This is a genomic window from Pseudoclavibacter sp. CFCC 11306, assembly GCF_008831235.1.
Classification (GTDB): Bacteria; Actinomycetota; Actinomycetes; order Actinomycetales; family Microbacteriaceae; genus Pseudoclavibacter_A.
In genome coordinates this window covers 1-57671 of the sequence record NZ_WBKF01000002.1, presented here as the reverse complement: position 1 = coordinate 57671, position 57671 = coordinate 1, and the positions used below count along the sequence as shown (strand labels likewise).

The following is a 57671-nucleotide window of genomic DNA, read 5'->3' as shown; positions in this document are numbered from 1 at the left end:
CGCTTCCACAGGCAGATCTCGCCTGGAGCCTGGCTGCATTCGGCCTGGTGATGCTCATGTTCCCCGGGCTTGCCATCTACTACGGCGGCACCGTCGGCCGGAAGAATGTGCTGAACATCATGCTCATGGTGTTCAGCTCGCTGGCGATGACCGTCATTCTCTACGTGGTCTTTCTGCACGGCCTTGTGCTCGGAGACTCAGTCGGTGGGCTCGGCCTCATCGGCAACCCGTTCGACTTTGTCGGCTGGACGTCGTTCACCACAGATCTCGGCACGGGTGGTGCCGAAGACGCCTTCTGGGGGTCGTTCTTCCTGCTTTTCGCCGCGATCACGGTGGCGATCATCGCCAGTGGTGCGGTCGGCCGCATGAAGTTCAGCGCCTGGCTGGTGTTCGTTCCGGTCTGGCTGGTGCTGGTCTACGCGCCTCTGGCTCACTGGGTCTTCGCGATCTCGGATGAGGAGGCAGGCACGACCGGTGGGTGGCTGCGAAACGTCATCGAACTGCATGACTTCGCCGGCGGGACTGCGGTGCACATGAACGCGGGAGTCGCCGCACTCGCCCTTGCCTGGGTGCTCGGTCCCCGCAAGGAGATGGACCCACGCCCGCACAACATCCCCATGCTCGCGCTTGGCGGCGGCATCCTTTGGTTCGGCTGGTTCGGGTTCAACGGCGGTTCGGCCGGTGGGGCGAACTTCTTGGCGCAGTACGTGTTCATGACCACACTGCTTGCCGGATGCGCAGGCATGATCGGCTACATGATCGTCGAGAAGATTCGTACCGGCAGCGTGACCGCATTCGGCACGATCACCGGCATGATCGCCGGCCTGGTCGGCATCACTCCCTCGGCGGATGCTGTGGACGCGATCGGCTCGATCATCGTCGGCATCGCCTCTGGCGCACTGGTCGCCTGGGCGGTGACGTGGAAATCGAAGTGGGGGATCGACGACAGCCTCGACGCCTTCGCCGTGCACGGGGTCGGGGGTCTCGCGGGCACAGTCTGTGTGATCCTCATCGGTTCGTCAGCGGCGCCTGCGGGCGTGACCGGTGTGCTCTTCGGCGGAGATCCCTCCATTATCTGGCGAGAGTTCGTCGCGATCGCCGCCTGCGTTGTCTACTCATTCCTCGTGACCGCACTCATCGCGTGGGTCATGAAAAAGACCATGGGAATCCGTGTCTCCGCAGAAGTCGAGAGCCAGGGATTGGACGAAGGTCTGCACGCCGAGACTGCGTACGAGAAATAACGGCGAGAGAGCCGGGCACAAAGCCCGGATCGTGACGAGAGGTGTGGGCTCGGCTCCCAATATCCCGGGAGCCGAGCCCACACTCGTTCTCTTCGACCGCATCCGCCACTCTGTCGAGATCGCGTTCAATGCGGGACGGTGTTCATGCAGGCCGCGCGTGAGCAGCTGTGCGTCTCCTGACCCGGTGGCGCATCACATCGCGGGTGACGGCGAACGGGGAATCAGCTGACCGCGGCGAGATGTGCGGCGATGCTGAAGCGATCATCGTAGAGCTCGGTCTGCTCGTCGGCGATCAGCCTGGCTGCGAGCTCACCAAACACGGGCGTGAATTTGAAGCCGTGGCCAGAGAGACCGGTGATCGCCACAACACGACCAGAGTCGCTGCGATCGATGATGGGCACCTTGTTGGCGGTGAAGCCCTCTGGGTGCGTGCTGTAATGCACAGGCTGCGGCTGCAGAGCTGGAAAGAACGAGCGTGCCTTGGCCCCGAGGCTGTCGAGCAGAGACTGCGGCAGCACGCGAGGCAGGTCAGCGACCGTGCGCACTGCAGGCATCAGATTGTCCGGGCTCACCTTCACGCTGTAGCCGTCGAGTGACGGCGCTCCGAAGAAGTGCACGCCGTCACGATCACGAATGAAGGTGGGGAAGGCTTCGGGCAGAAAGTCGTCGAGACGTTCGGGAATGAACCAGGTCAGCACCAGCGGGTGCACCTTGATGACTGAAGCGAGTTCAGGGTGCAGCTCAGACGCCCATGAGCCGGTGGTGACGACGACGTGCTCGGCGTGAATGATCCGGCCAGACGTACGAATGGTGACGTGCCCGCCGTCTTCGGCGATGCTGTACACCTGTTCGTGATCGTAGAGTGTCGCTCCGTTCACACGGGCCAGCTCCTGTGTGCTGTAGACGGTGAGTTCGGGCCGCAGGCCGCCGCCCAGCAGATCGAGCACGGCCATATCGTCATCGTGAACGCGAAACTGTGGGTAGCGTTTGCGGAGCGCGTCCGCGTCGAAGACTTCGTGCGGAATGTCATGCTCCTGCACGCTCTTCACGACGTTGGCGATCGAGGTGTCCCCCTCTGGTGCTACCGACAGCGTGCCCACCGGAAGGAAGAGTTCCCGACCGGCTGCCTTCTGCAGCTCGAACCACAGCTCACGAGCGCGCATCAGCAGCGGCACGTACATGCTGCCTTCGTGGTACGCGGCGCGGTACAGCCGTGACTCGCCGGTGTACCCGCCGAACGGATGCCCGAGGCCGAACTGCTCGATGCCGATGACTCTGTCGAAACGTTTGCTCAGCTGCCAGGCGGCAGCCGAGCCGATGGTGCCGAGGCCGATGACGACGACGTCGGCCTGTTCGATGCTCATAATATGCTCCGTTCGTCGTGCCTCTGGAGTCGGTGTGGGCGCTTCTGGGCCCCTGCTCGGCGGCCTGCTGTGTCTCAGGCCAGAGCCGGTTTGTCCCACAGGTTGAGAGAGACGCCGATTCCCCGCTCGATGGCGTTGCGGTAGATCGTTGTTCCCCAGGCGACGTCTTCGACGGGCATGCCGCCGACGGAATAGATGATGATCTCATCGTCGCTTCTGCGCTTCGGGCCTTCGGCCTGGGCAATGTCAGCGATCTGTTCGATCTTCTCGAGGTCGAGCAGATCGGCGTTCACGAGATCGTAGAAGTGCGTGCCCACGATGCCGAGAATCTCATAGGCATCGGTTCCGTACTCCTCCTTCCACGCCTCGTACAACCCGGGATGATCGACGATGGTTCGAGCACGGTTGACGATGAAGTCGTCGTCGAAGTGGGCTGCTGCGGGGCAGAGAAAGAGTGCTCCGGGTTTGATCCAGGCCTCGTCGAAATGCGGAAAGGTGGATGATCCGCCGGCTCCCGTGGTGACCGCCACGATCACCACGTCGGCGTCTCTCACTGCCTCCTGTTCGGTGTCGACCACGTCAATATTGGTCACCTGCGGGTATTTCTTCTGCACGTATGAGACGAAGTCGTCGATGGCCGCGCGGCCACGACCCTTGACCGTCAGAGTGTCGATGCTCGGGCGCAGCGCGAGCACCCCCTCGACTGCGGTCTTGGCCATCACGCCGGGGCCGATCACTGAGACGGTCTTCGCATCCTCGCGGGCCAGGTGCTTGACGCCGACGCCGGGAACGGCACCTGTGCGGTATGCACTCAACAGGTTGGCAGACATGACCGCCAGTGGTGCGCCGGTGTCGGTGTCATTGAGGGTGAAGAGGTGGATCGATCGCGGCAGGCCCTTGGTGCGGTTCTCGGCATTCGAGCCGTACCACTTGACACCTGTCGTGCCGAAGCGCCCGCCGAGGTATGCGGGCATCGCCATGAAACGACGATCGGGGCCGTCTGCGGGCATTCCGGGAAAGACGGGGTGTTCGGGAAAGGTGACCATCGCACCATGCGAGTTGCCGTTGGCACCGGCCATCTTGAAGTCGCCGTCGCGCAGCAGGACGAAGGTCTCTTCCATCACGTCGATGCATTCTGCGATCTCAGTGACACCTGCGGCGATCATGTCGCGCTCATTCAGATACAGAAAGTCGATCTCTGTTGTCATGGACGGTTCCTCTCGTCTGCACGGCTGGTGCCCTGTCTGGGCGACGACGCATCAACGTCGAAGCGGGGCGCTGAGATCCATAGTGCAGGGGCGTCGTGCCTGGGTGTGCGACATGACCGCAGGGGTTACAGGCTGGTAACGCAGCAGAAACGCAGAAGAACCTGGCGATCACATTTGCTTATGCGGGCAGCAGTGAGTGTGTTCGCTGTGTGCTCCTCCAGGTCTTCAGCACAGCTCGACTTGCAAGGCGTCTGCGATCGCATGGGCACGTGCTCGGGCTTCGTCGACGTTCGCTCCGCGGGCGAGAGCGACCGCCACACGGCGCTCGCCATCGACTCGAGGCTTGCCGAAGAGACGCAGCTGTGCGGTCGGGGCGGCGGCGAGTGCGGCATTCACATGATGGAACACCGGAACGCCGCTGCCGGCGACTTTGACGGGCACGCTCGCCGCTGCGCCTGGGAAGCGCTCAGGCTCGGCCACGGGGAGTCCGAGCACGGCGCGGGCATGCAGGGCGAACTCGCTGAGATCCTGGCTGACGAGCGTGACGAGCCCGGTGTCGTGCGGTCGGGGAGAGACTTCGCTGAAGATGACCTCGTCGCCTTTGACGAAGAGTTCGACCCCGAAGAGGCCCCAGCCGCCGAGCGCGTCGGTGATGCGCCGAGCGACGTCGCGGGCCTTGGTGACGATCGCCTCGCTGAGGCCGGAGCCTTCCTCGTGGCAGGGGCGGTTCTCGGCGTGCCCTTCTGAGTGGGGCAGGGTCTCGGTGTCGCTCGCCGATCGAGACATGGGAATTGTGCCACCCACCGATCGAGACATGGAACTTGGCATGGATGAGGGGGCGGAATGCGGCATTTGCCATGATTCGGCGTAGTCGCCGTCGACCTGCAGGTGGTGAACAGGGTCGAGGAACGTGGTGCCGCCGGCGTGGCGCACCGTGAGCTGGGTGATTTCGTCGTCGAAGTCGACGAAGCCCTCGACGATGCAGCGCACGGCGTGACCCTCGGCAGCGTGGCCGCGAGACCCGGTCTGGGCGGCATCCCACGCAGCGTCGACGTCGTCGAATGCGCGCAGCACCGACTGGCCATGACCCGACGACGACATGACGGGCTTGATGACCGCAGGCAGACCGAGCTCGCCGACGGCCACGCGCAGTTCTTCGACCGAATCGACGAAGCGGTACGGGCTCGTGGGCAGCCCCAAGGTCTCGGCCGCGAGACGGCGGATGCCCTCGCGGTCCATGGTGAGCACGGTCGCGCGAGCGGTGGGCACCACCCGAACCGGCCACGGCTGCTCGGCTTCGATCTCGGCGAGCACGCTGGTCGCGATGGCCTCGATCTCGGGAATGATCAGGTCAGGTCGTTCGGTCTCGAGCACGCTGCGCAGTGCTGCGGGATCCTGCATGTCGATCACGTGTGCGCGGTGGGCGACTTGATGCGCCGGTGCGTTCGCATATCGGTCGACAGCGACCGTCTCGATGCCGAGACGCTGCAGTTCGATGGTCACCTCTTTGCCGAGCTCGCCGGAGCCCAGCAGCAGCGCGCGGGTCGCATGCGGGGTGAGCGGGGTGCCGATGGTGCCGGGCGTCGTGTCGCGCGCAGAGCCGCCGGCGCCGGGCGCAGCAGCAGGTGTTCTGGTCTCGGATAGAGATGCGTCGACGGGTCGACGAGATTCGTCGTCGTTGGATGCGGTGGCGGTTGCAGCGGTGCTCATGCGTCTATTGTGGCGCACTGGGCGGGCAGCAGGGGCGTCGTTTCGTGATGTGCGGTCTAGCCGAGAGAACTGGTCACTTGAATCGGGGCAGAGACGTCGGGTCTTTGCGACCGAGCGCGAAGTACGAGAGCGGGCCTGCCCATGGGATGTTCAACGCGAGCGACCAGACCATCTTCGGCCCGTGCACCTCGTCTGAGCGCCGATGAGACAGGTCGGCAGCGGCGATGGCCGCGAGAGCGATCTGTGTGATGCCGACGACGGTGACGGCGATCTCACGGCCACGTCTCGACGCAGGTGTTCTCGATGCGGATGCGGCAGCCTGCGAGGCGGGTTTCTTCGTCATGTGTCGAGCCTACTCGGGCACGACCCCGAGTTCGCGCACTTTGGCTTCGAGCTCGGCATTCGAGGGTTCGACCTGGTGGGTGCCGTCGGCGAAGGCGATGACGGGGATGTTGGTGCGGCCGCTGATGTGTTTCGCGTCTTCGGCTCGCTCGGGAGTTGCGACGAGGTCGACGTAGTCGTAGGTCACGTGGAGGTCATCGAGCAGGGCCTTGGCGCGACGGCAGTCGCCGCACCAGGCGGCACCGTAGAAGGTGACGGGAGAAGTGGATTCGGAAGTCTCAGCGGTCATGGACTCACTGTAGCGTTCAGGAGTCTATCGCCGTGATTCGACGCCTTTGACGTTGCGGCGTGAATCAATGTGCGAGAATTCTTCGGATCTTAGACCGCACACTGCCCGGTGACGCATCGCTGCACCGGAATGGCCGCACGTGAGCGTTGCGGTGGGTGAAACGGCTTCGATTCTGTCTGGCTTGGTGTGCCCCCTGAACAGCCGAAGTCTCGAAATGCTGCCCAGATCTCCGGCTCGAACGCCGAGCTGAGAGGTCGCGTGGGGCTCTTGCGACTGGCGCCATTTGAGCGGGGCGGTTGCCTTTGTGCGGCCTGCCCATGCGATTGGTACCACGCGGGCAGGCCACACAGACAGTCAGGCGCGTTCCACACGCTTGCCGTCGACCAGTGCAGGCGTCGTTCGAGCCTCATCGCGCAGGTTGGCGGGCAGTAATGACTGTGGCAGGTTCTGGTACGCCACAGGTCGTATGAAACGGCTGATCGCCGCAGATCCCACCGAGGTGCTCATTGACGCGGTAGTGGCCGGATACGGCCCTCCGTGCTGCTGCGCATAGCTCACGGTCACCCCAGTAGGCCATTCATTCCATAGGATGCGCCCGGCGCGTCGACTGAGGGCATCGATCAGCTGAGGTGCCAGCGTGTCATTTTCGTTCGCGATCAGTGTGGCAGTCAGCTGACCAGGTAACGCCTCAACCAGCTGCAGCAACTGCTCGTCGTGCTCATACTCTGCAATCAGTGTCGCCGGCCCGAAGACCTCGTCGAGGAGTGTCGGATCCTCAATCAGCGCCTGCACACTCGTGGCCAGTACGCTGGGTGCTGGGGGAGTGCTAGTGCTTGATTCTGTGAATCGCACTGGCGCGACATGGGGGTGCGCAGCGAGGCCGGCGAGCGAGGTAGCGAATCCCCGCTGGATGCGATCGTTCAGAAGGGGAACAGGATCAGGCAACTGTGCGTGCTCAAGCAGATCGCGAACTCCGGAGCCGGCGGGGTGCAACAGTAATCCGGGTTTTGTGCAGAACTGCCCTGCACCCAAGGTGAATGACTTCACATACTCGTCGACGACTGCTGCCGCACGTTCTGTGGCAGCAGAGCGAGAGACGAAGACCGGGTTGAGGCTGCCTAACTCCCCGTAGAACGGAATGGGTTCGGGTCGGCTTTGGGCTAGGTCGAACAGTGCGCGACCACCGGGAATCGAGCCCGTGAAGGCGCCGGCCTTGATGCGGGGATCAGTCAACGCTTCGACTCCAGCGTCCGTGCCGTAGATGAGCTGCAGTAGATTGTCTGGCGCCTGTACCGTGCGCAGAGCCGAGGCTACCACCTCACCGGTGAGCCGTGAGAGCTCGGGGTGACCGGAGTGCACTTTGAGCACTACGCTGTTGCCGGCAGCGAGCGCAGATGCTGTATCTCCACCGATCACCGAGAACGCGAATGGAAAATTGCTAGCGGCAAACACCACGACCGGGCCAATAGGAATCAGTGTGCGTCGAAGGTCTGGACGCGCCCCCATTGGCCACTCGGGGTCCGCATGGTCGATGCGAGAATCGAGATACCCTCCGTCTCGAACTACTTCGGCGAACAGGCGAAGCTGGAAGCTCGTGCGAACCAGTTCACCTTGCAGACGCCCTTCTGTAAGGTGTGTCTCACGCTTGGCCATCGGTACGAGCTGGTCGGCTGCGGAATCGAGAGCTCCAGCGATCGCCTCCAAGGCTTGAGCTCTCCGCTTGACCGGGGTAGCAGCCCAGGTCAATGAGGCCTCCGCCGCACGAGTGACGGTATCGGAGATCTCTGAAGATGATGTGAAATGTGCGTTCATGGGATCAGTCCTCTCGTTGGCGGGCGATAGCAAGCTGTTCAGCGGCAGCCTCGGCGAGCAGACTCACGTCGGTCGTCACCGTGATCACATTGAAGCCCTGCTGGGCACGCTTTGCCGCAGCCTCGCCGTTTGGTGTGTGGATGCCAGCGATCTTTCCAGCCTGCGTGACGGTTGATCGGATGTGCTCGACACTGGCTTCGAGCTTGGGCAGTATGGCTGGCTCGAACGGCACCTGTGCCCCAAGCCCGAGCGAGAGATCGTAGGGGCCGATGTACACGCCGTCGACGCCGTCGACCGAGACGATCGCGTCGAGATTGTCGAGGCCTTGCTGGGTCTCAATCATCACGAACAATGCGACCGTCTTGTCAACAGTGCGTGGATCTGCGCCGAGCAGATGCTCCGCGCGCATTGGCCCGTACGATCGTGCGCCTCCCGACACCGGATAGCGTGTGGCTCGAACGGCCGCACGTGCCTCGTCGGCGGTGTTGATCAGCGGAACGATGATCGCACTTGCACCCGCATCGAGGGCCTTGCCGATGTCATTGGCGTTGTTGCCCGGCACCCGCACGATGGGCGTGCTTCCCGCTGCGTCGATCACGATCAAGCTCTGAATAACGTCGGCGTAGTCGATCAGGCCGTGCTGCCAGTCGACACAGACGTAGTCAAAATGTTGTCTGGCAGCGAGCTCGAGAGCGACGGTGGGAGTGACCGCGTTCCAGAGGCCGAACGAAGGCTCCGCCCCGCGCAGAGCAGCGACCTGGGCCTGGCGTCGCTGTAGCGTCGCGTTGTCGTTCATGCCTCGACACCTTCGGTGCGGATCGACGATACAGGTGTTGTGGCCGATTGTGCTTCTTCAGCTCGGGCCTGGGTGTCGGGCAGGTCGTCGAGATCTTGGTTGTAGCGCTCTTTGGCGAAGGCTACAGCGATCAGTGATACGACGCCGCAAGCTATGACGAACATGCCGACGGGGACGTAGTTGCCGCCAAAGGCGGCCAACAGCGCGGTGGCGATCAGCGGCGCAGGACCGCCCACGATTGCCGCACCCAGCTGGTACCCGAGTGATGCGCCGGTGTAGCGCACTTCGGGCGTGAAGCTTTCGGCCAGCAGCGTGCCGATGAGCGAGCCGTATGTGGGCCAGACCAAGAAGAAAGAGACGATAATGCCGATGGCGAGCAGCAATGGATTGCCCGAGTTGAACAGCCACAGGTACGGCAGGATGAAGAGGATCACGGCGATGGTGCCACCCATGAAGACCTTCTTGCGGCCGATCGCGTCAGACAGTCGACCGTAGAAGAGCATGCCGGAGACGCCGAGCAGTGAGCCAATGAGCACCATGTTCAGCACGAAGCTGCGTTCATAACCGAGGCTCACCGCGTAGGTGATCGAGAATGTAGCGAAGATGAAGAAGGTCGAGGTCTCGATGAATTTGGCACCGGTTGCGATGAGAACCTCACGCCAGTGATGACGCAGCGTGGCGGCGATCGGCACACGTTCCTGCTTTCCTTGGGCCTGTACGGCACGGAAGGACGGAGTCTCGTCGACTTTGTGACGAATCCACAGGCCGAGCAGCAGCAAAGCGATCGAAGCGATGAAGGGGATGCGCCAGCCGATCGAGAGGAACAGGTCGCCGGGGAACACCCATCCGGCCAGCACCACGGCGAAATTTCCAAGGGCCAAGCCCAGGAGCGCACCGATCTGTGGCACTGCGCCGTAGAAGCCTCGCTTGCCTTTCGGGGCATATTCGACGGCCAGCAGCAGGCCTCCACCCCACTCACCCCCGAGTGCTACGCCCTGCAGCAGACGCAGCAGTGTGAGCAGAATTGGAGCGGCGACGCCGATTGTGGCGTAACTCGGCACACATCCGATTGCGACGGTGGTGAGACCCATGAGGGTGAGCGTCATGACGAGCGTGCGTTTGCGTCCGATGCGGTCGCCGATGTGGCTGAAGATGATGCCGCCGATGGGGCGAATGAGGAAGGCCAGCGCGAATGAGGCGAGGGCCAGCAGCTGACTGACGATAGGGTCGTTTGAGGGGAAGAACAGCGGTCCGAAGACCAGGCCGCTCATTGTGCCGTAGAGGAAGTAGTCGTACCACTCGATGGTGCTGCCAATGGCACTGCCCCATAGGGCGCGCGTACGGTCTTTATGCGGAATCTCTGTCGGGCTCGGTGAGCTCGCGGTCGTCGTTGTCATTATGGCTCCTTGATGATGAGAGGTGATCGACGATGATCACCGGTTGCAGAGGTTGCAGAGGATGGGGAGGCTGCACTCAGACGGGCAGGCTTGCAGGAGAGTTGGGGATGATGACAGGGCGTCCGATGGCGCCCTCGGTCAGGGTGTGCAGAGCTTCATTGACGTCTTCGAGAGAGAACCGCTGGTCGATGAGCTGATTCAGAGGCAGCCTGCCTGCGAGATAGAGATCGAGGACCTCGGGGATTTGCAGGGGGGTGTTCGACGATCCGTAGAGTGAGCCGTCGATGCTCTTGCCATTCTGCACGAGATGGTTGATAGGCAGTTCGGCCGTGTCTCCCACGGCGCCGAGTCCGGCGATGACTGCTTTGCCGCCCTTGCGCAGACTGAAAATGGCCTGGCTGATAGTGCCGGGGCGTCCGATTGCCTCGATGGCGTAGTGCGCTCCTGTGCCGGTGAGACGTTGCACCTCGGCCACGACATCTTGGGTGACTGCGTTGATCACATCTGTGGCACCGAGCTCGAGCGCTTTATTGAGGCGTGCCGGCACGACGTCAGAGACGATGATGCGCTGTGCGCCGACCAGCTGGGCTCCGAGTACAGCTGAAAGTCCGACGCCCCCAGCCCCGATGATCAAGACGGACTTGCCCGTGACGTCTGGAAGCCGGTTCAGCACGACGCCCATACCGGTGATGACGGCACACCCCGTGATAGCAGCGATCTCGCTTGGCACCTCGTGGGGTACGCGAACTACTGACTCTTGGGGCACCACGCTCTCCTGCGCGAAGCAAGAGATGCCCATGAGGTGATACCGTGGCGCTTCTGACAGGCTGAGACGTGTGCCTCCGCCCATGAGCTCGTTGGTCGTGCCGTGTACGGCGCCCTTGTCACACAGCGCCGGTTGCCCTGACAGGCAGTATTCGCATTGTCCGCAGCGTGGCCGCCACAGCATAACGACCTTATCGCCGGCAGCTACTGAGGTAACTCCCTCGCCGACTTCCGTCACAATGCCACAGCCTTCGTGGCCGGGCACCAGAGGCAGTCGTGCGTCGAGGTCTCCCATCCAGTAATGCAGATCGCTGTGGCAGACGCCTGCAGCTTCGATTCGCACGCGAACCTCGCCGGCTCTGGGCGCTGCAAGATCGAGATCCTCGATGACGAGGGGCTCGTGGGGTCGGTGCATCACCGCTGCTTTCATCACACACTCCTTCGTGTTGGCCGCTTGCGCCTATCCTCGGGGAATCGAGACGATGCCGACGCGAGCGGCTGCTGAGATATTGTGTGACTTCAGGCAATGACGATGACAAAGAACGTTTCGGTGAGTGAGACGAAAATCGTATGCGATCAAGAGGGAGTGAGTCGCCAAAGCGACCTAGTGTTGCGAGGTGTTTGCAATATGCAATGACGCTTAGAGTGATCCAAGTGCTGGATTTGTGCGGATCTGTCGGTTCAACCCGAGGGTCGCCGCGTAGACAGTTGGAGCGAAGCGACGAATATCTCCCTCAGATGCCGGTCCAGTGAGCGATATGGCAGCAATGGGTGAGCGGTCTTGTCGCAGCAAGGGGCTCGATACACAGGCGACACCCTCTGCGGATTCCGCGACCTCGAATGCGACACCAGTGGCTCGTATCTCAGCAAACTGTCGGTGTAGTACCGCAGTGTCTGTGATTGTGCGCGGGCCGAGCTTCATCAATGGCCCGGCAAGCAATCCAGCGGTGACACTTGTGTCGGAGTATGCCATCAGCGCTTTGCCTGCAGCAGACGCATGTGCGGGTACGCGTCCTCCGACCCGTGAGGGGAGATGCTCGGGGATGCTTCTGCCGTGCAAAATCTCGATGTAGACCAGATCACCACCGCGCAGCACCGTGAGCTGCACTGTGAGGCCGGTCGCTTGTCGAAGGTCAGACATGGCTGCGACAGCCAGGCGACGCAGCAGTTTAGACCTGCCAACCATCTCACCAAGTTCGAAGCAGCGCATGCCTAGCTGATAGCCGTGCTCGACACGTTCGAGCAGATCAGTGTCGACCAGCTCTTGGGTGATGCGTGCGACTGTCGCCTTCGGGATGGCGGTGCGTTTCGACAGAGCCCCCAGGCTGAGCACTGGATCGGTGACCGTGAATGCCTGCAGAATCAGAGAGACACGACCGATCATAGATTTCGGGACGGTGCTGAGGCCTTCACGGGACATGCCGAGATTCTATCGAGCAAGCGGTCTTTATCGACACAATCGGGCAGAGCACGGCGCACACGGTGTAGCGCACGTCCAATGCAGTATGTTTCGGGCCTGCGGTTGAAGACTATGTCGTGAGTTGTCGCCGACAGTGATCTTCATCTGGCCGACGCCGACGCCGACTTCCCGACTTTCACGCTTGACGATTCAAGCAGTTCAATCACGGCAGCCACTGCCGGTGTTGTTCCCTCGACTACTTAGATCAGGATACTGAGGAGGCAATGGCGCCACGGTCTGTTTCAGGAGAACATGCGGCTTCTGGTGTCGGCAGAGTCGCCTGCGTGGTGACAGGCAGATCAGCAACTTCTGAAGCACAGCCGTGTTGTCCAGTGCAAACGAGTGGGGGTCGGTCAAGGCGCTTGTCAAGATTTGGTCGGCAGTAGGTGGGGCGGATGGCCCTCCTCGTGGCGTTGTCGGTGCGGTCGCTGAACGGTACGGGCCTGATCGCCGATGTTTCACGTGAAACATCGCGCTTGGGTGAGTGGTGAATTCGTGCGTCGGATGCGGATGCGGTCGCCGTGCAGGCTGCCGACTACGAAGGGAGGAAGGCCGGAGTGGCGTGCATCGTCTGCGGCGGGCACAGCGCGCCAACACGCTGTCGGAGGGCTTCGATACAATGTGCGCAACCGCGGTCCGCAGCGTCTCGGCGCGCGAGGCCAGTCATCACCGAAGCCTGAAGGGCAAGTGATCCCATGGGAATCATCGTTCTCGCCGTCGTCATCGTCATTCTGATTCTGCTCGCCTTCGGCACGTTCTTCACCGTGCAGACGCAGACCAACACCATCATCGAACGCTTCGGCCGTTTCGTGCGAATCGCACAACCAGGTCTGAACGTCAAAATCCCACTCATCGAGAAGAAGGCCGGCGTGGTCTCGCTGCGTGTGCAGCAGCTCGACCTGCAGGTTGAGACCAAGACCAAAGACAACGTGTTCGTGCTCGTGCTGGTCTCGGTGCAGTACGCGGTGCTGCCGCAGCGGGTCGCCGACGCCTGGTACCGCCTCGACGATCCCGAAGCCCAGATCAAGAGCTACGTCTTCGACGCCGTGCGGGCCACTGTGCCGAACCTGCAGCTCGACGAGGCGTTCGAGCGTAAAGACGACATCGCGCAGACCGTGGGTGCGGCGCTCGCCGGCGAAATGGGGGAGTTCGGCTACCAGATCATCAAGACGCTGGTCACCGATATCAATCCCGACGCCAGCGTGAAATCGGCGATGAACCGCATCAACGCTGCGCAGCGCGAACGCGTCGCCGCACAGGATCTCGCCGAGGCCGATCGCATCCGCGTGGTCACCGAGGCGCGAGCCGAGGCCGAAGCGAAGCAGCTGCAGGGCGAGGGCATCGCGAACCAGCGCAAGGCGATCATCGACGGTCTGCATGCGTCGATCGCCGAGCTGCGGCATGAGGGCATCGAAGAGTCTGACGTCATCAACCTGATTCTGCTGACGCAGTACTTCGACACGCTGACCACACTCGGCCGCAACGGCGCGACGACCGTGCTGCTGCCCGGCACCCCGGGCGGAGTCTCGCAGCTTGGCGACGAGATTCGCACCGCGCTGCTGACGCAGGATGCCGTGCGCGAGGGGCAGACAGAGCAGCGCGTCGCGCAGAGCCTGGACGAGGCCCGCAATCGTGCGGCCGCCCAACGAGGCACCCATCGCGACGATCAGTCTGGCGCTGAGCGCGGTGCTCAGCGTGGCAGCGCACGCCGTGACGGCAACTCGGGCGGCGGCTCGAGCGTGGGCGGCACCGGTGAGCCGACAGGCCGCTGATGACGGCCAGCACTGAGCATCGAGATGTCGCGGGGCAGGCGAGACGGGCGTGACGAGAAAGGCCGCAGAGATGGCAGAGACCGCAGCAGACAGCATCCGCGTTGACCTCCCGGTCGCGATCGTCACCGGAGCCACCGGAGGCATGGGGCGGCTGATCGTCGCTGACTTGGCCCGCGACCATCGTGTGATCGCGGTCGGGCGTGACCAGAGCATCCTGCGGCAGCTTGCTCACGAGCACGGGGCCGAGCCGTTTGCCGCCGACCTCGCCGCCGTCTTCGACGCGCGAGTCGCAGCCGAGATGCGTGATGTCGCAGACGGCGCGGCTGGCAGAGAGTCCAGCGGCACATCAGACCGAGCCAAGGGCGCGGCCAGTGTCGAGGCGAACGGCAGCGGCAGCGGCACCGACAGCATGAGAGGCGAACGCGACGCGATCGCTGAGCTGGCGACCGTCGTCGATCGGGTGGATGTCGTGGTGCACGCCGCAGCCATCGCGCGCCGCAACTCGGTGGCTGACGCGCCGGCCGCAGAGTGGCAGCGGCACTTCTCTCTGAACGTCGGCGCACCGGCGGCGCTCACTGCGGCACTGCTGCCGAAGCTCAGGGCGAGTCACGGTATCGCGGTGTTCATCAACTCGGGGGCAGGGTCGAATCCGCAGCCGGGCAATGCCGTCTATGCCATGTCGAAGCACGCGCTCTTCGGCGTCGTCGACTCGCTGCGCAAAGAAGAGGCGAATGCCGGGGTGCGTGTGACCACGGTGAGCCCGGGCCCGACCGATACGCCGATGCTGCACCTGATGAACCATGACGCCGAAGCTGCGCAGACCTCTGCAGCCGTGCCGAAGCCTGCCTACGAGATCATCGATCCGGCAGAGATCGCTCGTGCTGTGCGTTTCGTTGTCGATGCCGGGCCGTCTACTCAGATCGCCAATGTCGACGTGCGTCCGCGCATCGAGCTCGGTGATCGCATCTCCGACGCCTTCGACGCCTGAGCCGTTTCGGGGCCACCACGTGCGCACATCTGCGTCGAGACATGGCAGATGTCGTCGTAGCCCATCGAGACATGCCAAGTTCCATGTTTGGATGCGGTGACCGAGCATTTGCCATGGCTCGATGGAGGCTGGCGGCCGGAACAGCGCTGGCAGCAGCGGGAACCGGGAACGGTGTTAGCAGCAGCAGGAGCGGGGACCGGGAAAAGTGCTGGCAGCGGCGAAACGATGCAGTGCAAGTCTTACCTTGAGCCTTGAGCCTTGAGCCTTGAGCCTTGAGCCCCGACCCGCAGCCCCTACAGCCCCTGTGCCACCAGACTGCGAGCCACGCGATCGGTCTCGCGCAGCATCGTCGGATCGGTGCCGGGCATCGGGCTGATCACCGCGTCGCCGAGCAGCTCGTTGAGCGGGATACCCGCCACGTGCACCCGTGCATCGAGTTCGCCGTCGGCATGCACGACCAAGCCCGTCGCCACATCGATATCGGGGGCGATGCCCTCAAGACGAGTGCCGTCGGCGCGGCGCAGCTCGTGCGGGCGCACGCGAGCATCCGCACGCAGGCTCGAGAGCAGCGGGTCTGCCGAGATGCGCACGTCGGGGGAGTGCATCCACGCATCGATCAGGGTGCGGGCGCGCAGAGGCTCGCCACCAGTGGTGGGCGAGCGCAGCTCGAACGCAGGACCCTGCGAGTCGCCGCCTTCGTCGATCGTCAGTGTGGGGTGCGCCCCGACGAAGTGCACCAGACCGGCATCGATCAGCGCGAGCAGCTGCCGACTGCGGAACGCGGGCGGCCCAGAACCGATCATGCCGCCGAAGCTCATCAGATCGTGGTAACGGCCGCAGCGCGATTCCCAAGTGAAGCGCCCACCGCGACCGAGCACCGACGAAGGCTTGCGTGCGGCGCTGAACGCCCAAAGGCCCGCCTTGATCGGGCTGTCCAGGCCGAGTTCCGCCTCGTGCAGGTCGCCGACGAGGCGGTTGCCGATCAGCTGCGTGAGCGCCTCGACGGCGGATGCGACATCGCGCCCGTCGGCGGAGGACGCCTCGGTCTGTGGTGCAGTGTCGATGCCCGCCAGGGGAGTGATCAGGCGATCCGGATGGAACCGGTCGTCTTCGTTCGGAATCACCGGCGCCAGCGCAGCGTCGAGCGCGGCGAACTCGGCCGGGGTGGTGTCGATCAGGTGGACGATCTCGGTGAGGTCGACGAGCAGAGCCTGTGGGCGCACCCGCGCCAGCGTGCGGGCGTGCGCCTCATAGGCGTCGCGCACGATCGCGGGCCACACCTCGGCGTCGAAGTCGATGCTGCCGACGAGACGGTCGGTCTGGGCCTCGGCCGCCGCCTCGTTCTCGAGCCGACGGACGACCGCGCCGAGCCGATGCAGGTCGGCCTTCGGTGGCAGCGAGTGGTACTCCGACTTCGGCAGGAACGGATACCCGCGCGTCGACGAGACGAGCAGCTTCGGCTCGCGGCCGCCGGCCACGTAGGTGAGCCCCGACCGTGTCTCGGGGGTCACCTCGAACCGCCCGCCCCGCTCGATTGTGAGCAGCGCCATCGCGTCGAAGAACCCCATGCCGGTGCCGCGCACGAGGGCGGTCTCGCCGCCGGGCACGTTCTCGAGCGGCTGGTCGATCGGGTTGTCCGGGGCGATCCAGATCAGCTCCGGGTGCCGATGCGTCGCCAGGCGCAGGGCCTCTTCCTCGACGGTGGGCGCGTTGCGCAGCCAGCCGCCCGAGATCACGGTCGCCGTGGCTCGGATGCGCTCGCCGTCGCTGAGCGTGAGGATGTCGGCGTCATCGCCGGCGATTTCACCGATGCCGGTCGCTTCGGCTCCCGCAGCGACGAGACCGACGACGCGAGCATGGTGGCGGTGCACCTGCACATTGTCGGGCAGCCAGGCGAGGGCGACGTCCAGGCACCAGCGGATGTACTCGCCATAGAGCGCACGCGTCGGGTTCGACTCGGGACGTGTGCGGGCCATCTCGTCGAGCACCGGCGACAGCGCGGTCAGATCGGCCGGATGCTCCACCCAGACGCGTCGATGCGCTTCAGAAATCTGTGCGAGCTGCTCGCTGTGCAGCGCATGCGTCGGATGCGATGCGCCCGCTGTGCCCGTGTCGCTCGCATCGTGTTCGTGCGCGGCGAACCCGGCCGCAGCATCCGCCGAGACGAAGGGGTCGGCCGAGGTGGCATCCCCGGTCGCCGCGATGCCCGCACGGCGTGCGGCGTCGAGCGCGAGCAGCACCCATTCGTACATCGTGGGCCCCTCGCGAACCGGCCCCTCGACGGTCGCGCCGGGCTCGGTGAAGAGCGTCACGGCGCCTGCGAGCGTGTTCATGCACAACGTGCGCGTCTGATCGGTGCGCCAGATGCGACCGGCGCCCAGCTGCTGATCGTCGACGAGGTGCAGATCGATGGGGGCGGGGGTCTGTGCCGGGTGTGCGCTCTGCGCAACGCCGATGGCGGCACCCAGACGCTCGATCAGCGAGACTCCGCGAGGGCCGACGCCGACGACGGCGATGGATGCCCGAGTGGCCGCAGCCGGGCGAGTGTCGGCCGCGCGTGAAGAGAGGAGGGAATTCGTGGTGTGCACTGAAGAACCTTACGTACGCGTCGAAACCCAGTGTCGCACTGTTTCAGTTTGTGACGCGAAAGGTGGCGCGATCGAACGTTGTCGGGTGAACTAAGCCAGTTCCCAGAACCCGAAGGAGTCACCATGCGCACCTCTCGCCTGCGTCGCGCGCTGCTCGCATCAGCTGCAGTCGCCTCATCTGTCGCCCTGTTGGCAGGATGCTCCAGCGGCTCCGGCTCGTCACAGCCGGTCGGCGACCCCAAGACGGGTGGAACGCTCACCTATCTCGAGGCGCAGACGTTCAACGGGCTGTACCCGCCTGCTGCGGGGCTGTACCCGAACGGCGGAATCGTGAACAACATCACCGACCGTCTGCTGTACCAGGATCCGCAGACCCTCGAGCTGAAGCCCTGGATCGCGACCTCGCTGCCGCAGGTCAACGCCGACGCGACCGAATACACCTTCACTCTGCGAGACGGCGTCACCTACTCGGACGGCACGCCGCTCGACGCCGCCAACGTGGTCAAGAACTTCGATCTCTTCGGCAAGGGCGACAAGGGGCGCAAACTCACCGCCTCGGAGCAGATCAACAACTACGACCACGGCGAGGTCGTCGATGCGCACACCGTGAAGTTCCACTTCAAGGCGCCTGCACCGGGCTTCGAGCAGGCCACGTCGACGCTGAACGCGGGGCTGCTCGCCAACGCCACGCTCGACAAGGGCAGCGAGGACTTCGGCCCCGGCCACGCCACCGGCGTGATCGGCTCGGGCCCGTTCGTGGTGTCTGACGAGCAGGTGGGCACGCAGCTCACGCTGAAGGCCCGAGACGACTACAACTGGGCCCCGCCCTCGGCGTCGCACCAGGGTCGTGCGTACCTTGACCAGATCAAATTCGTGCTCGCTGGCGAAGACAGCGTGCGCATCGGCTCACTCGTCGCCGGCCAGGCCGACGTCGCCCGGCAGATCGCCGCACCCGACGAGGCGCAGGTCACCGGTGCCGGCCTGCAGCTTGTGGCCGCCGCCACGAACGGGGTCAACAACGGTCTGAACTTCCGCTTCCGCGACCCGCGTCTGAGCGACATCCGCGTGCGCCAGGCGATCATCGCCGGCGTCGATCGCCAGAACATCATCGACTCGCTGTTCACCGACTCCTACCCGCTGGCGACCTCGTCTCTGGCCAAGAACGCCGCCGGCTACAAAGACCAGTCGTCGCACTACGTGTACGACCAGGACAAAGCGAAGCAGCTGCTCGATGAGGCAGGCTGGACGCCGGGGGCCGACGGCATCCGCACCAAAGACGGTCAGCGTCTGTCGCTGACCTTCAACGAGGCCGTGCCGCAGCCGCGCTCGAAAGAGGTCGTGACCAAGATTCAGGAGCAGCTCAAGCAGATCGGCATCGAGGTCAACCTGTATCAGGGCGACTACGCCGCGCAGACCGCTGCGTCGCTCGATCAGGACACCGTGCAGGTGTACCACTCGATGGTCGGCCGCGCCGACTACGACGTGATCAAGAGCCAGTTCGCCGGCGAGAACCGCAACACGCTGCTGAACCTGAACAAGAGCGACGGCAGCTACGGCGACGCGCACCTTGAGCAGCTGCTGCAGGACGTCGCGTCGAAGCCCACCGCTCCCGAACGTCAGGCCGCCAGCCAGGCGGTGCAGGACTACCTCAGCGAGCAGGCCTACGTGCTGCCGATCTTCGAAGAGCCGCAGGTCTTCGGCCTGCAGTCGTACGTGCAGGGCTTCAAGACCGAGGCCGTGGGCCGTCCGGACTTCTACAGCACCTGGCTGAACAAGTAGAGCCGAACATGGACGAAGTGGTGAAACGCCTCATATGAGTTACATTCTGCGTCGCGCCGGGCAGGCGCTGCTGGTGCTGCTGGTCGCCTACACCGTGGCCTTCGTGCTGCTCTCGGCTCTGCCCGGCGATGCCGTGATGGCCCGCTACGCCAGCCCCGAACTCGGGCTCTCGCCCGAACAGCTGGCTGACATCCGCGGCTCGTACGGTGCCGATCAGCCCGTCTGGCTGCGCTATCTGATCTCGCTCGGCGGGTTTCTGACCGGTCAGCTCGGCTACTCGGTGCAGACCGGGTCTGCGGTGACGACGATGCTCTCAGAGGCCCTGCCTTCGACACTGCTGCTCGCACTGCTGGGCTTCGCGTTCGCCGTGCTGCTGGCCGTGACGATCGCCTTCACCTCGACGTTCGGAGCGTTCGCCTGGCTGCGCCGCATCTTTCGCACGCTGCCGCCGCTGTTCGTCTCGGTGCCGGTGTTCTGGATCGGCATCATCCTCATCCAGGTGCTCTCGTTCCAGCTCAAGCTGATTCCGCTGATCGGCGCAAGCGGCCCGCAGTCGCTGGTGATGCCGGTGCTCACCCTGTCGATACCGATCGCCGCCCCGCTCGCCCAGGTGCTCATTCGCAGCATCGACGAGGTCAGGGTGCAGCCCTTCGTCACCGTGGTGCGCGCTCGCGGTGCGAGCACCAGCTGGGTGCTCTGGCGCAACGTGGCCAAGAACGCGCTGCTGCCGACCATGACCATCGCCGGTCTGCTCTTCGGCGAGCTGGTCGGTGGCGCAGTCGTCACCGAGACCGTCTTCGGTCGCGCCGGCATCGGTCAGATCACCGCTCAGGCGGTCGCCAACCGAGACACTCCGGTGCTGATGGCCGTCGTCATCATCTCGGCTGCCGTGTTCGTCATCATCAACCTGATCGTCGACCTGCTCTATCCGGTCTTCGACGCCCGTCTGCGCAAGGAGGTGCGGTCATGAAACGCATCTGGCGCACTCCCACAGTGCTGCTCTCGCTGCTGGTGCTGTTCATCGCGGTGCTCTGGGCCGTCATGCCCGGTCTCTTCGCCCCCGGTGACCCGACCGTGGCATCCGGCGTCTCGCTGCAGGCCCCCAGCGCACAGCACTGGTTCGGCACCGATCAGACCGGCCGCGATCTCTACACGCGCGTCGTGCACGGTGCGGTGCAGTCGCTCAGCGGCGCGCTGATCGCCGTGTTGGTCGGCCTCGTCGTCGGCAGCCTGATCGGTCTGTTCGCGGGTGCCCGCGGCGGGGCGCTGGATGCGGTGCTCATGCGCATCGTCGACGTGCTGCTGTCGATTCCGGGTCTGCTGCTGTCGCTCAGCGTGATCATTCTGCTGGGCTTCGGCACGACCAACGCCGCCATCGCGGTGGGCGTCACCTCGGTGGCCACGTTCGCACGGCTGGCGCGCTCGCGGGTGATGCAGGTGCGTGCGAGCGAGTACGTCGAAGCGGCCTACGGCAGCGGCGGCACCTTCGGCACCGTGCTGCTCAGGCACATTCTGCCCAACTCGCTGGCCCCGGTGCTGGCTCTCGCGGCGCTGCAGTTCGGCAGCGCGATTCTGCAGATCTCGACTCTGGGCTTTCTGGGCTATGGCGCTCCGCCGCCCACGCCTGAGTGGGGGCTGCTGATCGCCGAAGGGCGCAACTACGTGGCCACCGCCTGGTGGCTCACCGTGCTGCCGGGCATCGTCGTGCTGCTGGTCGTGCTGGCCACCAACCGACTGAGCCAGGCCATTCAGAAGGGAGCGGATCAATGAGCGACCTGCTGAACATCTCTGATCTCGCGGTGCGCTACCGCACTCGCAGCGGACACATCGACGCCCTGCACGGCATCGATCTCAGTGTTCGCGCCGGCGAGGTGACCGCCGTCGTCGGCGAGTCCGGCTCGGGCAAGTCGACCACGGCGCAGGCCGTGATGGGCCTGCTGCCGACGAACGCCGAGCTGGTGCGCGGCACCATCACTCTGGGCCCCGACCTGCGTGTGGGCGATCAGGTGAGCATGGACAGACCCGAAGACGGTGCCGCGGTGCGTGCGACGTCGTCGGTGCTCTCCGACCTCGGGCCGCGCGAATGGCGTGCGGTGCGCGGGCGTCAGATCGGTCTGATTCCGCAGGATCCGAACAACTCGCTCAACCCGGTCAAACGCATCGGCGAGACGGTGTCAGAGGCTCTGCGCATCCACCGCTGGAAGGATCGCGACGCCCGAAACCGGCGCGTGTTCGAGCTGCTCGAACGCGTCGGCATCGACCAGCCCGATCTGCGTGCGAGACAATACCCGCACGAGCTCAGCGGCGGCATGAAGCAGCGTGTGCTCATCGCCGCGGCCATCGCGCTGCAGCCGCGTCTGATCATCGCCGACGAGCCCACCAGCGCGCTCGATGTGACCGTGCAGCAGCGCATTCTCGATCTGCTCGACGAACTGCGTTCGCAGGACGGCACCGGCATCCTCTTCATCACCCATGATCTCGCCGTCGCCGGTGATCGTGCCGACCAGGTCGTGGTCATGCAGCACGGCGAGGTGCGCGAGCACGGTTCGGCGGTGCAGGTGCTCTCGAACCCTCAGCACGCCTACACCCGACAGCTGCTCGATGACGCGCCCTCGTTCGCGCACATCACCGAGGCCGTGCACTGGAAGCGTCCGGCTGTGACGTCGCCCGATTCGTCGTCGACCGCGGCGGCGGATGCTCCGCTGCTGCGCGTCGAACACCTGCGTCAGGAGTTCGGTGGCGGGCGTGGCAAGGAGCCCTTCGTCGCGGTCGACGACGTGTCGTTCGCCGTGCGGGCGGGCACCACGCATGCGCTCGTGGGGGAGTCCGGCTCGGGCAAGACCACGACGGGCCGCAGCATCGCCGGCTTCAACGCGCCGACTTCGGGCAGCATCCTCTTCGACGGATCTGACATTCTCGGGCTGGACCGCAAGGCGCGCCGACAGCTGCGCCGAGACATCCAGCTCGTCTATCAGAACCCGTACAGCTCGCTCGACCCGAAGCAGACGATCGGCGACATCATCGGCGAGCCGTTGGCCAACTTCGGCATCGGCGACAAAGCGTCGCGTCGGCGCAGCGCCGCCGAGCAGCTCGATCTGGTGGCGCTGCCTCAGGACGCCCTCGAACGCCGACCGCGTGAGCTCAGCGGCGGACAGCTGCAGCGCGTGGCCATCGCGCGTGCCTTAGTGCTGCAGCCGCGGCTGATCGTGCTCGATGAGGCGGTCTCAGCGCTCGACGTCACTGTGCAGGCGCAGATTCTGCGGCTGCTCTCGAAGCTGCAGCAGGAGCTTGCCCTGACCTATGTCTTCATCTCGCACGACCTCGCCGTCGTGCAGCAGATCTCAGACACGGTGAGCGTGCTCAGCCATGGCCGGCAGGTCGAGGCCGGCACCACGGAGCGCATCTTCGCGCATCCCGAGACCGAGTACACTCAGCAGCTCATCGCGGCGATCCCGGGACGTCGCCTGCCCTTCACGAAGAGTGTTTCACGTGAAACACTCGAGTGAACAGGGCTGCGTGACCGCTGTGACCCTGCCCGAGTGAGCCACGGCACAGCACGACCCGGTATCAGACCAGCGCAGACCAGCGCACGACTTCGCCGCACCGGCACCGCAGCATCCCCGAGACAAGGAACGATCATGACTGAACCGAACGTCGACATCATCGACCAGCTGGCCGGCATCACGCCCGGAAGCGCTCTCGACGAGCTGCGCAGCCATCGGCAGCAGGCGCGCGAGAACGCTCAGCGCAGTTTCGCGGCTCTGCTCGAGCCCGAGCAGCCCGGCACGTTCGGCTACGACGAGCGCTATGCGGTAGCGACTCTGGTGGCCGGTCTGCACGGCTTCGACGAGGCCAGCAGCTTCTATCGCGATCTGCTCTCTGACGCGATCGACGACGAGACCGCGGTCAAGCGGCTGTCGGGCATCATCGACGAGGTCGTGACGAACAATCGGGTGCAGGGGCCGTTCGGCATCTACCGAGAGCCGCAGCTGGCGAACGAGAATCGTCCCGGCCCCGACCTGCGTCTGACCGACGAGCAGCGCGACGCCCTCGGTGCGCGACTGTCGACGGCGTTCCAGCTCGCGCAGATTCTGGTGCTGCACCCGCGCGACTCACGCCCCGAGATGCTCGTGCCGCTCAGCGAGGCCGGATGGTCGACCACCGACCTGGTCAGTCTGGAGCAGCTCATCGCCTTTCTCGCGTTCCAGCTGCGCAGCGCATGGGGGCTGCGGGCGCTGGCCGGTACGGCTCCGGCTCCGGCATCCGCCATCGCGCCCGACGCGGCGCCGCCGGGGTCGGTTGCGACCGACGAGAACGCAGACGTGATCGCGCTCGCCGACGAGGCGCACGCAGCAGCGGTGGATGCCACGGGCGAGCCCGCCCCGCTGCCGGCTGACACGCTGGGCACGGTCGGTACGCCGGTGCGCATCTATCCGGAACTCGCTCGGCCGACGCACTTCGTGCAGCATTCGCTGGGCTGGGTGCCGTGGCTTGAGCCGCTCGCCGAAGACGAGCTCACTGATCGGCACCGCGAGGCGTTGGTGGAGGATCTGCGCGCGAAGAACCCGTACTTCCGGCTCTTGGTGCGTGACCCCGACGCCCTCGAGGCGCGCACGCTGACCGACATGGACATCTTCTTCAACGTCGACGACGGCATCGGCCGGGCCGAGCGCGAGCTCTCGGCGACGGTGACCTCGCGAGTGAACGGCTGTGTCTACTGCGCTTCGGTGCATTCGGCGCGGGCCAGTCACGAGTCGGAGGCCGCCGGGGCCTCGCGTCAGGCCGACGTGCAGCGTCTGCTCGATCGAGGCGTGGGCGCCGGTGCGCTGAACGGGGGAGCTGCCACCGACCTGGGTGACGACCTCTGGAACGCCATCGAGCGCGCCTCGGCGGTGCTCACGCTCAGTCCGCTCGAGTTCGGCGAGGCCGATGTCGACGTGCTGCGCACGGCCGGTCTCGACGATCTGCAGGTGATCGACATCATCAACGGCGCCGCGTTCTTCAACTGGGCGAACCGGCTGATGCTCGGTCTCGGCGAGCCCGAGGTGCCGAAGCGCTTTCTCGACCAGCACCAGGCATAGGACGACGGTACAGCGCGACGGCGCAGCGGCTCTGCGGCTGACAGCAGAGCCGCCTGCGCACGCCGCTGCACCGTCTTGACGATTCTCGGGTCGGGTCAGCGAATGAGCACCTTGAGCGCCTTGGTCTCTGCCGCGTTGGCGAAGACGTCGTAGGCTTTCTCGAACTCGTCGAACGAGAACTCGTGCGTGACGAAGTTCTCGACATCGAGCTTGCCGGCGGCAACGAGATTCAGCAGCATCTCGAGCGATGTGGTGTTCACCAGGCCCATCGTGATGCCGATGTTCTTCGTCCAGAGCTTCTGCATCGCGATCTCGACCGGCTTGCCGTGCACGCCGATGTTCGCCACGTGACCACCCGGACGCACGATCTCGGTCGCCATCTGCAGAGTGGGAGGGATGCCCACGGCCTCCATGGCGACATCGACGCCCTCGCCGTCGGTGAAGGCCAGCAGCTGTTCCTTCCAGTCGGCGGCGCCGGAGTTCACGCCCGCAGTGGCGCCGAACTCCTTCGCCCGCGCCAGTCGGTTGTCATCGAGGTCGACCGAGATGATCTTCGCTGCGCCCTGCAGACCCGCCGTGGCGACAGCCGCGAGCCCCACGGGGCCTGCGCCGATGATCGCGACGGTGTCGCCTGGCTTGACCTGGCCGTTCTGCACGCCGATCTCGAAACCGGTCGGCAGGATGTCGCTCAGCAGAATGGCCGCGCGGTCGCTGACGCCCGCAGGAATTCTGTACGACGACGTCTCGGCATAGGGCACGCGCACGTACTCGGCCTGGGTTCCGTTGATGTAGTGGCCGAAAGCCCACGCATCGCCGACGGCACCCTCGTCGCCGAGGCAGTGGCTGAGCAGCCCCTTGCGGCAATTGGCGCAGTGGCCGCAGGTCGACATGCAGCTCAGCAGCAGGCGATCGCCCACCTTGATCGAGCTCACAGCATCACCGACCTCGGTGACGACACCGACGCCTTCGTGCCCCAGCACGGTGCCGACGGGAGTCTCGGGAACATCGCCCTTGAGCACATGCAGATCGCTGCCGCAGATCGTCGTCGCCTCCATCTTGACAAGCACATCGGTCGGCTTCTCGATGACCGGATCCGGCACGTCCTTCCACTCGCGAACGCCAGGACCGCCGTAGACAAGACCCTTCATGACTTCCTCCTTGAGATCATTTCGTGTCGCGGTGATGCGACACTGGGCGGGATCGCCACCCGGTGATCTCATGCTGGCAGTCGCCGGGCGGCCTTCGAGGCGTCTTTTGGCGGATGCTGTCTCAACCTGAGACAGTGCGACGCGTGTGCAGCACTGTTGGGTCGTTCAGTCGTGGTTGACGGGGCGGAGAACGCTCCGGAATCGGTCAGCTGAGCCCGTACTCGGCCAGCCGCCGATAGAGCGTGGCGCGCGAGATGCCCAGTGCACGCGCTGCTGCCGAACGGTTGCCGCGAGTGCGGTAGAGCATCGTGATGATCGCAATGCGTTCCTGACGCTCCAGCTCGGTCAGCGGTCGCAGAGCCGCGCTGAAGGCATGGGGCGGCAGGTCGGCCGGCGTGAGTACGCCGTCGGGGCGCTGCTCAAGTGCAGAGCGCAGCGCATCCGAGAGCTGATGGATGTTCCCGGGCCAGTGCCCCTCGGCAAGCGTGCGCAGCGCGGCCGGAGAGAGGGCCCGGCGGTGCTCCGGCTGCATCGCGTCGAGCAGGCTCTGAGCGATGGCCGGTATGTCGCCGCGACGTTCCCGCAGAGCCGGTACGACCACGGTGCGCGCGATGAACGGGAGCAAGGCTGAGAGCGGTGAGACCTCGTCGTGCGTGAGCTGCTCAGCGGTGAGCACGATGCGCCCAGGGTCTCCGTGCACTCGAGGCGCTCGCAGAAATCGCTCGATCTGCGTTCGAGAGTCTGCGGGCAGCAGATGCACGTTGCGCAGTACGAGCACGGGGTCTCCGAGTGGATCCTGACCGACATGCGTCAGAGTGTCGAGCATCGCCGAGAGGTCACCGGTGTGCTCGATCGTCTCAGCGGTGATCACATGTACGTGCAGCCGCTGCGCGGCGGCGACCTCGTTCACCAGCGAGACCTTGCCGACGCCGATCTCGCCGAGCAGCAGCGTGGCCTCACCCCTGCGCAAGCTGGTGCCGAGCTCTCGTCTGGCCAGTTGCCAGGCATTCGACCGCGTTCCTCTGCTCAGGCTGACTCGGTCGACGAGCATGGGCGGATGTGTCTGTGTGAGTTGCTGAGAGAGCGATGCGCCGTGCTGCGTCGCAGCCGGGGCGGCAGGCTGAGACGACGGGTGAGCGTTCGATGTCGCAACCTGTGCAGCGGGGCGTCTGCCATGCGCTGTGCCTGCGGCAGTCGGCTTCGCCCAGATCAGCACCCCGTGTGCGAGGCCGCGATCGAAGCGGGCGGCGGCGACCTGCAGCGCTGCGAACGCACGGTCGTGCAGCGCTCCGGAGGTGCGCGCGGGCGGTGCGGGCGCCCGCAGAGGCCCGCCGCCTTCGAATCCGCTCAGCTCGAAGACGAATCGGGCACGAGACGCGGCCGCAGTGGCCCGTTTGGCGGCTTTGCACAGTGCGCGGCCTTCGGCGTCGGTCAGCAGTGCATGAGCCTGATCGCTGTGCAGCGTCATGCGGTCGGTGACGGCGAGAACGGCGGTGCGCGACTGCGAGGGGATGCTGCGCATGGCATCCTCGAACGCCTCGAAGACGTCGCGCTCGACCGGGGATGCGGCATGCAGCAGCTGCTGTTCAATCGCGTGCGCAGTCTGCACGGCGACCGTCTGCATCATCTGACTGGCATCGCGAATGTCGCAGGTGAGATCGAGCACTCCTGCGAGGCGTCTGGTGATCGGGTCCAGGATGGGCGCGCCGGCACAGACATAGCGCAGAAAGCGCTCCTGAAAGTGGGCGGCCCCCTCGACGTATATTGGCATGCGCGTCTGAATGACGGTGCCGACGCCATTGGTGCCGACGAACCCCTCGCTGAAGTCGAAGCCCGGGGCGAGGTCGATGCCGTTGAGCAGCGTGGTCGCGGCGCGTCCGCAGTCGGCTCGAGCGAGTACGTGTGAGCGTTCGTCAGACAGCACGATGCCGACGTCGAGGCTTCCGAGAGCGTGCACGAGCTGATTCATCGGCTCTTGCGCGCAGCGGGCGAGCACGGTGTCGCTTGTGATGGTGACCTGCTTGGTCGCGTCGCCTGTGGCGTCCACGCCCGCTTGAGCAGAACGGCGCCACGAGCCGGCGATCTGCTCAGGCACCAAGTGCCCGAACTCGGCGGCAGCGGCACGTCGGTCGCGCAGAAAACGAGACCTGGCGCGAGAAAGGTCGTCATTGACGGGGATCGTCATATCTCTATTGTGTCCGCGCACGAGCCACTCTGCCAGCACAGGGCGTCGTTTGGGCCTGTGCTGACTGCGTGAGTGCGGCGAAAGCGCGTGACAGGAGCCTTCGGTCAGACGAGCGGACTGGTGATCACCAGCACGGCTTCGACCGGGCCTCTCACCGCACGGTAGGTGTGCGGGCAATCGCTGACCCACTCCAGATTCTGCCCCGCTGATGCCTCGCGTTCCGCACCCTCACGCCCCGCGCGCAGCAGCCCGGCGAGCACTTGCACGTGCTCGACGACGCCGGGGCCGTGTGCAGGGGAGCGGCGAGAGGCCCCACTGTCAAGGTGCAGCCGGTACACCTCGACAGTGACCTGTGCGCTGCTGTCGACCCCGATGACGTCGGTGTCGAGCAGCCGCACCGAGACCCCCGGGCCCTCGACTGACGAGCCGGCTTGAGCATCCAGCAACAGGGCAAGCGGAGCTCGCAGCGCACCAGCGAGCGCATAGAGAGTCGCGAGCGTCGGGTTGCGCTGGCCGTTCTCCAACTGCGAGAGAGAGGCCACCCCGACGCCGGACGCCTCGGCCAGCGCTCGCAGCGACATCGCGCGTTCGGCGCGCAGGCTGCGGATACCCTCGCCGATCGCTGCGAGGTCTGGCCGAACGGCTGCCGCCGGTGTACCGATCTGTGGCAATGCACCACCTGACGCAGGAGCCACACGTGTCTTCGGCGCACGGCCCGGCGGAGGGGTGGTCGCACGGGAGGTCATGCTCGCAGTCTAGCGACGGCAGACACAGAGAGGTCACCTGTTGAAAGAGAGTGCGGCCTTGCCAAGGTCATGCTAATCTCTCACGGTTGTGCTCGTGCGTGCGCACAAGGCGCACGCGAGATCTCGAACCCCCCGTAGAGAGCAGTCCAATGACGAAGACGTCTATCATCCCCGCACGTTCGCGTGCCCGAACGCTGACATGTGCCGCACTTGCGGTAGCGCTCGGCAGCGCAGTGCCCGCAAGTATGCCGCAGGCGGCATATGCTGCAACGGCGGCCGTCGAGGTGACACATGACGCGACGATTGTCGGGCAGGAGTCGACGGGCTTCGGCGCCACGATGTCGCAGGTTCGATGCGACGTCAACGGCAATGGCCAGCCAGACCTGGGCATCGGCAACTTCGCGATGTTCGGCTATGGCGATGCCGAGCCCAGTGCCGCGTATGTGCTGCTCGACGACACTGCGAGTGCTGCAGAGAGCGGCTCTTCGGTGACCGACCTCCGCCCCGTGCGCATCACTGACAGCGATGTCGACTGGGGCACCGGATCGGATCTTCGCTGTGCCGGCGATGTCAACGGCGACGGCTATGACGATCTCGCCCTGGTGCAGCAGGGCAGGTCGCTCAGCATCGTCTTCGGAGCAGCAGATTTCAGCGACGTCGCACTCGGTGATCTCGGCGAACGCGGACGAACGGTGACCGGATCGATCACGCGCGCGATTGGAGTCGGTGACGTCGATGGCGACGGGTTCGATGAAATCGGTGTCACTGACACGCAGGGCCGCATCACTGTGCTCAGCGCCGACGGCCTGCCGCAGACCAGTGCACTCGACGAGCTCGACGCCCCGGTGATCTCAGGCGATCCCGACAGCATCGATCTCGTCTCTGCAGTGTCAGCCGGTGATGCGAACGGCGATGGCCGTGACGATCTGCTGGTCGGGTCGGCCTCATGGTCGATGCCTGGCGTGCAGAGTTTCGCGACGGGGGTGAACTGGGTGCTGACTGACGTTCGGCAGTCTGTGCAGGTGGGGGCAGGCGCGGTGCCCGGCTATCGGATCGAAGGGCCCAAGCGCGGCTATGACCTGTTGGGCGGATCGGCGGTCTCCATCGGCGACATCAACGGCGACGGCTTCGACGATGTGATGCTGGGCGGCGACTCCGACGCCCCGAAGACCGGCAGCGCCGTCGTCGTGCTCGGTTCAGACTCCGACGCCCCGGTCACGACCGACCCGGAAGCGACTGCGGGATTCAGCGTGCGCACGGCTGACGAAGCGGGCGTTCAGACCCAGCGCGGCTGGTGGCTCAACGGCATCGCCGCTGACGATCACTTCGGTCATGCCGTTGGCGCTGCACGCATGCAGAACCGGTCGATGCTGCTGGTCGGCGGCATGGATGGGTCGCCCAGCGGAGATCTGGACGGCGCCGGATACGCGGTCGCGCTCGATTCGCACGCACTGGTGACGGGTGCCCTGCCGACTTCGACGACGGGTGTGCTGAATGCCGCCGATCTTGTGAACGCCGACGGGGCGGTCGCCGGGGCTGCTGTGATCATGGGCACCGGCGCGGGCGAGCACCTTGGGAGGTCGTTCGCCGACCTCACTGAGAACCCTGCCCGACAGAGCACCGCGGTACAGTTCGCAATCGGCGCCCCCGCGCTCTTCACCTGGGACGACACCAGGCCCTCGGTGCGCGTCGTGTCGCTCAAGGTCGAGTCTGCGGTCACGCCGGTCGACCCTACGCCGGTCGATCCGGAACCCACAGATCCGGCTCCGACAGACCCGGCTTCCACGGATCCGGCACAGACGCCCGCGAACGATGTGGCTGAGGCGAGTCACGAAGGGACACCGTCTGAGACGGCAGCCGACACCTCGAACGATGCGTTGGCGCGCACCGGCGGGAATGGACAGTGGGTGTGGGCCTGTCTCGGTGCCGCCGGCCTCGCGCTGACGATCGGACTCTGCGTCATACTGCTGCGGCGTCGCATCAGCGAGTAGCACCGGCTGCCGGCGCACCGCCTTCGCCAGTGCTGTGTGGTTGGCAGGGCTGCGAGTTAGCCAGTGCTGTGAGTTTGGCAGTGCGCCGACGTCGCGCTATGTTCCATATATGGAACAGTCTCATCCTTCGTCGGAACCATCGTCACCGGAACAGGATGTGCAGGGTGCTGCCCAAGAGGGCACAGGCTCAGGCAGCCTCCAGCCGATCCTCGCGGGCATCACCACGGCTTTGGTCGGCTTCACCAGCTCGTCGGCCATCGTCATCGCCGGCCTGCGCGCCGTGGGTGCCGATCTCGATCAGGCGACCTCAGGCCTCGTCGCGCTCTGCCTCGTGCAGGGCGTCGGGATCATCTGGCTCGCGCTGAGACACCGCACCCCGATCACCCTCGCCTGGTCGACGCCGGGCGCAGCTCTGCTTGCCGGCGCCGCGGGTTCGAGCCTCACTGGCGCATCCCCCGGTGCAGACCCCGCCGCATGGTCAGCGGCAGTCGGCGCCTTTCTCATCGTCGCCGTACTGATCCTGCTCACCGGTCTCTGGCGCGGGCTCAGCGACCTCATCGCGCGCATTCCTGCGGCCCTCGCCCAGGCGATGCTCGCCGGCGTGCTGCTGCCGCTCTGTCTTGCCCCTGTGCACGCCCTGACCGTCTCGCCACTTGCGGTCGCACCGGTGATCGTGGTGTGGCTGGTGCTGCTGAGGCTCGCACCCAAGTGGGCCGTGCCCACCGCGTTCGCGCTTGCGCTGGTGATCGCCGTCGCCTTCGCGATGGGCGTCGGGCGTTCGGCGGATGCATCGGTCGCCCCCGCCTTCGCCCTCGCTTCGATGCTGCCCTCGGTGTCGCTCACCATGCCCAGCTTCACCCTCGGAGCAGTGCTCGGCATCGCGGCACCGCTCTACCTTGTCACGATGGTGTCGCAGAACGTGCCGGGCGTCGCGGTCATGCGTGCCAACGGATTCGACGTGCCGTGGCGCGAGAGCATGCTGGTGACCGGGATGGCCACTGCCGTCGCTGCTCCGGCGGGAGGGCATGCTGTGAACCTGGCCGCGATCTCCGCAGCGCTGGCGGCGGGGCCCGATGCGCATCCGCTGAGAAGCCGACGCTGGATCGCGGCTGTCACCTGCGGATGCAGCTATCTGGTGCTCGCTGCGTCGGCGGGTGCGCTCACGACTCTCGTCGCCATTGCACCTGAGGGTCTCATCGAGGCTGTTGCGGGTCTGGCTCTGATCGGGGCGTTCGGTGGGGCGCTCACGTCAGCGCTCAAAACAGCCGGGCAGCAGACGCAGGCGATCGTCACGATGCTGGTGGCAGCCAGCGGCATCGTCGTGTTCGGTGTGGGCGCCGCGTTCTGGGCGCTCGTGGCCGGGTTGGTCGTGCACGCGCTGCTGGAGCGGCGCAGCACGCGTGAGACAGCCTCAGACGTCAGCAGGTTCGCCGGGGCTGCGTCGACGGCTGGTCAGCGCGATCGCGGCAATGGCGACCACCCCGAGCGCGACGGCGCCGATGCGCACCGCTGAGTGCAGAGCGACCTCCTGCTCTTCGGCGGCGTCGCGTGTCGTGAACGACGAGGGGGAGAGCCGACCGGTCACGGTGGCGCCGGGCCGCACGTCGTCAGCCAGAAGAACGCTGTCGGCTGCCGGAGAGGCCGCACCTGTCACCGAACCGCCTCGGAACAGCGATACGACGGCGGCCGCGGTCTTGGAGACCAGACCACGCACGCGGGCGAAGCCCTGCTTGGCCATGCGCAGAGCACCTTCGGCAGACGTCGAGTCGCCGTCGAGCAGCAGCCGTGGCTCTCCGTGCCCGGTGACCGTGTTCGGCAGCGCGTAGACGGGGTTTCGGCCGCTCAGACGCCTGAGCCAGTTCTCTTCGACGGTCTCATGGTCATGTTCGGGGGTGCGATAGTAGCCGAGCACGGCATGTGACGTGCGCCGATACACGAGCGGCGCAGCGGAGCCTGACACGGCGGACTCGCCGGTGGAGGCGGAGACGCCCACGGCATCCATCGCGGGGTGTGACTGCAGCCAGTCGGTCGCCGACTCAAGTACGGTCGGCGCCCATGACACGTTCTCTGGGTGGACGACGACCAGATCGCCGTGAGACGAACTCACGCCGACGTTGAGGGCGTCCGCTTCGTCGGCTCCGTGCGCGACGCCGATCACCCGAGCCTGCAGATTGGCGAGGTCAAGCTGATGCTCGAGCTCGGTCTGATTCGCAGACGTCACGACGATGACCTCCATGGGGCGCAGCGTCTGCGCCTCGAGGTCTTTGAGCACGTGACGCAGCCGTGCTGCCTGCCCGCTCGCAGGCACGATCACTGAGACAGAAGCCATATACGTACGATACAGCTCTCGCGGGGTGCTTTTGACCATCAGCACTCCAATGAGCAGTGGACTCGTGCTACTGGTCTGATCAGTAACACACTTGGCTGTTGTCTGACACTGGCCGGTAACAAACGACCCCGACGATGGACTCATCACAACCGAGGAGTTGATCGCAAAGATGTCTGCTTCGACAACACATGACCCGGCCGCAGAATCCGGCGGCACCAGCCTGACCGGGCTTTCGGCAGCCGAACTGGTGGCCGCCTACAAAGAGGGCGACCTTGAGCCACAGGCCGTCGTCTCGGCCAGCTTCGAGCTGATCGAGAAGAGCGAACCTGAGCTGCACGCCATTTACGACAGCTTTCCAGAGCAGGCGCTTGAGGCGGCACAGGAGTCGGCGAGACGTTGGGCCAGCGGCCACGCACTTGGGCCGCTCGACGGCGTGCCCGTCACGCTGAAAGAGAATCAGAAGGTCAAAGGCCGACCCACACCATGGGGCTCGGCGGCCACGACGCCGGTTCCCGCTGAGTCGAATGCTCCCGTCATCGACCGGCTGCAGAGCGAAGGCGCCATCATTCTGGGGCGCACGACGATGCCAGAGCTCGGAATGCTCTCATCGGGCGTCTCATCACTGCATGAGACGGTGCGCAATCCGTGGAATCTGGCCTGGAGCCCGGGGGGCTCGAGCAGCGGCGGCGGCGCGGCGGCGGCGATCGGCTACGCCCCGATCAACTTGGGGTCAGACATCGGCGGCTCGGTGCGACTGCCCGCATCCTGGTGCGGAGTCGCAGGCTTCAAACCCACGTTCGGTCGCATCGCGGTCGACCCGCCGTACTTCGGCCGACACATCGGGCCGATGGGGCGCAGCGTCGCCGACCTCGCGTTGGCCACCGGTGCACTCGCCGGGCCCGACGACCGTGACCCCTACAGTCTGCCGAAACAGCGCATCGACTGGGCCGATCTCACGTTCGACCCGGCAGGTCGACGCATCGGTCTCGTGCTCGACGTCGGCGACGGAGCTGCGGCCGACCCCGAGGTGCTTGATGTCGTGCGACGGGCGGCAGCGGTCTTCGAGCGGGCGGGGGCGACGATCGTCGAGATCCCTCCCTTCCTCGAGAGCGGAACGATCGACCTCATCGATCTCTTCTGGCGCATCGGTCACTGGAACGACTACTGCAGAATGGATCCCGAGCGCCGCAAGCTGCTGCTGCCGTTCATCGCCGAGTGGTGCCGTGGAGGCCATGGCATCAGCGGTGAGGATGCTCTGCGCTCGCACGATGCGCAGTTGGACGTCGCACGTCGCACGATCGCAGCGACTGCAGATGTGGACGTCATCCTCTCGCCGGTCTCACCCGGTGCGGCGTTCCCCGCTGAGTGGCCGATGCCGAGCAACGATGTGAACGATCCCATGTCTCATATCGGATTCTGCGTAACCTACAACATGTCAGGACAGCCGGCTGTCAGCGTCAACGGAGGATTCACTGAAGCCGGCAGCCCGGTCGGTGTGCAGATCGCTGCAGCCCGATATGAAGATCGTCTCGCTCTGGCGGCCGCACACTTCTTCGAGAGTGAGCGACCGGCGAGCGCCGTACGCCCCTGGCCGACACTCTCGGCCTGATCCACCTCATGACCACCGATTCCGAGCTCTGCACAGTCGAACCGTAACCCCCCTGCACAACCCTGAGGAGCAAGCATGTCAGTCAACAGATCACTTACTCTGCGCCGCATCGGCGCAGGTCTCGTCGCGACAGCAGTCGCCATCTCTCTCTCGGCCTGCTCGGCCGGGGGCAGCGGCTCCGGAGGCTCCGGGGCGGCCGATGACGCGGCCACCGTCACCGTGGGCATGGCCGCGTCACCGGCTGGTCTGGACTTCACCACCAGCGGCGGAGCGGCCATCTTCCAGGCGCTCGCGGGCAACGTCTATGAAGGCCTGGTCAAGCTGGACGACAAAGGCCAGATTCAGCCGCTGCTGGCAACAGACTGGAAGGTGAGCGACGACGGCCTGCGGTACTCGTTCACCCTGCGTGACGGGGTCAAATTTCACGACGGCACTGCATTCGACGCGGATGTGGTGAAGGCTTCGCTTGAGCGTGTGCCGCAGTGGAAGGCGAACACCCCGTCGAACCTCGCTGCGATCGACCACGTCGAAGTCGTCTCACCCACGCAGGCCGACGTGGTGCTGTCGAAGCCCGACTCAGATCTGCTGTTCTGGCTGACGACGGTGCTGGGCTCGATGATTGCGCCAAACTCGGTGGCGACCATGTCGACCACCGCGAACGGCACCGGCCCCTACACGTTCGTGTCGTACGAGCCCGGTGTCAAGATGAAGCTGAAGCGCAACGACAGCTACTGGGGCACGCCGGCGAAGAACGCCGAGGTCGACTTGGCCTACTACGCCGACGCCTCGGCCGCAGCGAACTCGCTGCGCACGGGCGAGACCGACGCGCTCTTCCAGGCCGAGGCATACGACCAGATCGATGCGCTGAAATCCGATTCGAAGTACACCGTGACCGAAGGGTCGACGCAATCGGTCGTCGTGATGCCGATGAACGAGGCGAACCCGGCGCTGAAGGATGTTCGCGTGCGCCAGGCGATCACACACGCGATCGACAAAGATGCCGTGCTCGCCGCGGCCACCAGCGGTCATGGCACCGTGCTCAACGGACCGTCAGTGCCCACCGACGCCTGGTTCGAGGAGTTCGGCGAAGCCGGAAAGCACGATCCTGATCAGGCTGAGCAGCTGCTGCGAGAGGCCGGGGTATCTGACCTGTCGTTGACCTTCACCGTTCCGAACCGCCCGTATGCGCAGGCAGCCGCTCAGGTCATCCAGTCGAACCTCTCGGAGGTCGGCATCAAGGTGAACCTCGAGGTGCAGGAGTTTCCCGCGGTCTGGGTCGAGAAGACGATGACCGGCAAGAACTACGACCTCACGGTGACCAACCACATCGAGGCGCACAATATGACGAACTTCGGCAACCCGAAGTACTACTGGTCATACGACAATGCCGACGTGCAGTCGGCGTTCGCCGAGGCGAAGGCAGCCACCGATGACTCGGCGAAGACGGCGGCCATGAAGAAGGCACAGCAGCAGATCGTCGACGACGCAGCGGCAGTGTGGCTGTACAACACTCCGAACATCGTGGCCTCCAAGGCCTCGGTGACAGGTCTTCCCACGGATTACTACGGGGCGGGCATCGACTTCTCGCAGGTCACCGTCAGCAAGTAAGTCGCGCTCGGATGGTGGGCAGCCTGGGCTTGTGCGCCTGACTGCCCGCCATCCGGCAACCTGACCTCTCTCTGTCTCGGTCGGAAAGGACTGAACAACATGCTTGTGTCCCTGTCACGAAAAGTCCTGTCGTTCGTGGCGTCGGTGATCGTGGCGTCGGTCGTGGTGTTCCTGCTGCTCAGCGTCATGCCCGGTGATCCGGCCAGAGCGCAGCTGGGCACGGATGCCACCGAGGCCGATGTCGAGCGGCTGCAGCAGCAGCTCGGTCTCGATCGTCCACTGATCGTGCGCTATTTCGAGTGGATCGGCGGGTTTCTGCGTGGTGACCTCGGTACCTCATACGCGAGTCACACCGCCGTGGGCCCACAGATCTTCGAGGCTCTGCAGGTCTCTCTGATTCTTGTGCTCTCGGGCATCATCGTCGCCCTGATCATCGCATTGCCACTCGGCACGCTGGCCGCAGTACGTCGCAAGCACATTGACGGGGCCTTCTACTCGGCGGTGAGTCAGGTGGGCATCTCGATTCCCAGCTTTCTGGCGGGCCTGATTCTGGTGACGGTCTTCGCCGTGATGCTCGGCTGGCTGCCCTCTGGCGGATGGTCGGCGCCGGGTGAGGATTTCGTCGGCTTTCTGCAGCATCTCATCCTCCCGGCGCTCGCGCTCGGGCTGGTGCGCGGATCCATCCTCTCTCGATACATGCGCGGATCGGTTCTCGATGTGCTGCGAGAGGATTTCATGCGCACCGCGAGGGCGAAGGGGCTCAAGCCCTGGCAGGCCATGCGCCGGCATGGTCTGCGCAACGCGATCGTGCCGGTGATCACGGTCACCGGAGTCGAGTTTCCCGCGCTGATCATCGGGGCGGTCGTCATCGAGACGGTGTTCGTCGTCCCCGGCATGGGAAGCCTGCTGCTGCGCTCGGTGGCCAACCGAGATCTCATCCAGGTCCAGGGCATCGTGATGGTGATCGTCATGTTGGTGCTGCTGGTGAACCTAATCGTCGATGTCATCCACACGCTGGTTGACCCACGTCTGAGGAGTGTCGAATGAGTGTCAATACCGTAGCTCTCTCTCTGGCCGCGGTGCGCCGACAGAGTTCGCGGCTGAACGGCTCGCTGATCGTCGGTGCCATCCTGGTGGCGCTGATGGTGCTGCTCGCACTGGTCTCGCTGGTATGGACTCCGATGGATCCACTGGCGACAGACCCCACCCATCGTCTGGAAGGGCCGAGCGCCGTTCATCTGCTCGGAACCGACGGTCTCGGCCGAGACATCGCCAGTCAGATCATGGCCGGCGCTCGACCGCCGCTGATGGTCGGGGCGGTGACGGTCTGCATCTCTCTCGTGCTGGGAGTGCCTTTCGGCATCACCTCGGCGATGTCAGGCAAACGTATCGGCGGCGTCATGATGCGGTGGAACGACATCGTTCAGGCATTCCCTCCGCTGCTGCTCGCCATCATTCTGGCCGCCGTGTTCGGTGGCAGCACGACAGTGGCCATGATCGCCCTGGGCATCGGTGCGGCACCGGGTGTCGCCCGGCTCGTGCGCTCCGGAACCCTGCAGGTGCTGAGTCGCGAATACTCGATGGCCGCTCGTGCGGCGGGTCGTGGCCCGATCTTCAGCGCCTTCCGGCACGTGCTGCCCAACATCCGGGGCATGCTCATCGTGCAGGCTTCAGTCGGATTCGCTGTGGCCATTCTGGCCGAGGCAGCGCTGTCATACCTTGGTGCCGGCACACCGGCCCCGACACCTTCGTGGGGGCGCATGCTGCAGGAGGCTCAGAGCTTTCTCTACGTGCAGCCGCTCACTCTCGTCTGGCCCGGTCTCGCCATCGCGGTGACTGTGCTGGGCTTCAACCTGCTGGGCGATGGCCTGCGAGATCGTTTTGACCCGCGAATGGAGGCAACACGATGAACACCCTGTTGACGATAGACGGGCTGCGTGTCAACGCCGGTCGCAAAGAGCTGGTACACGGGCTGGATCTGACGATTCAGCGCGGCGAGCGCATCGGCCTGATCGGAGAGTCGGGATCAGGCAAGTCGCTGACCTGCCTGTCGATCATCGGGCTGCTGCCCGATCCGCTGACCTCGACTGGCACGATCGCGCTTGACGGCGTCGGAGACCTGTCGCAGCTGGACGAGGGGGAGTGGTCGAAGGTGCGTGGAGATCATCTCTCGATGGTCTTTCAGGAGCCCATGACCGCGCTCAACCCGCTGATGAAAGTCGGCGATCAGGTCGCCGAGATCATCGGTCTCCACTCGTCTCTGCCACGCACGGCGTGCAGAAGCCGAGCGGTCGAGCTTCTCGACGAGGTGCAGCTGCCAGACCCTGCGCGCGCCGCGACCGCGTTCCCTCACGAACTGTCCGGCGGACAGCGCCAGCGCGTGATGCTGGCGATGGCGATGGCGAATCGCCCCGATCTGCTTCTGGCCGACGAGCCGACGACGGCGCTCGATGCGACGGTGCAGGCACAGGTGCTGGAGCTGATGCGTCGACAGGTACGGCAGCATGACGCCTCGCTGCTGTTCATCACTCACGACTTGGGCGTCGTTGCGTCGCTCTGCGATCGCGTCGTCATCATGCAGCGAGGAGACGTCGTCGAGACCGGGCCGATCGATCGGGTGTTCACCCAGCCTCAGCATCACTACACGCGCGCGCTGCTGGCGGCGTCACAGCTCCGCACACGTGCAGACGGGCGTCTCGCCACAGTGGTCGATCTCTCGCAGGCTCGTGACCGCGCCGCCCAGGTGCCGGCCGCTGTCAGAGATTCGAGCACGACCGGGCCGCAGCTGACACCGGCCGCACACACCTGGCTCGAACCCTCTGACGAAGCGGCGACCGGCGAGGTCTTCAACGCCGTTGCCGCATCAGAGCCCGAGCCGATTCTGTGGGTGCGCGATCTGGTGAAGACCTATCGAACCTCGAGCGGCCCTCTGGGGCGCAAACGAACGGTTGAAGCGCTGCGCGGCATCTCTTTCGATGTGCGGCGAGGCGAGCGGTTCGGCATCGTCGGTGAGTCTGGCTGTGGAAAGTCGACGCTGCTGCGTCTGCTCACGGGGCTCGACAACGCCACGTCTGGCGAGGTGTCGATTCTGGGCAATCAGATCGAATCGACGAGAGAGTCACGTCTGCGATGGCTGCGTGAGTCAGTGCAGATCGTCTTTCAAGACCCAATGGGGTCGCTCGACCCCAAGATGCGCGTGCTCGACATCGTCTCAGAGGGGCTGCGCGGAGTCTCGACCGAGGAGCGCCGCGACCGGGTCGTCGCCCTGCTGAAACGCGTAGGGCTGGCCGCAGAGGCGGCTGATCGCTTTCCGCATCAGTTCTCAGGCGGTCAGCGACAGCGCATCGCCATCGCTCGGGCCCTGATCATGAAGCCGAAGGTGCTGATCGCCGATGAGGCGGTATCGGCGTTGGACGTGTCGGTGCGGGCCGAGGTGCTGAACCTGCTCGACGAGTTGGTGCACGAAGAGAACCTGACCATGGTCTTCGTGTCGCATGATCTGCATGTCGTGCGCCACTCGTGTGAGACGGTTGCCGTGATGCGAGCGGGGCAGATCGTCGAGGCCGGCCCCGTCGACGCCGTGTTCGACGCGCCGAAGCATGACTACACAGAGCGTCTGCTGGAGGCCATTCCGAGCCTGGATCGCGCCGCCAGCTGAGGCCGGGTGCCGTCGTCGGCGAACGCGTAGACTACTGGTCGGGCCAGCTCTGGCTGCTGTTCTCTCACTCTGCCTTGTCGTCGGAGGAGAGCTGCAGCACCACAGATGCCCACGCCGGCTGGGAGGCCGCACCGATGTGAGGAGACAGCATGGAGTTCAGCCCGGTTCGACGAGTGAACGCGTATGAGCAGATCGTCGAGCAGATCGAACAGGCGGTGATCTCGGGCGAGCTGCAGGCCGGCGATCGGCTTCCCGGCGAGCGCAAACTCGTCGAGACCTTCTCAGTCAGCCGATCGACGGTTCGTGAGGCCATGCGGGTGCTGCACGCGACGGGTCTGGTCGACTCTCGGCCAGGTGACCCTCGTGGTCCTGTGGTGATGCCGTTCACCGCCGAGGTGCTCGACGGGCCGCTGCAGAGAATGGCTTCGCAGGCCGGCACCACCAGAGTCGAGCTGCTGCAGTTTCGTTTCATCATCGACGGTGAGGCCGCCCTGCTTGCTGCCGCACATCACGATGACGAGGCGATCGCCGAGATCGCACGAGTGACTGATGAGATCCATCGGCTTCTCGAATCAGGTCAGGTCGGCCCCGAGGCCTTCGGGCCGTGGCTCAAACGCTTTCATCAGGCGATTCGGGCCGCCGCCAAGAACCGTCTCATCGAAGTGAGCGGTGCGGCCTTGAGCGACGCGCTCACGCATATCGCGCAGAGCCGACTCAACGAGCCCGGTGACCGTCAACGCGTGGTGCAGCAGTCAGCCAAAGACGCAGGGCGTCTGCTTGAGGCGATCAGGCAGGGAGACCCCACTGAGTCCCGTCGACTGATGACCGGGAACATCTTTCGGTACTACGAACAGGTGCTGACCGACGAGGAGCAGACTGCGTTGAAACCTTTGATCGGGTGAGCCGCAGAGGAATCAACGTTTCACGTGAAACATAGGGGGCACCCCCTCATGCCGACAAGTGCGCGATCTCCTGACGGTGCTGCACGGCCTGATCTAGTACGCCGGCAAACGCCGGATCGAACCATTGCTCGAGCGTCTGCACGTAGCTGCGTGTGGGGTGATTGTCATCGATGTAGATCAGCCGGCCGCCGATCGCCGGCGGGCAGCTGTCGGCTGTGCAGAACAGGTGCGCGAGATCGAGCGTGAGCACGCCGGGGTCGTCGGCCAGGGGCTGCGGCAGCACGTCGGCGAGATCGACGTCGGCGAGCACCTGGTCGCGCGGCGTCGCGCACTGGTCGACCGCCAGAATCGTGTCCTGCGCCTGAGAGACGCAGAGACTCGGCGCCGTCGAGAAGCGTGGGTTGTCGCGCATGAGCACGACCGGAGTGCCCAGCTGCGTGATGCGCTGCACCTGCGTCACCAGAGCATCCTCGAAATGGATGTCAGGCGAGTCGGCGACCGACACGTTGCCGACGGTGAACACGGCATCGGGGTGCTCGGTCGCGACGGCATCGAGCATGGTGTCGTTCATGGCCTGGCAGTCAGCGATGCGCTGCGTCTCATCGGGCCAGTATTTGCCGGTTCCCTCTGACTGCACCGGGCAGCCGCCGAGAATGAACGTGCGCAGCGTCCAGTTGTTGCGGTCGGCGAGCGGGGCGAGCAGGGTCATCCAGGTGTCGATGTGCGAGTCGCCGGCCACGAAGATCGTGCGATGCGGCAGCGTCGTCGGGTCGGTGTCGTCATCGGCCATGGTCGGGTCATTGGCCGGCTGGTTCACGCAGGTGATCAGCTCGCTGCCGTGTGCGTCGAGCGGGTCGCACTGTGATGACCAGTCTGCCCACTCGTTGTCGAGCCCGGTGACGGCAGGCTGCAGCGTGGTGAACAGCTGGGGCCCTTGGTAGTCGGCGGTGAGGATGCTGGCGCCGGGATTGTCGGCGTTCGCACTGCGCCCGGTGATGCGGTTGATGTCGGCCTGCCAGCCGACGACCACCATGCCCAGTACGGCGGCGATGCCCACGACCCGGATGGCGGGGCGGCGGCTGGCACGAAGCGCACGGGCGATGTGAGGATGCCGTGTGAGAAACGGCACACGTGCTGCCGCGCTCGCCGCTGGCTGGCGCGGGGCGCGAACCGGCTTCTCGATGAAGGTCGTCGTCAGCCAGGCGAGGCCGATCGCAGCGGCGATGACCACGACGCCCTGCCACGCGCTGAGCTCGGTGGAACGGGTGTTCGCCTGCCAGAGCGTCATGAGCGGCCAGTGCCAGAGGTAGATGCCGTAGGAGATGCCGCCGAGCCAGGTGAGCGGCCTGGTCGAGAGCAGACGGTCGGTGCCGAAGGGGCTCGAGGCGCCGGGAACGCGACCGGTCTTGTTCGAGACGAAGATCAGGGCGGCGAAGGCGAGCGGCACCGCGGCGATGGCTCCAGGAAAACTCGAGGAGACATCCGCAATCTGACCGAAGACCAACAGGCCGATCACGCCCGCCCAGCCGGCTGCCAGTCGGAGCGGGCGCGCGACGCGCAGGTGGGGGAGAACCATGGCGAACAGGCCGCCGGCGGCGAACTCCCAGACGCGGGCCAGCGAGTCGTAGTAGGCGAAGGGCTGGCGCGTGCCCGTCGTGACGATCGAGTACACCAGCGAGGCGGTGCCGACGAGAAGCAGGGCCACGGCGACGAACCTCTTGGGACTGCGATGCAGCAGGCGTGCGACGACCACAGCGAGGCCGATCAGCAGCGGCCAGGCGAGAAAGACCTGCATCTGCACGGCCATGGCCCAGTAGTGCTGCACGGGGCTCGCGATGTCGTCGTTGTGGATGTACGAGACGTTGTTCGCGGCGAGCACCCAGTTGACGGTGAACATCGCCGCCGAGGTGAGCTCGTCGACGATCTGTCGCCACCAGGCCATCGGGGTGATCAGAATGCTGGCGATCGCGGTGAAGGCGAGCACCGTCCAGGCCTGGGGCAGCAGGCGTTTGAACTGGTCGCCCCAGAACCGACGCAGCTCGCGCAGGCCCTCGCGAGGCGTGGCGGTGGTGAAGCGGCGTAGCAGCGACGCCGTCATGAAGAACGCCGAGATGAAGAAGAACAGGTCGACGGCGCCTGAGACCCGGTGAAACCAGATGTGATATGCGGCGACCAGCAGGGCGGCGAGTGCGCGCAGGCCCTGGATGTCGGTTCTGTATCCGTTCGTTTGCTTGGAGTTCATCGTCTGTACAGGTTAGACGATGGGGCATCTGAGTCTCAGGTGGCAGTCAGGAGGGGCTCGTCGTGGCCAAGAGAGCTGTTGCTGGCGTCGGATGTGACATCTCGATCTGGAAAGAGCTCATGAAGCGCGCTGGTGAACTGGTCGTCGAACGAGCTGCTGAGGCTGGCGATGTACTGACGCGTCGGATGGTTGTTGTCGATGTAGGTGACAACTCCGCCTATAGCCGCAGGGCAGCTGTTCTCTGGGCAGAACTCGCTGGAAAGATCCATTGTCGCAACCAGAGGATCGTCGGTGAGCTCTTTGGGGAGCAGTTCGTCGAAGGGCCGACTGTCGAGCACGAGACTGCGGTCGGTTGTGCATGCAGTGGAGGCGAGGTCAGGCGTCTTGGCGAGCCGTGCAGCGCAGTCGTTCTGTGACACCACGTATCGAGGGGTGTCTCGAACCATGATGACCGCGATACCCTGAGCGGTGAGGGATTTCACAGTGTCTGCAAATGAGTGCCCCAAGACGAAGGCCGGGCTGTCTGGCTGTGACAGATTCGCGCTGGTGAAGACGACGTCCGGTCGTTGCTCGGTGAGAGCGGACATGCGGTAGTCATTCATGCGAGCGCAGTTGAACACGCTGGCGGTGTCGCTGGGGTCGAGCTTCGCGTCGCCATCTCGCTCGAACGGGCACATGTCCATGTGCAGCTGACGCAGTGCCCAGCCTTGCGCCTCGGCCTGTGGGGCCAGCGCAGTCATCCACGTGGCGGTGTGGGAGTCGCCCACCGCAGCGATGCGCAGCGTACTTTGGGCAGCGCTGACAGAGTTTCGGCAGTCTTGACCGTTGTCGGTCCCAGCTGCGCGTGAGCATTCCCCGATTGCCTCAGGCCACTGTGTGGTCAGCGTGGTGAGTGAAGGCGAGAGGCGCGTGAAAATCTGCGGGCCGTCATAGCCGGCTGTGAGAGCGGCCGCACCGGGATTCTGCGTGCCGTCACTCTTCTTCGTCAGATGGCTGACGCTACCAGCCCAAGTGGTGATGGCGAGGACCAGTGTGAGTCCCAATGCGGCGAGGCGAAACCGTGATGGAGTCAGAAGTTTGAGTTTTCGACGTGGATGGTCACCCGCACGGGTCTGGCCGTTTGCGACCTGAGTCGGTTTCGCAACAGAAGAGTGCCTGATCGGCGCTTCGATGAACCGGGTCGTGAGCCAGGCAAGCACGATGGCAAGCTCGACGACGACCACGCCCTGCGGAAGAGTCAGCTGAGCCTGGTCATTGTGAGCCAGCCACAGGTTCATCAGCGGCCAATGCCAGAGGTAGATGCCGTAGCTGATGCTTCCCAGCCAGACGAGAGGCCGAGATGCAAGCAGTCGATCGGTTCCGAATCGGCTGCCGGTGTCATCCGCGAGGAAGATCAGTGCAGCAAACGTGAGCGGCACCGCGGCGACGATCCCCGGGAAGCTGGCTGAAACGTTCAACACCATGCCAAAGCACAGCAGCCCAAGCAAGCCCACCCACCCGGCGAGGAACCGCAGCATCCGAGGAAGTCGGATGTGCTGCAGGGCGATGGCGAACAGAGCACCAGCTGCGAATTCCCACACTCGCGTGAACGTGTCGTAATAGGCAACGGGCTGATTCTGGCCCGTGAGATAGATCGAATAGGCCAGGGATGAGACTCCGACGACTGCCAGCCCTACAGCAGTCATGGCAGTCGCGTTGCGCTTCAGCTTTCGTGCCAGCCACACGAAGGCCCAGATGAGCAATGGCCAGACGAGATAGACCTGCAACTGCACAGCCATTGCCCAATAGTGCTGCACAGGGCTGACGATGTCGCCGGCGTGTAGATAGTCAGTTCCATTGGCGGCGAGCACCCAGTTGACCGTGAAAGTTGCCGCACCGACGAACTCATCGATGAGCTGTCTCCACCACGTCATCGGGGTGATGGCCCAAGCCGCAACGAGGGTGAAGACCAAGACTGCCCATGCCTGCGGCAGCATACGCTTCATGAGACTGCCCCAGAAACGACGGATTTCTTTGGCGGGCCGTGTCTCTTGGGTGGCAAACCGTCGCAGCAGCGAGGTCGTCATGAAGAACGCAGAAATGAAGAAGAAGAGGTCGACTGCCCCGGATACCCTGTGAAACCAGATGTGATAGACGGCGACAAGCAGTGCTGCCACCGCCCGGAGCCCTTGAACGTCCTTGCGGTAATGCGGCTTCGGGACGGCCTCTTCCAGGGGTGAGCGGGGCATGACGGTTCATTCTAGAGGGGGCGGCTACCGCCTGCAAAGTCTGTGCACAGATTCGAAGTGTGTGCTCGTCGCGAGAAATGCACCTCTCAGTTGGTAGAGTAGGCAACGGTGTCCAGGCATTATTCAAGGGTTTGGCACATTCCGCACTTATCTGTTTAGGGAGTTTCCTCGTGGACCTGCTCATTGTCGGCTCAGGCTTCTTCGGCCTCACCATCGCGGAGCGGGCGGCGACCCAGCTCGGACTGAAAGTCACCATCATTGAGCGTCGCAACCATCTCGGAGGCAACGCATACAGTGAGATCGACCCCGAGACCGGCATCGAGTACCACAAGTACGGTGCGCACCTCTTCCACACGTCAAACGAGCATGTGTGGGAATACGTCAACAAGTTCACGAAGTTCACGGACTACCAGCATCGGGTCTACGCGAACTACAACGGTGTCGTCTACCCTCTGCCGATCAACCTTGGCACCATCAACCAGTTCTTCAATGCTGCTTACGGTCCTGACGAAGCCCGTGCGCTCATCGCCGAGCAGGCTGCTGAGCTCGAAGGAAAAGAGCCGGAGAACTTAGAAGAAAAGGCAATCTCGCTGATCGGCCGCCCGCTTTACGAGGCCTTTATCAAGGGATACACGGCTAAGCAGTGGCAGACCGACCCGAAGAAGCTGAGCCCCGACATCATCAACCGTCTCCCTGTGCGGTACACGTATGACAACCACTACTTCCGTGACACGCATGAGGGGCTGCCGGTCGACGGCTACACACCGTGGCTGGAGCGCATGGCAGATCACCCGAACATCGAGGTCAAGCTCAACACGGACTTCTTCGACGAGTCTCAGCCCTTGAACAAGACTGCCATGGTCGGCAAGGTCCCCATCGTATACACCGGCCCCTTGGATCGATACTTTGATCACAAGCTCGGTGCGTTGTCATGGCGCACTCTCGACTTCGAGAAAGAAGTCAAGCCGACGGGCGACTTCCAGGGCACCTCGGTCATGAATTACGCAGATCAGAATGTGCCGTACACGCGCATTCACGAGTTCCGGCACTTCCACCCGGAGCGTGACTACCAGACCGATAAGACCCTGATCATGCGCGAGTACTCACGTTTCGCCGGTGGAGGCGACGAGCCGTACTACCCAGTGAACACGCCGGAGGATCGCGAGAAGCTGGAAGGTTATCGCGAGCTCACTGAGGCAGAACCACAAGTGCTGTTCGGCGGGCGCCTCGGCACCTACAAGTATCTCGACATGCACATGGCAATCGGATCTGCGCTCAGCAGGTTTGAAAATGTCGTCCGTGACTGGTTTCGGAACTGAGTCGACACCAACAGAGAGCGGTATGCAATGAGTAAAACTACTGGGACTGAGACCAATACAAAATGGGAGACTGTTCAGAAGACTGTCTTTCCGATCGACGTTGACCCGCTGGTCGAGCCTCTATACATTGCATGGGGCGAGGCGCTCAGCGGATCCGGAATGCAGACGCAGGATGCCGAAAGGCTTTCTGGACTTCGCCGTACGACCGATTCGGGAAGTGTCGCGGTCGGGGCCAAGGTCAAAGACGGCAATCCCCAGCTTTCTGACCGGGCTCGTTACTCCGCATTGCTCCCAGTCGGACAGCGTGTCTCATTTGCCACCTTCTTTAATGCGTTTCCTGCGGCTTACTGGGTGCAGTGGACCGATGTGCCTGCCGTCCGGCTCAAGATTGTGGTCAGCGGTGACATTCGTATCGATGTGTACCGGTCGACTTCGCGAGGAACGTTCAACCGTATCGGAGGTGCGCTCTCCGCGCAGGGAGAGACCACGTTCGAGCTGCCTCTGAAGAACTTTGGTGACGGCGGCTGGCTTTGGTACGAACTGGTTGCTAACGAACTTGATTCCAAGTTGATCGAGGCCGAGTGGCAGGTCGATTCGTCATGCCGTCGCCTAGATCACCCGGGAACGTTTGCTGCATCTATCACGACCTACAACCGCCCCGATGACTGCGTGACGCAGATGCAACGCTTCGCCAGCGAGACCTCGTTGCACGACCGTCTGACTCGTCTGACCATTGTCGACCAGGGAACTGATCTTGTGCAGGAGGCTTCTGGCTACGACTCGGCGCAGAAAGCACTGGGTGATCAGTTCGCGCTCATTCGACAGGGCAACTTGGGCGGTTCAGGCGGATTCGCTCGAGGAATGTACGAAGGCGAGCGGTCAAAAGCTGACTACGTCATTCTCCTCGACGACGATATCCTGATCGAGCCTGCCGCGGTTCTTCGTGCTGTAGCGTTCGCTGACTACTGCCGGAAGCCGACCCTGGTCGGTGGCCACATGCTGAACCTGTACGAGAAGTCAAAGGTGCAGAACTTCGGAGAGTACGTCAAAGAGTACCCATTCCGTTATGGTCCTGTGAATGAAGACCTCGTCGACTTCGACTTCGCTCAGAACGATCTGCGCACTACGCCGGGTCTTCACCGACGCATCGACGTTGGATACAACGGCTGGTGGATGTGTCTGATCCCCACTGACGTCATCCGTGAGATCGGCCTTTCTCTGCCGGTGTTCATCAAGTGGGACGATGTCGAGTACGGCGTGCGTGCAGATCGACAAGGATTTTCGACGGTGACCCTGCCTGGTGTCGGCGTCTGGCATATGCCCTTCGTGGAGAAGGACGACCGGCTGGACTGGCAAGCGTACTTCCACCAGCGCAATAGGTGGGTCGCAGCCATGGTCTACTCCCGCTACAAACATGGAGGCTCGCTGCCTGCAGAGAGCTTCGCAACTGATGTGAAGCATCTGTTGGCGCAACAGTACTCTGCGGTCGCCCTGCGCATCCTTGCCCTGCAGGATCTTCTGAAAGGCCCGCAGCATCTCCACGAGACGATCGGCCACAGAGCAGCCGATGCCAGAAAGCTGCGACAGAAGTACTCTGACGGCCAGCTCATCAAGCATGTCTCAGATTATCCCGAGGTCAGCCAAGATCGACCTGCGCGCCGAGGGCGCACAACTGGAGACCCGAAGAATCGTATGGAGTGGCTGAGCATGGCTGGGTCTGCCATGCTCAAGAATCTGGTGAAGGGAAAGCCCAGCACCAGCCATCCAGAGAGCCGAATCTCTGCTGCAGATGCAAAATGGTGGCGCATCGCTGCCAGTGACAGCTCGCTGGTGTCAGCCTCTGACGGTAACGGTGCCAGTGTGTATCGTCGTGATCCGGAAACGTTCCGTCGGCTCTTGGCGCTGTCCGTCAAACTGCACAGAGAGCTAGTGGGGCGCTGGGATGAGCTGTCGGAACAGTACGCCCGTGAGCATCACGCCTTCACCTCTGTTCACGCGTGGGAAGAGACCTTTGAACGTAATGCAGTTACAGAGCCCGGGCACAAGCAGAAGTAGTTCACTACTGGTAGTGGGAGGGTGCTGAAATATGTCGAGGAGACACGTGGCTTACCGTGTCTCCTCGACATAGAGTTTGTGCGAACGCACTATTGAGTGTTCTGCGCTATCTGTATGTGTGGTCACTCAGACTCTTGAACGCGCGGTTCAACGCTGGGCAAAGCGAGATAAACGAGGCGAGCGTTCTCGTGGCGATTCCGTGTAATCCCGTCCAAGACCAAACCGACGGTCCAGATCATAACTCCTAGAGTCGCGAGAGACGAAGCGAGTACAGCCGTCGGAAGTCTCGGAACCAGGCCAGTCTCCATGAATTCGTTCAGGATTGGAACGCCTAGTGCGACCCCTACCAGTGCAACAAGGGCCCCCAACAATCCGTGAAAGGCCATTGGGCGCTCATGTCGAACCAGGTCTGTGATGAGCCGGAGGATTTTGAAACCATCTCTGAACGTGTGGAGTTTGCTCTCGGTGCCTTCGGCTCGATCCTTGAATCCAACTGGAACCTCAACATGCGGAATACGCAGACTGAGGTAGTGAACGGTGAGCTCCGTCTCTATCTCGAACTCTTTGGACACAGCCGGGAATGACTTCACGAAGCGTCGTGAGAAAACGCGGTAACCACTCAGCATGTCGGTGACTTGGCTCTTGAAAAGGCTGCTCACAAGCCAGTTAAAGGCACGGTTACCGAAGGAATGTCCTGACCTATATGCGGATTGAGTGGTCTCTTTGCGGACTCCGAGCACGTGATCATAGGGGCCCGAAAGTAGGGTTTGAATCATGCTTGGCAGTGCATCGGTTCCATATGTGTCGTCACCGTCAATAAGCACATAAATGTCTGCGTCGATGTCTGCAAAGGCCCGGCGTACGACGTTCCCCTTGCCTTTGGTGTACTCATGACGCACAATCGCTCCGGCTTCCGCAGCGATTTCAGCGGTGTTGTCTGTGCTTCTGTTGTCATAGACGTAGATGTCCATGGTTGGGACTGCAGCCTTGAGATCCAGCACGACCTTACGGATCGCTGCCTCTTCATTGTGGCAGGGAACAATCGCTGCAATCGAGAAACCAGAAACGTCTAGCGGCACTTCCTGTGATTCCATGCAGATTCAATCCTTGGTTTCGTGTGTTTAATACGGCAGATATAGTATAGCCGCTGCCCGTCGGCCGCATGTCGCGCCGCTGAGACGGTAGGATTTGCCGTGCTGCCAGACCTTGGGGCGATTGCAAATCTTCTGACAGGAGTTGAACCGTGGTATCCACCCGGAAGACGATGATTCAAGGGCTCATCGTACGTGCTTGGGCGCTGACAGCGAGCCCGATGGCGGTGTTCCTCATCATGGGGGCTTGTTCCATCCTGGCTTTTGCCATCTTGTCACCAGCGGGAACAGGTCCGGACGAGGTGAACCATATCTACCGCGTGGCGGGTATCGCGAATGGCTGGATTCTCCCGCATCAGTACGGAGAGGCTGAGGGGATGCCTCTTTGGGGGGGTGAAGTTCCAAAACAGCTGCATCATGCTCTGCATACACTGCCACAGGCCCCTGACTTTACAGTCACAAGCGCCTACTATGAGGCCCTCAATGCACAAGAAGGCACTGTGCCGGTCAACATCCCGAATACTGAGGTGTACTCGCCGGTACCATACCTGCCCGCATTGCTCGCCTATGGATTGTCCTGGGGCTGTGGTTTTAGCGTGCTCACGACAATCGTGCTCATGCGGCTGTTCGGCGGAGTCGCCTATCTGGTGTTGACAGCGCTCGTGATCGCCTTGGTGCGCAACCGAAATATGCAGTGGCTAATTGCGGTGGTCGCACTCGTGCCTGTTGGTCTGTTCCAAGCGAGCATTGTCTCCGCAGACACTCTCACCAACGTTGTGGTCGTTGCGTTTAGCTCGATCGCTGCGCTGGACATTTTCTTGAAGCAGCGGCTGGTGAAGTCTCAGCTCGTTGTGTTGCTCATTGCCGCACTGGCTCTTCCGCTGATGAAGCCAACGTACGTGTTGCTTGTTCCTCTGCTCCTCCTCGTGAAGAGCATACGGATTTGGCTCCGTGTGAGCGTGACGGCTGCAGCCCTTGTGCTCTTCGCCTTCTGGTACAAGATGACCGGTACGGCCGGTTACGGAATGGGGTGGATGCGAGTCAGGGAAGACCGGTATCAGGTGCTGCCGAACGAACAACTTCAGGGAGTCCTCCATGACCCTCTGTATTTTGTGAACAGCGTGATCAGAACGTTCTTCATGGACGGAAATGATTGGTTCACACAGGCGTTCGGCCAGATGGGGTACTTCCACGGTGGAACTCTTGCAGCATCAATCGTCACGCCGATCGCGTCACTCATCGCACTCACGCTTGTCGCGAATCTATTCTTGCCCCAGAAGAATCTGCGGCTTGCCCGCTGGGCGACATCCGTCATAGTTCTTGTATCCTTGGGCGCCATCGTTGGAACGCTCTACCTGAATTTCACTGTCTTGGGGCGCAATTTCGTCGAAGGTGTTCAAGGGAGGTACCTATACCCCTTCTTTGTCCTGGGAATCGTGCTCCTCGCAACTGCAGTTCCTGCGAAGTTGGCGCTCCCAGCCTCAGGATCGGGGGGTGGCTGGCAGAGATTCGTAGACACCCGCAAGAGTTGGAGAGTATGGGTGATCGGATGCTGTGCGGTATCGATCTTGTCAGCAGTCGTCACATTCATCATTCGGTATCGAATGGGAGTCTGAGCGACTCCTCGAGTCGTGAGCATGGCGGCCCAGCTCGCCAACGCGAGCTTCGTTCGAGCTGACTGCCTAAGACAAGGCGATGCTGGCGGTGTTGTTTGTGGCGTTCCACGAGATAGAACCGTTCTGGAACTGCTGACGGGCGCCGCTCGGTGAGGATGTTTCTTCCGACACGGGGTACCCCAATTTCCCCTGCGTTCCACCGGCAGCGGCCCACGCGTCACCGATTCCTCCGTGCACGCTGTGCGCACCAGACTGTGGCGACCAGGTGTACAGACCGTTCTGGAAGCGTTGGAGCGCACCTCCGGCGGTGAGGCCTGTCTGCTCTTCCGCTACGGGGTAGCCGAGAAGACCCCGCTCATAACCGCTGCCAGCCCATGCTGTGAGAATAGCCCCGCGAGTCAAGTGTGCGCCGGTCGTTGGGGACCAGTGGACCTGGCCGCCTTGATAGACCTGCGCCGATCCTGCGTTGGAGAGATTCGTGTACTCAGGTGACGTCGGATACCTGAGTGTGCTCTCTTCTCGGCCGATTTCTACCCACAAGTCACCGATGGCACCTCGTGTAATCCAAGTTCCGGTTTGAGGGCTCCAGGTGATCCTGCCGTACTGGAACTGCTGAGTGGCTCCACCGTCTTTCAGACCAGTTGTTTCGTTGCTCACCGGATAGCCCACTTGGCCTGACTCCCACCCGCTGCTGGCCCAGCGGTCCTGAATCGCCCCGCGAGTCATGCGCGCAGGGGTTTGCGGCGACCAATGTACTTGTCCGTTCTGAAATACCTGTGAGGCTCCGTTGCCCCTGAGCCCTACGATCTCATCGGAGGCTGGATAGCCAAGAGGGCCATTCTCCCAGTTGAGGCCTGCCCAGAAAGACTGAATGGCGCTGCCGCCCTTGGTCGCATGCGCACCGGTAGCTGGCGACCAGTGAATCTGACCGCCAACGAAGACTTGATACGCACCGCCTCCACGCAGCCCTGAGCCTTCAGCAGATACGGCGGGGCCCAAATAGCTTCGCTCACGACCAAGCGCGGTGTACTTTGCGCCGATGGCTCCGGACGTGGCGTAACCAGTCGGACTGCCGAACCAGTCGCTGTACCAGAGAAAGAAATTGCGGTTGCCATAGCTCGAGCAGTCGTCGCCAGAACCGTAGCCGGCGTTCTTCGCAGCATTGTTCGGCTGATACGGGGTGTAGATGTACAGCGAGGCAGTCGCCTGATTGCGAATGTAGACGGTACTGCCGCCGCAGGCGGCGTTGGGGTTCCACTGCACATAGTTGTTCTGGCCGGCCCGGTAGGCATAGGAATTCGGGTGTGCGGCGTAGTACTTGAACTGCCATGCTGCTCGGTAGATCTGGTTGAACAGGCCATAGTACTGCGTATCGCAGGCGGCATTGTCCGGACAGCCGTAACCCATGGCTGTCTGATAGCGCCATGAGCTCGGCCACGTATGATTGACGAGTGCGTTCTCTTTCTGCAGGGTGACCAGGAGCACCTTCTGGCTGATGCCACAACTGCGAGCGACTCCGTCGATGATCTGGGCGGCGGTCTGTCGTTGAGATGGGTATCCAGAGCAGTAGGTGTCAGCAGGTTTGGCTGTCGTTTGCGTCGAGTAGTCCTTCAGACACGTGACGTCGCGCGGGTTGCTGTCGCGCCATGCTTCACAGTTCGGAACCCGAGCGTTGAGAAAACTCTGCACGTCGCCCGCAGTCATGGAGTTGGAGTCGTAGAAGTTGGCGTCTGAAATGATGTAGCCGGCATCGAAATCCCACGCGCTGGCGGCCTGGGCCTCGTCAGATGCTGCTGGAGCGAGCGTGAGCGCAGCGGCGACCACAGCCATGGTCGCCAAGGCGGCAAAAGACGTTTTGAGAACGCGGATCATGACAGAGTGACCTCCTGCGTGGCCGAAGTGCCGACATATGCCGACGACGAATAGCTGAGGGTGACGTTCCACGTTCCTGCGCTCAGGGCGGCATCGTCGATGCTCAGGCCGTCACCACAGTTCACACCGTTTGGCCCCGCTGCTCCTGAGCCTGACGCCCGCAGCGAAGTCTCGCCTCGTGCGACGGTGAGGGTGCAGGTGCCGCCCTGTTCAGCGATATCAGTGATCAACCCGCCCACTTCGAAGGGGCGCGATGTGCTCCACCGCGTCAGAATGACGGAGACTTTGGCGCGTCCGTCTTGCGCTGTCTGCGACGGTGCCGGCGCTGGTGTGTCTCGGGCTACGCCGTCACCAGGGTCGTTGTCCTGCTCGTGCGCTGTCCCAGAGCCCTGTGGTGAAGCCGACGGGCTGTTCTCACTGTTCGGCATGGCATCTGAAGAAGGCGTCGCAGACACAGAGGTCGAGGCTGAGGGCGAAGCAGCAGGGCTTGACGGAGAATTTGCCATGTTCGCGTCAGTATGGGCGCACGCGGTGGTCAGCAACCCGAGCGCGGCGACAGCCGTTGCTGAAGCGGTGATGGCAAGTGTCTTGGGCAGACGCAGGTGGGAAAACACGCTTTCCACTCTACTGTTTGGGGCGGTGCAGGTTGTGGAACGGATAACTGCACTGTGCTTCGCACGCGCGGAGTGTCATGAGCACTGGTCTATGCGCAGCAGCGCCGACTCGCCGTCGCTCAGCACAGGCGTGAAGAGACCTTGGCTCACAGCTGTATCGATCGCGGCGAATTTGTTGCCAGAAGGGTCACCGCCGTCGAACTCGCCGGTGGACACGAGCAGGTAGTGCACGTTCAAATGCCGAAGGGCGGTGCAGACGGCAGGATCCGACTCAATCTGATCGAGGTGCTGGGCGATGAGCAGGCGATCCGGATCCCATTGGCCGTTGAGATGCGGGAAGACCGGGCGTCTGTCAGCATAGAGCCACGACAGCCCTGATCCGTCCCATGGATCCCCGAGAAGCAACTGATCTGCGGGCACGACGTCGGCGACCTGCCGCATGAAGGCGATCTGCCGGGCATCAACGAAATCCGTTGTCTTCACGTTCTCAAGACGGTACTCATGAGCGGCGGCTGCTCCGGCCGGGGCCCACAGGCCCACCCAGCCTGACGCAGCGACGATTGTGGCACTCCCGAGTGCCACAACTCGCGGCCAACGAGTCAGCGCGGCGATGCGGAGCACAGCAAGCGTCGCCAGCGGCACGCCGAGAAGTGGCAAGAGTGCGGAGAGCCGATAGCGATCTTTGTACCAGAGGCCGGTCAGAATCTTCGTCATGTCGGAGTTCGATCCCGCGGCAAGCGCGAAGAGCACGGCAATGAGGGCGTAGGCGACGATCATCCACCTGAGATCAGACCTGCGAAAGGCAATGACGAGGCCTGTCAGAACGACGATGGCGAGAATTATCAGCGGGCCAGTCATATCGAGGCCCAAACCGACCAAGGCATTCTGGGTGAGCACCTGCCACAACCCGTCCCAGACGGTCTGCACAGCTTGAGCCTGAGGCCCGTTCAGATGGTCGCCGACGGGTCGTGACGCAACGTGGAAGACTCGGAAAACCACAAGGACGGCAGCGACCGCGGCAACGGAGACGAACGCGAACGCCCCACCGAGCCACCACAGCATCCGACGTCGCCTGGCCCCGCCTGCCTTCCAGGCGACGGCAATCGCGCGAGCACATATCCACAGCACCAGCGGCACGATCAGCAGCACCATGCTGACGAGAGATCGGGGGTGCGTGAAGAATGCGCCCAGCCACCAGACTGCGGCGAGTCCCAGCAGCATCCACCGGTCGTTCCAAGCCCAGGGACGTACCTGATCGCTGACGGCTGGGGCCCAACGGGGCAGCCAGACGTGCGCGAGCAGCATGGCCAGCGCGAGGCCGCTGGGAAAGAGGGCGTACGCAAGAAACGTCGGGTACAGCACACCCCAGATCAGCAGAGCGTACGGGAAGAAGCCGAAAGCTGTGCCGAGCAGCAGGGATGCGCAGAGACCCGCCGTGCGCTGACGCTGGGGGACGACCAGGCTGGTCAGCCAGGCGATGCCGGGCAGCCAGGCGACTGAGACGACGGCGATCGCCAAAGCGTTGAACGCGACGCCGATGCTCACGCCTGTGATCTGACAGATCATCGCGGCAGCCGTGTGCCAGCCTGCCGGATAAGTGCTGATCGTGCGGTCGGTGTTGATCAGGGTGCGCAGCTGCAGTGAGGAGGCATTGCCCGTCTCGAGAATCGACTGTGTCGCATTGAGGTGGAAGAGGTTGTCATAGCTCTGCGAGAACAGGTCGAACGACGGCACTTGATGCAGCAGTACCAATGCAAAGGCGACGGATGACACTGCCCAAGCTGTGACCGGGAGAAGTGCGCTGAGACGAGGACGGCTCCAAAGAGGTCTCTTCTCTCGGATGGGCCACAGCACCGCAGCGATGACTGCCGCTGCGATGAGAACGTGAGACCAGTGGAATCGCAGATGGAGGAGGCCATCGATGACGCCTACGCATCCGATGAGCGCCAGAGAAGCAGGTGCCGCCAGAGCCAGACGGGGCAGCGGGCGCAGCCGTAGCGGCAATGTAGCCAGAAGGCCGGGGACGCTGAGCCCGAGACATCCGGCGGCCAAGGCCGACGCGATCGCCCACCACGACACGTTATCCATGACCGGGATCAGCCTGCTCTGAGCGCCGAAATTGTCTCTTCGACAGGTCCGTCGAAGATGAGCTGTCCCTGCTTCAGCAGGATTCCCCGCTGACAGACTTTCTTCACTGACTCCAAATCGTGGCTAACGACCATCAGCGTCTTGCCCTGCTGCTGCAGCTCCGTGATCTTGGCGAAGCACTTCTTCTGAAAAGGTTCGTCACCGACGCTGAGCACCTCATCGACCAACAGAGTGTCCATCTCGGTGTGGATGGCCACGGCGAATGCCAAACGGACGAACATGCCAGAGGAATAGTGCTTCACCTCGGTGTCGATGAACTGCCCGATCTCGGAGAACGCCACGATGTCATCGAAGCGAGCCTCGGTCTCCTCATGACTCATTCCCAGAATGGCTGCGTTGAGGAACACATTCTCCCTCCCCGAGAGGTCGGGATGAAAGCCAGCGCCGACCTCGATGAGCCCAGCCACTCGGCCGCGGGTCAGCACTTGACCGTTCGTCGGCAGCAGCACACCGCTCACCAGCTTCAGCGAGGTGGACTTGCCGGAGCCGTTGAGCCCGAGAAGTGCGACAGACTCACCCTCGTTGATGGTGAACGAGACGTCGTTCAGAGCCTGAAAGTCGTCGGCGATCGGCTTGCGCTTGATCCACGCCATCGCGGTCTCTTTCATCGAGTGCGTGTGCCTCAGATGAAATTCCTTGGTGACGTGGTCGAGCACGATCGCGGGGTTCGTGCTCAGAGCTGTGTCTTCAGAGGTCTTGTGCAAAGTTCTTCTCCAGATGACGGAACACCAGCTGGCCGACAGCCAAGAAGGCGAAGGCGATGACCAATCCGTAGACCCCGTACTGCATCACATGCTCACCGACGAAGGGCAGCACGTTCTCAGGTGTTGGCGAGGTGATCGTCGGTGCCCAGAATGCGAAATGGAAGAGATTGACTGCGGCCGTGATGGGGTTGAGCTGGTAGATGAAATAGATCAAAGGCGTCGTCGTCTCACGCACCAGTGTGAGCGTGTAGAGCACCGGCGAAAGCCAAGTCGTGAACATCAGAATCATCTCGACGATGCTCTCGGCGTCACGCAGGCTGACGTTGATCGCGCCGAACAGCAGTGAGAGCCCGAGGGCGAGTACGAAGATGATGACGATGCCGAACAGCATGGCGATGATCTGGCTGAGGTTGGGGTGCCAGCCGAAGAACAGGCACACGATGAGCAGAACGACGACCTGTGGAAGAAAATTCACCAACGCAATGAACCCGGAAGAGACCGGAAACAGTTCTCGTGGCAGATAGATCTTCTTGACGAGGGCAGCGTTTTCGACGATCGAACGCGTGCCGTTGCCGAACGCTTCGTTGAACAGGTTAACGATGACAAGGCCCGAGAACAGATAGATGGCGAAGTTCTCCATGCCTCGGTTCAGACCGAGAAACTGACCCATCGCGACGTAGTAGACCACGAATTGGGCAGCCGGCTTCAGGAACGACCAGAACCACCCGAGCACCGAACCGCGGTAGCGAATCTGCACGTCTTTGCGCACGAGCAGACTGAGCAGATATCTGCGGTGAAACACGTCGAGCAGGCCATGCCCGCGGCCGGGCTGGGTCATGCCCGCGTAGAGGTCAGCGGACAAATCGCATCCTTCTCTTTTCGGGAACCAGCGCAGAGTCGCCCTGGTGCTGCAGCGAGTCAGTCTAGTCGAGATGAGTAGACTCGACCCTATGACTGATTTCTCTGGCGACAAAATCTCTCAGCGTGCGGTGAAGGCGGTGGTGCCGGTTGCGGG

Annotated in this window: 42 protein-coding genes (1 of these 42 running past the window's edge); 19 read left to right on the top strand and 23 right to left on the bottom strand. The window is 63.6% G+C overall.

Going from position 1 to position 57671, the window contains the following annotated elements; translation table 11 throughout:
* Positions 1-1241 carry the 3' portion of an ammonium transporter gene (locus F8O09_RS07080; RefSeq protein WP_158030447.1) on the top strand. Its footprint begins 7 nt before the window's first position, so the window shows 1241 of its 1248 coding nt (coding positions 8-1248); the start codon falls outside the window, past its left edge; its stop codon occupies positions 1239-1241.
* Between the two features lie 221 nt (positions 1242-1462).
* Here F8O09_RS07080 and solA read toward each other — a convergent pair whose 3' ends face one another.
* The 10 genes from solA to F8O09_RS07030 all read right to left on the bottom strand — a co-directional run bounded on the left by solA (position 1463) and on the right by F8O09_RS07030 (position 12344).
* Positions 1463-2605, bottom strand: coding sequence for an N-methyl-L-tryptophan oxidase (solA, locus tag F8O09_RS07075; RefSeq protein ID WP_158054571.1), 1143 nt, complete (start codon positions 2603-2605; stop codon positions 1463-1465).
* A 74-nt stretch (positions 2606-2679) separates the two neighbouring features.
* Positions 2680-3813, bottom strand: coding sequence for a tyramine oxidase subunit B (locus F8O09_RS07070; RefSeq protein WP_158054569.1), 1134 nt, complete (start codon positions 3811-3813; stop codon positions 2680-2682).
* 225 nt (positions 3814-4038) lie between these two features.
* Positions 4039-5523: a formate-dependent phosphoribosylglycinamide formyltransferase gene (gene purT / locus F8O09_RS10550; protein ID WP_225732935.1), complete on the bottom strand. Its 1485-nt coding sequence runs from the start codon at positions 5521-5523 to the stop codon at positions 4039-4041.
* Between the two features lie 73 nt (positions 5524-5596).
* Complete coding sequence (locus F8O09_RS07060; RefSeq protein ID WP_158054567.1) at positions 5597-5866, bottom strand: PLDc N-terminal domain-containing protein; 270 nt, start codon at positions 5864-5866, stop codon at positions 5597-5599.
* Between the two features lie 9 nt (positions 5867-5875).
* Positions 5876-6154 carry a glutaredoxin family protein gene (locus F8O09_RS07055; protein WP_158030451.1) on the bottom strand — a complete coding sequence of 93 codons (279 nt, stop codon included), beginning with the start codon at positions 6152-6154 and terminating at the stop codon, positions 5876-5878.
* Between the two features lie 354 nt (positions 6155-6508).
* The gene (locus tag F8O09_RS07050) at positions 6509-7966 is read right to left on the bottom strand and encodes an aldehyde dehydrogenase (NADP(+)) (protein WP_158054566.1); all 1458 of its coding nucleotides are present in this window, start codon (positions 7964-7966) and stop codon (positions 6509-6511) included.
* Between the two features lie 4 nt (positions 7967-7970).
* Positions 7971-8762, bottom strand: coding sequence for an HpcH/HpaI aldolase family protein (locus tag F8O09_RS07045; protein WP_158030453.1), 792 nt, complete (start codon positions 8760-8762; stop codon positions 7971-7973).
* Positions 8759-10159, bottom strand: coding sequence for an MFS transporter (locus F8O09_RS07040; protein ID WP_158030454.1), 1401 nt, complete (start codon positions 10157-10159; stop codon positions 8759-8761). Before F8O09_RS07040 ends, F8O09_RS07045 begins: the two co-directional genes overlap by 4 nt.
* A gap of 76 nt (positions 10160-10235) precedes the next feature.
* Positions 10236-11339 (bottom strand): zinc-binding dehydrogenase, encoded by a 1104-nt coding sequence (locus F8O09_RS10545; RefSeq protein ID WP_412973588.1) that lies wholly within the window; start codon positions 11337-11339, stop codon positions 10236-10238.
* Positions 11340-11564: 225 nt separating this feature from the next.
* Complete coding sequence (locus F8O09_RS07030) at positions 11565-12344, bottom strand: IclR family transcriptional regulator (RefSeq protein ID WP_158030456.1); 780 nt, start codon at positions 12342-12344, stop codon at positions 11565-11567.
* Between the two features lie 734 nt (positions 12345-13078).
* Between F8O09_RS07030 and F8O09_RS07025 the strand changes: the two genes are divergently transcribed.
* Both F8O09_RS07025 and F8O09_RS07015 read left to right on the top strand, forming a co-directional pair.
* Positions 13079-14155: an SPFH domain-containing protein gene (locus F8O09_RS07025; RefSeq protein WP_158054563.1), complete on the top strand. Its 1077-nt coding sequence runs from the start codon at positions 13079-13081 to the stop codon at positions 14153-14155.
* Positions 14156-14225: 70 nt separating this feature from the next.
* The gene (locus tag F8O09_RS07015; RefSeq protein WP_225732934.1) at positions 14226-15143 is read left to right on the top strand and encodes an SDR family NAD(P)-dependent oxidoreductase; all 918 of its coding nucleotides are present in this window, start codon (positions 14226-14228) and stop codon (positions 15141-15143) included.
* A gap of 293 nt (positions 15144-15436) precedes the next feature.
* On the opposite strand, the gene F8O09_RS10420 is transcribed toward F8O09_RS07015, so the two are convergent.
* The gene (locus F8O09_RS10420; protein ID WP_192497608.1) at positions 15437-17731 is read right to left on the bottom strand and encodes an FAD/NAD(P)-binding protein; all 2295 of its coding nucleotides are present in this window, start codon (positions 17729-17731) and stop codon (positions 15437-15439) included.
* 123 nt (positions 17732-17854) lie between these two features.
* Between F8O09_RS10420 and F8O09_RS07005 the strand changes: the two genes are divergently transcribed.
* The 5 genes from F8O09_RS07005 (at position 17855) to F8O09_RS10625 (ending at position 24591) form a co-directional block, all read left to right on the top strand.
* Complete coding sequence (locus tag F8O09_RS07005) at positions 17855-19510, top strand: TIGR04028 family ABC transporter substrate-binding protein (protein ID WP_158054561.1); 1656 nt, start codon at positions 17855-17857, stop codon at positions 19508-19510.
* 34 nt (positions 19511-19544) lie between these two features.
* Entirely contained in the window at positions 19545-20480 is a 936-nt protein-coding gene (locus F8O09_RS07000) for an ABC transporter permease (protein WP_158054559.1), read from the top strand.
* Positions 20477-21280: an ABC transporter permease gene (locus tag F8O09_RS06995; RefSeq protein ID WP_158030462.1), complete on the top strand. Its 804-nt coding sequence runs from the start codon at positions 20477-20479 to the stop codon at positions 21278-21280. Before F8O09_RS07000 ends, F8O09_RS06995 begins: the two co-directional genes overlap by 4 nt.
* Positions 21277-23016, top strand: a complete 1740-nt coding sequence (locus F8O09_RS06990) for a dipeptide ABC transporter ATP-binding protein (RefSeq protein ID WP_158054548.1) — start codon at positions 21277-21279, stop codon at positions 23014-23016. Before F8O09_RS06995 ends, F8O09_RS06990 begins: the two co-directional genes overlap by 4 nt.
* A gap of 132 nt (positions 23017-23148) precedes the next feature.
* On the top strand, positions 23149-24591 hold the full coding sequence (locus F8O09_RS10625; RefSeq protein ID WP_158054546.1) for an alkylhydroperoxidase domain protein: 1443 nt from the start codon (positions 23149-23151) through the stop codon (positions 24589-24591).
* A 95-nt stretch (positions 24592-24686) separates the two neighbouring features.
* Here the strand turns inward: F8O09_RS10625 and F8O09_RS06980 are convergent, their stop codons facing one another.
* From F8O09_RS06980 to F8O09_RS06970, 3 genes are all read right to left on the bottom strand, one after another.
* Entirely contained in the window at positions 24687-25739 is a 1053-nt protein-coding gene (locus F8O09_RS06980) for a zinc-dependent alcohol dehydrogenase family protein (protein ID WP_158030465.1), read from the bottom strand.
* Between the two features lie 205 nt (positions 25740-25944).
* A complete protein-coding gene (locus F8O09_RS06975) occupies positions 25945-27924 on the bottom strand; it encodes a sigma-54-dependent Fis family transcriptional regulator (protein WP_158054545.1) in 1980 nt (659 codons plus the stop codon).
* 104 nt (positions 27925-28028) lie between these two features.
* The gene (locus tag F8O09_RS06970) at positions 28029-28670 is read right to left on the bottom strand and encodes a helix-turn-helix domain-containing protein (protein WP_158054543.1); all 642 of its coding nucleotides are present in this window, start codon (positions 28668-28670) and stop codon (positions 28029-28031) included.
* Positions 28671-28819: 149 nt separating this feature from the next.
* Between F8O09_RS06970 and F8O09_RS06965 the strand changes: the two genes are divergently transcribed.
* Both F8O09_RS06965 and F8O09_RS06960 read left to right on the top strand, forming a co-directional pair.
* Positions 28820-30661 carry a VCBS repeat-containing protein gene (locus F8O09_RS06965; RefSeq protein WP_158054541.1) on the top strand — a complete coding sequence of 614 codons (1842 nt, stop codon included), beginning with the start codon at positions 28820-28822 and terminating at the stop codon, positions 30659-30661.
* A 109-nt stretch (positions 30662-30770) separates the two neighbouring features.
* Complete coding sequence (locus F8O09_RS06960; protein ID WP_158054539.1) at positions 30771-32174, top strand: benzoate/H(+) symporter BenE family transporter; 1404 nt, start codon at positions 30771-30773, stop codon at positions 32172-32174.
* Here the strand turns inward: F8O09_RS06960 and F8O09_RS06955 are convergent.
* Positions 32073-32990, bottom strand: coding sequence for a glycosyltransferase family A protein (locus F8O09_RS06955; protein ID WP_192497607.1), 918 nt, complete (start codon positions 32988-32990; stop codon positions 32073-32075). The genes F8O09_RS06960 and F8O09_RS06955 overlap by 102 nt on opposite strands.
* Before the next feature lie 169 nt (positions 32991-33159).
* Between F8O09_RS06955 and F8O09_RS06950 the strand changes: the two genes are divergently transcribed.
* From F8O09_RS06950 to F8O09_RS06925, 6 genes are all read left to right on the top strand, one after another.
* The gene (locus F8O09_RS06950) at positions 33160-34599 is read left to right on the top strand and encodes an amidase (protein ID WP_158054536.1); all 1440 of its coding nucleotides are present in this window, start codon (positions 33160-33162) and stop codon (positions 34597-34599) included.
* 75 nt (positions 34600-34674) lie between these two features.
* Positions 34675-36207: an ABC transporter substrate-binding protein gene (locus F8O09_RS06945; protein WP_158030472.1), complete on the top strand. Its 1533-nt coding sequence runs from the start codon at positions 34675-34677 to the stop codon at positions 36205-36207.
* A gap of 99 nt (positions 36208-36306) precedes the next feature.
* The gene (locus F8O09_RS06940; protein ID WP_158030473.1) at positions 36307-37254 is read left to right on the top strand and encodes an ABC transporter permease; all 948 of its coding nucleotides are present in this window, start codon (positions 36307-36309) and stop codon (positions 37252-37254) included.
* Complete coding sequence (locus tag F8O09_RS06935; protein ID WP_158036925.1) at positions 37251-38117, top strand: ABC transporter permease; 867 nt, start codon at positions 37251-37253, stop codon at positions 38115-38117. The genes F8O09_RS06940 and F8O09_RS06935 overlap by 4 nt, the downstream gene beginning before the upstream one ends.
* On the top strand, positions 38114-39865 hold the full coding sequence (locus F8O09_RS06930) for a dipeptide ABC transporter ATP-binding protein (protein WP_158054534.1): 1752 nt from the start codon (positions 38114-38116) through the stop codon (positions 39863-39865). Before F8O09_RS06935 ends, F8O09_RS06930 begins: the two co-directional genes overlap by 4 nt.
* Positions 39866-40014: 149 nt before the next feature.
* On the top strand, positions 40015-40767 hold the full coding sequence (locus F8O09_RS06925) for a FadR/GntR family transcriptional regulator (protein WP_158054532.1): 753 nt from the start codon (positions 40015-40017) through the stop codon (positions 40765-40767).
* Between the two features lie 46 nt (positions 40768-40813).
* Here F8O09_RS06925 and F8O09_RS06920 read toward each other — a convergent pair whose 3' ends face one another.
* Positions 40814-43009, bottom strand: coding sequence for an acyltransferase family protein (locus F8O09_RS06920; protein ID WP_158054530.1), 2196 nt, complete (start codon positions 43007-43009; stop codon positions 40814-40816).
* A gap of 35 nt (positions 43010-43044) precedes the next feature.
* Positions 43045-45237, bottom strand: coding sequence for an acyltransferase family protein (locus F8O09_RS06915; protein ID WP_158054529.1), 2193 nt, complete (start codon positions 45235-45237; stop codon positions 43045-43047).
* 131 nt (positions 45238-45368) lie between these two features.
* On the opposite strand from F8O09_RS06915, the gene glf reads away from it, so the two are divergent.
* Both glf and F8O09_RS06905 read left to right on the top strand, forming a co-directional pair.
* Positions 45369-46556 (top strand): UDP-galactopyranose mutase, encoded by a 1188-nt coding sequence (gene glf / locus F8O09_RS06910; protein WP_225732933.1) that lies wholly within the window; start codon positions 45369-45371, stop codon positions 46554-46556.
* Between the two features lie 159 nt (positions 46557-46715).
* On the top strand, positions 46716-48611 hold the full coding sequence (locus F8O09_RS06905) for a glycosyltransferase (RefSeq protein WP_225732932.1): 1896 nt from the start codon (positions 46716-46718) through the stop codon (positions 48609-48611).
* 122 nt (positions 48612-48733) lie between these two features.
* Here the strand turns inward: F8O09_RS06905 and F8O09_RS06900 are convergent, their stop codons facing one another.
* The gene (locus F8O09_RS06900) at positions 48734-49705 is read right to left on the bottom strand and encodes a glycosyltransferase (protein ID WP_158030481.1); all 972 of its coding nucleotides are present in this window, start codon (positions 49703-49705) and stop codon (positions 48734-48736) included.
* Positions 49706-49854: 149 nt separating this feature from the next.
* On the opposite strand from F8O09_RS06900, the gene F8O09_RS06895 reads away from it, so the two are divergent.
* Positions 49855-51318: a DUF2142 domain-containing protein gene (locus F8O09_RS06895; protein ID WP_158054525.1), complete on the top strand. Its 1464-nt coding sequence runs from the start codon at positions 49855-49857 to the stop codon at positions 51316-51318.
* A 66-nt stretch (positions 51319-51384) separates the two neighbouring features.
* Here the strand turns inward: F8O09_RS06895 and F8O09_RS06890 are convergent, their stop codons facing one another.
* The 5 genes from F8O09_RS06890 to F8O09_RS06870 form a co-directional block, all read right to left on the bottom strand.
* A complete protein-coding gene (locus tag F8O09_RS06890) occupies positions 51385-53190 on the bottom strand; it encodes a hypothetical protein (RefSeq protein WP_158054523.1) in 1806 nt (601 codons plus the stop codon).
* Positions 53187-53420, bottom strand: coding sequence for a hypothetical protein (locus F8O09_RS10415; protein ID WP_192497606.1), 234 nt, complete (start codon positions 53418-53420; stop codon positions 53187-53189). The genes F8O09_RS06890 and F8O09_RS10415 overlap by 4 nt, the downstream gene beginning before the upstream one ends.
* 459 nt (positions 53421-53879) lie before the next feature.
* On the bottom strand, positions 53880-55892 hold the full coding sequence (locus tag F8O09_RS06880) for a DUF6541 family protein (RefSeq protein WP_318655754.1): 2013 nt from the start codon (positions 55890-55892) through the stop codon (positions 53880-53882).
* Between the two features lie 8 nt (positions 55893-55900).
* On the bottom strand, positions 55901-56656 hold the full coding sequence (locus tag F8O09_RS06875) for an ABC transporter ATP-binding protein (RefSeq protein ID WP_158030486.1): 756 nt from the start codon (positions 56654-56656) through the stop codon (positions 55901-55903).
* Positions 56640-57494, bottom strand: a complete 855-nt coding sequence (locus F8O09_RS06870; protein ID WP_158054990.1) for an ABC transporter permease — start codon at positions 57492-57494, stop codon at positions 56640-56642. The genes F8O09_RS06875 and F8O09_RS06870 overlap by 17 nt, the downstream gene beginning before the upstream one ends.
* Positions 57495-57671 lie beyond the last annotated feature (177 nt).

Coding starts and splice junctions, on each gene's coding strand:
- F8O09_RS06980 (WP_158030465.1), bottom strand. CDS start 25,739: ATGAAGGGTCTTGTCTACGGCGGTCCTGGCGTTCGCGAGTGGAAGGAC.
- F8O09_RS06990 (WP_158054548.1), top strand. CDS start 21,277: ATGAGCGACCTGCTGAACATCTCTGATCTCGCGGTGCGCTACCGCACT.
- F8O09_RS10625 (WP_158054546.1), top strand. CDS start 23,149: ATGACTGAACCGAACGTCGACATCATCGACCAGCTGGCCGGCATCACG.
- F8O09_RS06945 (WP_158030472.1), top strand. CDS start 34,675: ATGTCAGTCAACAGATCACTTACTCTGCGCCGCATCGGCGCAGGTCTC.
- F8O09_RS06930 (WP_158054534.1), top strand. CDS start 38,114: ATGAACACCCTGTTGACGATAGACGGGCTGCGTGTCAACGCCGGTCGC.
- F8O09_RS07025 (WP_158054563.1), top strand. CDS start 13,079: ATGGGAATCATCGTTCTCGCCGTCGTCATCGTCATTCTGATTCTGCTC.
- F8O09_RS06905 (WP_225732932.1), top strand. CDS start 46,716: ATGCAGACGCAGGATGCCGAAAGGCTTTCTGGACTTCGCCGTACGACC.
- F8O09_RS06915 (WP_158054529.1), bottom strand. CDS start 45,237: ATGCCCCGCTCACCCCTGGAAGAGGCCGTCCCGAAGCCGCATTACCGC.
- purT (WP_225732935.1), bottom strand. CDS start 5,523: ATGAGCACCGCTGCAACCGCCACCGCATCCAACGACGACGAATCTCGT.
- F8O09_RS06870 (WP_158054990.1), bottom strand. CDS start 57,494: ATGACCCAGCCCGGCCGCGGGCATGGCCTGCTCGACGTGTTTCACCGC.
- F8O09_RS06965 (WP_158054541.1), top strand. CDS start 28,820: ATGACGAAGACGTCTATCATCCCCGCACGTTCGCGTGCCCGAACGCTG.
- F8O09_RS07015 (WP_225732934.1), top strand. CDS start 14,226: ATGGCAGAGACCGCAGCAGACAGCATCCGCGTTGACCTCCCGGTCGCG.
- F8O09_RS07005 (WP_158054561.1), top strand. CDS start 17,855: ATGCGCACCTCTCGCCTGCGTCGCGCGCTGCTCGCATCAGCTGCAGTC.
- F8O09_RS07060 (WP_158054567.1), bottom strand. CDS start 5,866: ATGACGAAGAAACCCGCCTCGCAGGCTGCCGCATCCGCATCGAGAACA.
- F8O09_RS06955 (WP_192497607.1), bottom strand. CDS start 32,990: ATGGCTTCTGTCTCAGTGATCGTGCCTGCGAGCGGGCAGGCAGCACGG.
- F8O09_RS07000 (WP_158054559.1), top strand. CDS start 19,545: ATGAGTTACATTCTGCGTCGCGCCGGGCAGGCGCTGCTGGTGCTGCTG.
- F8O09_RS06970 (WP_158054543.1), bottom strand. CDS start 28,670: ATGACCTCCCGTGCGACCACCCCTCCGCCGGGCCGTGCGCCGAAGACA.
- F8O09_RS06900 (WP_158030481.1), bottom strand. CDS start 49,705: ATGGAATCACAGGAAGTGCCGCTAGACGTTTCTGGTTTCTCGATTGCA.
- F8O09_RS06890 (WP_158054523.1), bottom strand. CDS start 53,190: ATGATCCGCGTTCTCAAAACGTCTTTTGCCGCCTTGGCGACCATGGCT.
- F8O09_RS06960 (WP_158054539.1), top strand. CDS start 30,771: ATGGAACAGTCTCATCCTTCGTCGGAACCATCGTCACCGGAACAGGAT.
- F8O09_RS06920 (WP_158054530.1), bottom strand. CDS start 43,009: ATGAACTCCAAGCAAACGAACGGATACAGAACCGACATCCAGGGCCTG.
- F8O09_RS07030 (WP_158030456.1), bottom strand. CDS start 12,344: ATGTCCCGTGAAGGCCTCAGCACCGTCCCGAAATCTATGATCGGTCGT.
- F8O09_RS07040 (WP_158030454.1), bottom strand. CDS start 10,159: ATGACAACGACGACCGCGAGCTCACCGAGCCCGACAGAGATTCCGCAT.
- F8O09_RS07050 (WP_158054566.1), bottom strand. CDS start 7,966: ATGAACGCACATTTCACATCATCTTCAGAGATCTCCGATACCGTCACT.
- F8O09_RS06940 (WP_158030473.1), top strand. CDS start 36,307: ATGCTTGTGTCCCTGTCACGAAAAGTCCTGTCGTTCGTGGCGTCGGTG.
- F8O09_RS06975 (WP_158054545.1), bottom strand. CDS start 27,924: ATGACGATCCCCGTCAATGACGACCTTTCTCGCGCCAGGTCTCGTTTT.
- F8O09_RS06950 (WP_158054536.1), top strand. CDS start 33,160: ATGTCTGCTTCGACAACACATGACCCGGCCGCAGAATCCGGCGGCACC.
- F8O09_RS06925 (WP_158054532.1), top strand. CDS start 40,015: ATGGAGTTCAGCCCGGTTCGACGAGTGAACGCGTATGAGCAGATCGTC.
- solA (WP_158054571.1), bottom strand. CDS start 2,605: ATGAGCATCGAACAGGCCGACGTCGTCGTCATCGGCCTCGGCACCATC.
- F8O09_RS06880 (WP_318655754.1), bottom strand. CDS start 55,892: ATGGATAACGTGTCGTGGTGGGCGATCGCGTCGGCCTTGGCCGCCGGA.
- F8O09_RS10545 (WP_412973588.1), bottom strand. CDS start 11,339: ATGCACCGACCCCACGAGCCCCTCGTCATCGAGGATCTCGATCTTGCA.
- F8O09_RS07070 (WP_158054569.1), bottom strand. CDS start 3,813: ATGACAACAGAGATCGACTTTCTGTATCTGAATGAGCGCGACATGATC.
- F8O09_RS07045 (WP_158030453.1), bottom strand. CDS start 8,762: ATGAACGACAACGCGACGCTACAGCGACGCCAGGCCCAGGTCGCTGCT.
- F8O09_RS06935 (WP_158036925.1), top strand. CDS start 37,251: ATGAGTGTCAATACCGTAGCTCTCTCTCTGGCCGCGGTGCGCCGACAG.
- F8O09_RS06995 (WP_158030462.1), top strand. CDS start 20,477: ATGAAACGCATCTGGCGCACTCCCACAGTGCTGCTCTCGCTGCTGGTG.
- F8O09_RS07055 (WP_158030451.1), bottom strand. CDS start 6,154: ATGACCGCTGAGACTTCCGAATCCACTTCTCCCGTCACCTTCTACGGT.